This is a genomic window from Streptomyces sp. NPDC127119 (genome assembly GCF_042677425.1).
Lineage (GTDB): Bacteria > Actinomycetota > Actinomycetes > Streptomycetales > Streptomycetaceae > Streptomyces.
Genome location: NZ_JBHXTO010000021.1, coordinates 56,903 through 97,827, shown reverse-complemented (window position 1 = coordinate 97,827; position 40,925 = coordinate 56,903). Strand labels below are relative to the sequence as shown.

Here is a 40,925-nt window from a genome sequence, read left to right as displayed (position 1 = left end):
CCTCAAAAGCGGGTCTGCGCCCCGGCTTTTGCCCCTTGAGGGGCGCGGGGAACTGCGCGGGCGACCCCCACCGGCCCGCACCCGGTATACGACCGCCGGGGCCGCGGACAGGCTCACGCAGGGACGCGCGTGCCGGTCAGGCGGAAGGCCAGTGCCGTGCAGCGACGGCCCGCGGACACCGTGCGGACCGCCTGGCCCAACGCCTTCCGCGACCCCACCAGCACCACCAACCTCTTCGCCCGCGTGACCGCCGTATACAAGAGGTTCCGCTGGAGCATCATCCACGCCCCGGTCGTCACCGGAATGACCACCGCCGGATACTCACTCCCCTGAGACCGGTGGATCGTCACCGCGTACGCATGCGCCAGCTCGTCCAGTTCGTCGAACTCGTACGGCACCTCCTCGTCCTCGTCGGTCAGCACCGTCAGCCGCTGATCGTCGAGGTTGAGCGAGGTCACGACCCCCACCGTGCCGTTGAAGACGCCGTTCTCGCCCTTCTCGTAGTTGTTGCGGATCTGTGTGACCTTGTCGCCCACCCGGAAGACCCGCCCGCCGAACCGCTTCTCGGGGAGATCGGGCCGGGCCGGTGTGACGGCCTGCTGGAGCAGCCCGTTGAGCGCGGCGGCCCCCGCCGGCCCCCGGTGCATCGGCGCGAGCACCTGCACATCGCGCCGCGGATCGAGCCCGAACTTCGCCGGGATGCGCCGCGCCGCCACATCCACCGTGAGCCGCCCGGCCTCCTCCGTGTCGTCCTCCACGAAGAGGAAGAAGTCCTTGAGCTTGTCGGTGACGGGCTGCTGTCCGGCGTTGATCCGGTGGGCGTTCATGACCACACCCGACTGCTGGGCCTGCCGGAAGACCTGGGTCAGCCGGACCGCGGGTACCGGCCCGCCCTCCGCCAGCAGGTCGCGCAGCACCTCGCCCGCCCCGACGCTCGGCAACTGGTCCACGTCCCCCACGAACAGCAGATGCGCTCCCGGCGGCACGGCCTTGACCAGTTTGTTGGCCAGCAGCAGGTCCAGCATCGACGCCTCGTCCACGACGACGAGGTCGGCGTCCAGGGGACGGTCCCTGTCGTAGGCCGCGTCGCCCCCGGGCCGCAGCTCCAGCAGCCGGTGCACGGTGGAGGCCTCCGCGCCGGTCAGCTCGGCGAGCCGCTTGGCGGCCCGGCCGGTCGGCGCCGCGAGGACCACCTTCGCCTTCTTCGCGCGGGCCAGTTCCACGATCGACCGGACCGTGAAGGACTTGCCGCAGCCGGGTCCGCCCGTGAGCACCGCGACCTTCTCGGTGAGCGCGAGCCGCACGGCCTGTTCCTGCTCGGGTGCCAGCTCCGTCCCCGTACGCCCCTTGAGCCAGGCCAACGCCTTGTCCCAGGTCACGTCCCGGAACCCGGGCATCCGGTCCTCGTCGGTACGCAGGAGCCGCAGCAACTGGGCGGACAGCGACAGTTCGGCCCGGTGGAAGGGCACGAGGTAGATGGCCGTCACGGGCTCCCCGCCGTCCGGCCCCGGCACCCGCTCCCGTACGACACCGGGGTCCTCGCCCTCTTCGGCCGGAGCGGCCAGTTCCGCCAGGCACTCGATGACCAGGCCCGTGTCCACCTGGAGCAGTTTCACCGCGTCCGCGATCAGCCGTTCCTCCGGGAGGAAGCAGTGGCCCTGGTCGCTGGACTGCGACAGCGCGTACTGCAGTCCGGCCTTCACCCGCTCCGGGCTGTCGTGCGGGATGCCCACGGACTGGGCGATCTTGTCGGCGGTGAGGAAGCCGATGCCCCAGACGTCGGAGGCCAGGCGGTAGGGCTGGTTCTTGACGACCGAGATCGACGCGTCGCCGTACTTCTTGTAGATCCGCACCGCGATGGACGTGGACACCTCGACGGTCTGGAGGAAGAGCATGACCTCTTTGATCGCCTTCTGTTCCTCCCAGGCCTCGGCGATCTTCTTGGTGCGCTTGGGGCCGAGTCCCGGCACCTCGATGAGGCGCTTCGGCTCCTCCTCGATGATCTGGAGCGTGTCCAGCCCGAAGTGCGTGGTGATGCGGTCGGCGAAGACCGGTCCGATGCCTTTGACCAGGCCGGATCCGAGGTAACGGCGGATGCCCTGGACCGTGGCGGGCAGCACGGTCGTGTAGTTCTCGACGGTGAACTGTTTCCCGTACTGCTGATGGGAACCCCAACGGCCCTCCATCCGCAGGGACTCCCCCACCTGGGCGCCGAGCAGCGCGCCGACGACCGTGAGGAGATCACCGCCGCCGCGACCGGTGTCGACGCGCGCGACCGTGTACCCGTTCTCCTCGTTGGCGTACGTGATCCGCTCCAGTACGCCTTCCAGAACCGCCAGGTTCCGGGCCTCGCTCCCCGCCCCTTGATTGGACATGATCCGACGCTACCGCCCACGTCTGACACTGACGTACTGTCGACAGAGATGGGGAATTCCGAGCCGACCTTCTCGCGATGCCCTATCTTCGCAAGATAGTGTCGACACGTTAAGCGCCACTCCATACCGATCGAGACCGATCGAGGCCCGTATCGATGTCGTGGTGTCCTGCTTCACCGTCCTGCTTCACCGGGGACACGGTCTTCGAGGTCGCCCAGGGCCGGGCCGAACCGTTCGGCCGGCTCACCCGCGTCGTCGCCGAACAGGGCGACCCGCGGCGGCACTTGATCGGCAACGTGATCGTGGACGAACCGGCCCTCAGCGTGGTCACGGTCGCCGCGGACGGGCTGAGTCTGGGCGCCGGTGTCCTTTGCACGGCCCGCCTGCGCCGTGAGCAGGACGGCTGCCGGCGGTTCGGCTACTTCTTCGTCGGCATGGGCTCCTGCGCGGGCACCAAGCCGACGGCGGGCGAGAAGTAGCCGCCGCGGGTCAGCCGTTCTTGCGGGCCACGCCTCCGTAGAAGCCGATCACGTCCGATCCGGCCGGCGGCTCGGCGTCCGGGCGCCAGTACGGAACCTGGACCAGACCGGGCTCGATCAGTTCGAAGCCGTCGAAGAGCCGCTCGACCTCGGCGCGGGACCGCAGGTTCATGGTGGCGGTCGCGTTGCTGTAGACGGCCTGTGCCGCACTGCGGTCGGCGAAGTCGCCGGTGGCGTGCGAGAGCACCAGAAAGCTCCCGGCCGGCAGCGCGTCGCGCAGGGTGGCGACGACCTGAGCGGGCCGCTCGGCGTCGGTGAGGAAGTGGAAGATGGCGACCAGGAGCACGGCGACCGGTTCGCCGAAGTCGATGACCCGGCGGACATCGGGGTGGTCCACGATGGACCGCGGGTCGCGCAGGTCGGCGAGCACGACGCTGGTCTCGCCGGTACGGCCGAGCAGCGCGTCGGCGTGCGCCTTCACGATCGGATCGTTGTCGACGTACGCGACCCGCACGTCCGGCGCCACCGCGTGGGCGATCTCGTGCACGTTCGGCGAGGTGGGCAGCCCGGTGCCGATGTCGAGGATCTGACGGACTCCGCCACCGACGATGTGCTGGACGGCGCGTCGCAGGAAGTCGCGGTTGGCCCGCACGCCGATGAACACCTCGGGTGCGGCGGCGGCGAGCCGGTCCCCGGCCTGCTCGTCGACCTCGTAGTGGTCCTTGCCGCCGAGCAGGTAGTCGTAGATCCGCGCGGGATGCGGCCTGCTGGTGTCGATCTCCTCGGCACGGAAACCGTCCTGACTCACGCTGCGCACTCCTCTCGACCACAGCCACAGCCACAGCCACAGCCGGTTGTCTGTGTACGGCTGGCCACAGCTTCCCACATGACCGATCCCCAACTCGACTGACCAGGGCCGCGGTTGTGGCTCGGCCCGATCACCGTGCGGCGCTCAGCCGGACAGCAGCGAGGCGATCCTTCGGACGAGTTGGGCGTTCTTCGCCGCGTCGATCTCGATCAAGTTGCGCCCGGAGGCCACCACGGCGGGCCATCCCAGCCCGATCACCCGGGGGCCGCGACGAGATGGCCGCCCGTGCTCAGTCTCCGCACTCCGGTGTCCCAGGGGAGGTCGCTCGCGGAGAGTGCCCGGGCCGTGTCGGCGTCGGCGGACACCCACCGCAGGGTGACCACGAAGATGTCCTTGTCAGATCCCGACTCCGGGACGAACCGGCACCGCGTCGCGTGCGGCAGTCCGACGCCGAAGACGGTGCGGCTTCCGCCGACCGGAAGCCGGACATGGTCCCCGCCCAGCCCTTCGAGCTGTTCGTCCGAGAGCAGGGAGCAGGCGTCCGGCCAGTCCGACGGCGCGACCCCGCCCAGGGCGGGTTCATCCAGGCCCCGCCACGTCAGGCGCAGCGCCGTGCAACGGGCGCCGTTGTTCCTCTTGATCACGGCGCCGACGTCGGACTGTGTACTGAGTTCTGCCCGGTCCTCGGGAGAGGTGAGGGCGTCGGCGAAGGCCGTACAGCCGGGCTCGTCCATCAGCCGGGGCAGGACGTCGAAGTCGGGCCCCGCCGATCTGGAGGGCGACGGCCCGGGAGTCTCGACGGAGCTGCCGTCGGCGTCCGGCGACAGCCATTCCCCGACGAGCGGCCCGGCTTGGGACGGCGGCGGCTCCAAGCCGGGCCACCACCGGTACGTCACGCGCGTACGCCGGCCAGCTCGAACCACACCACCTTCCAGCCTGCCGCTCGGGACCGGGCGGCGAGGGGGTGGCGCCCCCAGGCGTCGGCCGGCGCGTCGACGAGGAACAGGCCCCGGCCGAAGTCCTGCCCGGTGGTGCAGGGCAAGGGGTCGGGGAGTTCGGGATGGTTGTCCATGACCCCGATCCGGACGACGCCGTCGCGGTTGTCGCGGGTACGGAGTCTGACGGCGCGCGTCGCGCATCGCATGGGGCGTCAACAGGTCCTCGAACGAAGCCCTCCGCACCCTCATCCTCCACATCAAAGCCGGCAAGGCCGACCACCTCCTCTGAGGCGTGCGTCGTCGGAAGGGGCCGCGCGCGGCGACCGCGCGGCCCCCTGGCAGCTCGCGGTCGTCAGTCCTGGACGATCACGTTCGTGCCCGCACCCCCGGAGATCGTGTCCGTGCCCGCCCCGCCGTACAGCTTGTCGTTGCCGCTGTTGCCCCAGATGCGGTCGTTGCCGGCGTCCCCGTGCACGGTGTCGTCGCCCTTGCCGCCGTACAGCTCGTCGTCGCCCGCGCCGCCGTACACCGTGTCGTTGCCGTCGTCGCCCTTGATGATCTGCTCGCCCGCGCCGCCGCGCAGCACGTCGTTGCCCGCGCCGCCCTGGAGGATCTCCCCGCCGCCGGTGGCGGTGAGGGTGTCGGCGCCGTCGCCGCCCAGGGACGATCCGTACTGGCCCACCGTGATGACGTCGTTCCCCGCGCCGCCCCTGACGGCGCTGCCGTCGACCCGTTCGCCGGCGCCGCTGGTCCACTTGTCGTTGCCGATGCCCAGCTCGACGGAGTTGTAGGAGAAAATCTGGTCGGTGCGATTCTCGACGGAGCCGGTGTCGTTCCCGTCGCCGAGGTCCGCCTCCAGAGCCGCGTACGGGGACTGGCTCTCGATATTCTCGACAGCGCAGGTGACTTTGGTCAGGTCCGCGTTGTCGGGATGGCTGCAACCCTTTCCGGCGGTTATCGGAACGACGTCGTCGATTACATAGACGTATTGCGCGCGGTCGTCGCTGTACGACTGCGTGACGGCCACATTGTTGACCTGACCTGCGGCTGCCGTGTACGTGAGCTGCCATCCGTACTCGTTGACCGCGGCCGTGGCCGTCGATTCCGCGGCACTCGCCGTTCCGGCGAGGGCAAGCGGAAGAGCCAGTCCGATGCCGACAATCGGCGCCAGAAGCGATAGGGCGCGCGCAGGACGAGGACCACCGCGGCGATAAGGCATTGCATAACCTCCATGGAGCAGTTGTGGTGCCTTTCGCTTGGTGTGACGGACGAGGTGCGCGCTTGGTTGTGCACCAACTCGCGGACAAATGCGCGGCGCGCAATAGTAAACACGCCGGCAATTCCCCATTCCGACGAAATTCACCCGGCCGTCACGCTGCGGGACCCCCGCGAGGCTCCCGGGCGAAGGAGGGGCCGGGGGCACCCCGCCCCACCCGTCCGCAACATCACGATCCGGTCTCAAGGACTTGTCTACTTCGATGTAATCGATTCCAATCGCTCTCAGCGCTACGCATGTAATCGATTCCAAGATGATCCACAAGGAGGTGGAGCGTCGATGGCGAGCATCAAGGACGTCGCCGCCGAGGCGGGTGTCTCCGTCGCCACGGTGTCGCGGGTCCTGAACGACCACCCGTCGGTGAGCGCGGACGCCCGTACCCGCGTACTGGCCGCCGTCGAGGCACTGGGCTACCGCCCGAACGCCGTCGCCCGCTCCCTGCGCACCGACCAGACCCACACCCTCGGCCTGGTCATCAGCGACGTACTGAACCCGTACTTCACCGAACTGGCCCGCTCCGTCGAGGAGGAGGCCCGCGCCCTCGGGTACAGCGTCATCATCGGCAACGCCGACGAGCGGCCCGACCTGCAGGACCATCACGTCCGTACGCTCCTCGACCGCCGTATCGACGGCCTCCTCGTGTCGCCCACGGACGGCGGCTCCCCGCTGATGCTGGACGCGGCGCGCTCGGGTACGCCGATGGTCTTCGTGGACCGGTGGATACCGGGCGTGGACGTGCCCGTCGTCCGGGCCGACGGCCGCGCCGCCGTACGCGATCTCGTCGCCCACCTGTACGGTCTCGGCCACCGCAGGCTCGCGATCATCGCGGGCCCGGCCGCCACCACCACCGGCAGCGAGCGCGTCGACGCCTTCCGGGACGCCCTGCGCGCGTACGGGCTGCCGCTCCCCGACGCCTACATCGGGCAGGGCGACTTCCAGGCGGCCAGCGGCCGGCGGGCCACCGAGGAGTTCCTCGACCTGGCCGAGCCGCCCGAGGTCGTCTTCGCCGCCGACAACCTGATGGCCCTGGGCGCCCTGGACGCCGTACGGGCGCGTGGTCTTCGCGTGCCCGACGACATCGCGCTCGCCGCGTTCGACGACATCCCGTGGTTCGTGCACACCGATCCGCCGGTCACGGCGATCGCCCAGCCGACCCCCGAACTGGGCCGCGCCGCCGTACGCGCCGTCGTCGACCGCATCGAGGGACGGCCCCCGCAGTCGGTCACCCTCCCCGCCACCCTCGTCGTCCGCCGCTCCTGCGGCGAACCGCCCCCCATGGACAGCGCACCCGTGAACGTCACTCAAAGGAGCAACCCGTGAGCAGCAGCCCGGACGAGTTGCTGCGTATCGAAGGGATACGCAAGACCTTCCCCGGTGTGGTCGCGCTCGACAGCGTCGACTTCGATCTGCGCCGCGGCGAGGTGCACGTACTGCTCGGTGAGAACGGTGCCGGCAAAAGCACCCTCATCAAGATGCTGTCCGGCGCCTACCGCCCCGACGCCGGGAAGATCGTCGTCGACGGCGAGAAGGTCCGCATCCACGGAGCGCAGGACGCCGCGCGCCTCGGGATCGCGACCATCTACCAGGAGTTCAACCTGGTCCCCGACCTCACCGTCGCCGAGAACATCTTCCTGGGCCGCCAGCCGCGCCGCCTCGGGATGATCGACCGGAAGAGGATGGAGGCCGACGCCGCCGTGCTGTTGGAGCGGGTGGGCGTCAGTGTCTCGCCGCGTGCGCGGGTGCGTGAACTGGGCATCGCCCGGCTCCAGATGGTCGAGATCGCGAAGGCGCTGAGCCTGGACGCCCGCGTCCTGATCATGGACGAGCCGACCGCGGTGCTCACCTCCGGGGAGGTGGACAAGCTCTTCCGGATCGTGCGCAAGCTGCGCGAGGACGGCGTGGGCATCGTCTTCATCACCCACCACCTGGAGGAGATCGCCGCCCTGGGCGACCGCGTCACGGTCATCCGGGACGGCCGGAGCGTCGGCCAGGTCCCCGCGTCGACGCCCGAGGACGATCTCGTACGCATGATGGTGGGCCGTTCCATCGAGCTGCAGTACCCGCGCGAGCGGCCCGACGGCGACGGGAGCGCCGACGGCGGGCCGGCCCTGCTCACCGTCGACGGGCTCACCCGCAACGGTGTCTTCCACGATGTGACCTTCGAGGTGCGCGCCGGTGAGGTCGTCGGTATCGCCGGCCTCGTGGGCGCCGGACGGACCGAGGTCGTGCGAGCCGTCTTCGGCGCCGATCCCTACGACAAGGGGTCGGTCGCGGTCGCCGGTGAACGGCTTCCCCGCCACGACGTCAACGCCGCCATGACCGCCGGGATCGGGCTCGTCCCCGAGGACCGCAAGGGCCAGGGCCTGCTCCTGGACGCCTCCGTGGAGGAGAACCTCGGGCTCGTCACCCTGCGGGCGGCGACCCGCGGCGGGCTCGTCGACCTCAAGGGGCAGCGGACGGCCGCCGCGCGGATCGCCGAGCAGCTGGGCGTACGGATGGCCGGGCTCGGCCAGCACGTGCGCACGCTCTCCGGCGGCAACCAGCAGAAGGTCGTCATCGGCAAGTGGCTGCTCGCCGACACCAAGGTGCTGATCCTCGACGAGCCGACCCGCGGTATCGACGTGGGCGCCAAGGTCGAGATCTACCAGCTGGTCAACGCGCTCACGGCCGCCGGCCACGCCGTCCTGATGATCTCCAGCGATCTGCCCGAGGTGCTCGGCATGAGCGACCGGGTGCTGGTGATGGCCCAGGGCCGGATCGCCGGGGAACTTTCCGCCGACGAGGCGACCCAGGACTCCGTGATGGCCCTCGCCGTCAGCACACCGACCACCGCATCACCCACCAACTCTGTCACCCCTGTTACCCCCGTTACCCCTGATACCGCTGTGGAGGACCCCCGTGGCCACTGACACGCTCAAGAGCACAACGGGCGCGAGTGGCGCTCCAGGCGGTGGCGCCCCGGGCGCCTCTGGTGGCCTGCGCCGGCTCCTGCTCGACAACGGCGCGCTCACCGCGCTCATCATTCTCGTCATCGCGATGTCGGCCCTGTCCGGCGACTTCCTGACGACCGACAACCTGCTCAACATCGGCGTGCAGGCGGCCGTGACCGCCATCCTCGCCTTCGGTGTGACCTTCGTGATCGTCTCGGCGGGCATCGACCTGTCGGTCGGCTCGGTCGCCGCGCTGTCGGCCACCGTCCTTGCCTGGACGGCGACTTCGGAGGGCGTACCGGTCTGGATCGCGGTGATCCTCGCGATCGCCACCGGCATGGCGTGCGGCCTGGTCAACGGCGTCCTGATCTCGTACGGGAAGCTGCCGCCGTTCATCGCGACGCTCGCCATGCTGTCCGTGGGCCGCGGTCTGTCGCTGGTGATCTCGCAGGGCTCCCCCATCGCCTTCCCCGACTCGGTCTCGCACCTCGGTGACACGCTCGGCGGCTGGCTGCCCGTCCCGGTCCTCGTGATGATCGTCCTGGGCCTGATCACGGCCGTGATCCTCGGGCGTACGTACATCGGGCGTTCCATGTACGCGATCGGCGGCAACGAGGAGGCGGCGCGCCTCTCCGGGCTGCGGGTGAAGCGGCAGAAGCTCGCCATCTACGCACTGTCGGGGCTCTTCGCCGCCGCCGCGGGCATCGTGCTCGCCTCCCGGCTGTCCTCCGCGCAGCCGCAGGCCGCGCAGGGGTACGAGCTGGACGCGATCGCCGCCGTCGTCATCGGCGGCGCCTCCCTCGCGGGCGGCACCGGCAAGGCGTCCGGGACGCTGATCGGCGCGCTGATCCTCGCGGTGCTGCGCAACGGCCTCAACCTCCTGTCCGTGTCGGCGTTCTGGCAGCAGGTCGTCATCGGTGTGGTCATCGCGCTGGCGGTGCTGCTCGACACCGTGCGCCGCAAGGCCGGGGCGACCCCGGTGACGTCCGGCGCCGGCGGCGCGGCGGGCAGGAAGGGCCCGCAGGCGGTCAAGTACGGGCTCGCGGTCGTCCTCGTGGCGGCGGTCGTGGGCGGCCTGAGCATCTTCAACAGCGGCTCGTCGTCGTCCGACAAGCCCAAGGTCGGCCTGTCCCTCTCCACCCTGAACAACCCCTTCTTCGTACAGATCAAGGCGGGTGCGCAGGCCGAGGCGAAGAAGCTCGGGGCCGATCTGACCGTCACCGACGCGCAGAACGACGCCTCGCAGCAGGCCAACCAGCTGCAGAACTTCACCAGCGAGGGCGTCGACTCGATCATCGTCAACCCGGTGGACTCGGACGCGGCGGGCCCCTCGGTGCGCTCCGCCAACAAGTCCGACATCCCCGTCGTCGGTGTCGACCGGGGCGTCAACAAGGCGAGGACGGCCGCGCTCGTGGCCTCCGACAACGTCGAGGGCGGGCAGCTCGGCGCCAAGGCGCTGGCCGAGAAGCTGGGCGGCAAGGGCAAGATCGTCATTCTTCAGGGTCTGGCCGGTACGTCCGCGAGCCGTGAGCGCGGCGCGGGCTTCGAGGAGGGTCTGAAGGCCTACCCGGACATCGAGGTGGTCGCCAGGCAGCCCGCCGACTTCGACCGTACGAAGGGGCTGGACGTCATGACGAACCTGCTCCAGGCCCACCCGGACGTCCAGGGCGTCTTCGCCGAGAACGACGAGATGGCGCTCGGCGCGATCAAGGCGCTCGGCTCCAAGGCCGGGAAGTCGGTCCAGGTCATCGGCTTCGACGGCACGCCGGACGGACTGAAGGCCGTCGCGGACGGCACGATGTACGCCTCCGTGGCACAGCAGCCGAAGGAACTCGGCAGGATCGCCGTGGAGAACGCGCTGCGGGCGGCCGACGGCAAGAAGACCGAGCAGACGGTGAAGGTCCCGGTGAAGGTGGTCACGTCGAAGAACGTGGCCGACTTCACGGGCTGACCCCGACCGCCCCGTATTCACCTTTCCAGGGAGACAGTTCATGTTCGAGTACGACCTGCTGGTCGTCGGGTCGGCCAACGCCGATCTGGTCATCGGTGTCGAGCGGCGGCCGGGCGCCGGGGAGACCGTGCTCGGCTCCGACCTGGCCCTGCACCCGGGCGGCAAGGGCGCCAACCAGGCGGTCGCCGCCGCCCGGCTGGGGGCGCGTACGGCGCTCCTCGCCCGGGTCGGCGACGACGCGCACGGCCGGCTGCTGCTCGACTCACAGCGGGCGGCCGGGGTCGACACGTCCGGGGTCCTCGTCGGCGGCGCGCCCACCGGGGTCGCGCTCATCACGGTGGACCCGTCCGGCGACAACAGCATCGTGGTGTCACCGGGCGCGAACGGCCGCCTCACCCCGGACGACATCCGCGAGGCATCGGCCCTGCTCACGGCCTCCCGGGTGGTCTCGGCACAACTGGAGATCCCGCTGGAGACGGTCGAGGAGGTCGTACGAACCTTGCGCCCCGGCACGCGTTTCGTCCTCAACCCCTCCCCGCCGCAGGAGTTGCCCGCGGCCGTCCTCGCCGCCTGCGACCCGCTGATCGTGAACGAGCACGAGGCGCGGGTGGTGCTCGGCGCGGACGCGGGCACGACGCCCGAGGAGTGGGCCGGGGCGCTGCTGGCCCTCGGCCCGCGCTCGGTGGTCGTCACCCTGGGCGAGGAGGGCGCGCTGGTCGCCGACGCCTCGGGCGCCACCCGGGTCCCGGCCGTCGAGGTGACCGCCGTGGACACGACCGGCGCGGGCGACTCGTTCACGGCGGCGCTGGCCTGGCGGCTGGGCGCGGGCGAGTCCCTCGCGGACTCGGCGGCGTACGCGGCCCGCGTGGGCGCCGTCGCCGTCACCCGTCAGGGCGCGCAGGCGTCCTTCCCCACCGCCGAAGAGGTCGCCGCCGTATGAAGAAGTCCGGAATCCTGAACCGCCACCTGGCGGGCGCGACAGCCGAACTGGGCCACGGCGACGGCGTCCTGATCTGCGACGCGGGCATGCCGATCCCGCCGGGCCCACGGGTGGTGGACCTGGCGTTCCGCGCCGGGGTCCCGTCGTTCCAGGAGGTCCTGGAGGGCCTGCTGGAAGAACTGGTGGTGGAGGGGGCGACGGCGGCGACGGAGGTGCGGGAGGCGAACCCGGAGGCTTCAGCCCTCCTGACAGCCCACTTCCCCGACACGCTGACCCACGTCTCCCACGAGGACCTGAAGACGCTCTCGGCCGGCGCCCGCCTGATCGTCCGGACCGGCGAGGCCCGGCCTTACGCGAATGTGCTGCTGCGGTGCGGGGTGTTCTTCTAGCACCGGGGAGCACGCGCCGGGGAGCACCGGGCCGTCGCCGGAACATTCCGCTCCGGACATCCGGACATATTTCGAGGGGCCCGGTCCGTCGACCGGGCCCCTCGGTTCCCCTCCCCCAGATCAGAACCCCCGCGATCCCCCCGGATCCCCCTCCAAAGGTTCTGATGCCACGTACGACCCGCGAGGTGGGGGGAGGGTTGCACGGTTGCTTGAGATTTTTTTGAGCTTTTTTCGAGCGGGGGCGGGCGCCCGCTCTGGGCGACACTGGGCGGGTGATTGTCGAACGCGCGTATGCCCATCTCTCCTCGTACGACGAGGACGTCTGGCCCTGGTCCGTGCCCTGTGTCCGGCAGCTGATCGAGGAGGGGCTGCGGTTCACCGCGCCGGTGACCTTTCTGGTCGGGGAGAACGGCTCGGGGAAGTCGACGCTGGTCGAGGCGCTGGCGGAGGGGTTCGGGCTGGACTCCTACGGCGGCTCACACGACTGGCGCTACGCCTCCCCGCGGGGCAAGTCGGCGCTCGGCGAGCGGATGAAGTTCGACGCTGCCCCGCGCGGGCGCCGTATGGCCACGAGCTGGGCGGCCCGCAAGGGCTTCTTCCTGCGGGCCGAGACCGCGCTCGACGCCCTGGGCAGGGAAGGGCTGTCGCCGGACTCGGTCAGCCACGGCGAGGGCTTCCTCGCGGCGTTCCGCGGGAAGTTCCTGCACACCGGCCTCTACGTGCTCGACGAGCCGGAGGCCGCCCTCTCCTTCTCCTCGTGCCTCGAACTGATCGGGCACATCGACCGGTTGACCAAGGAGGGCGGCCAGGTCGTCTGCGCCACTCACTCCCCCTTGCTGACCGCCCTGCCCGGCGCGGACATCGTCGAGGTCGGCGAGCACGGCATGCGGAAGGTCGCCTGGCGGGAGCTCGGCGTCGTCGACCACTGGCGCCGCTATCTCGCCGACCCGCACGCCTATCTGCGGCACGTCCTCGACACGTAGGGGCGGAGCCGGACCGTAGACCTGTACCGGGCCCGCGCCGTGTGGTGGCGGCGTGGGCCCGATGGCGGCGCGCGGTGTTCTCAGGTTCGTCAGGTCGTGTGCTGGGTGAAGCGTGTCGCCGTCTCCGTCAGGACCTCGCGGCCGTTCCTGGCCCACAGGGCGTCGTTGAAGAGTTCGACCTCGATGGGGCCCGTGTAGCCCGCCGCCTCGACGTACGCCTTCCACTCGCGCATGTCGATCGAGCCGTCGCCGATCTGGCCGCGGCCGTTGAGGACGCCCTCGGGGAGCGGGGTCGTCCAGTCGGCGAGCTGGAAGGTGTGGATACGGCCGCCGGCGCCCGCGCGGGCGATCTGCTCGGGCGCCCGGTCGTCCCACCAGATGTGGTACGTGTCGACCGTCACGCCGACCTGGTGCGCGGGGAAGCGTTCCGCGAGATCCAGGGCCTGGGTGAGCGTGGAGACCACGCAGCGGTCGGCGGCGTACATGGGGTGGAGGGGTTCGATGGCGAGGCGTACTCCCCGTTCCTCGGCGTACGGGCCCAGTTCGGCCAGGGCGTCCGCGATGCGTTCCCGGGCGCCGTGGAGGTCCTTGGAGCCCGCCGGGAGGCCGCCCGAGACCAGGACGAGCGTGTCCGTGCCGAGGGTGGCCGCCTCGTCGATCGCCAGACGGTTGTCGTCGAGCGCCTGCACCCGCTCGGCCGGGTCGATCGCCGTGAAGAAGCCGCCGCGGCAGAGGGTCGTGACGGTCAGGCCGGCCTCCCGGACCAGCTTGGCCGTCCGCTCCAGGCCGTACGACCGGACCGGGTCCCGCCACAGGCCCACTCCCGGGATGCCCAACTCTCCGCAGGCGTCGACCAGTTCCGGCATCGACAGCTGCTTGACCGTCATCTGGTTGATGCTGAAGCGGGAGAGGTCGGCTGCGGTCACTGGTTCACTCCGTACAGGGAGAGCAGGTTCTTCATGCGGGTCTCGGCCAGCGTGGGGTCGGGGAACAGGCCCAGGCCATAGGCGAGTTCGTACGCGCGGGCGAGGTGCGGCAGGGAGCGGGCCGACTGGAGGCCGCCGACCATCGTGAAGTGGGACTGGTGGCCCGCGAGCCAGGCCAGGAACACCACGCCCGTCTTGTAGAAGCGGGTGGGGGGCTGGAAGAGGTGGCGCGACAACTCGACGGTGGGGTCGAGGAGTGCGCGGAAGCCCCGTACGTCGCCTGTGTCCAGGGTCCGTACGGCCTCCGCGGCGAGCGGGCCCAGCGGGTCGAAGATGCCGAGCAGGGCGTGGCTGAAGCCCTGGTCGTCGCCCGCGATCAGCTCGGGGTAGTTGAAGTCGTCGCCGGTGTAGCAGCGCACCCCGTCGGGGAGCTTGCGGCGCAGGTCGATCTCGCGCCGGGCGTCCAGCAGCGAGACCTTGATGCCGTCGACCTTGTCGGGGTGGGCGGCGATGACATCGAGGAACGTGCTGGTGGCGGCGTCCAGGTCGGTGCTGCCCCAGTAGCCCTCCAGGGCCGGGTCGAACATCGGGCCCAGCCAGTGCAGGACCACCGGTTCGGCGGCCTGGCGCAGCAGGTGGCCGTAGACCTCCAGATAGTCCTCGGGGCCCTTGGCGACGGCGGCCAGCGCGCGGGAGGCCATCAGGATGGCCTGCGACCCGGACTCCTCGACGAGGGCCAGCTGCTCCTCGTACGCCGCCCGTACGTCGTCCAGGCCGTACGACCCGTACGGGTGCACGGCCCCGGTGGCCGGCAGCTGGTCGGTGCCCACGCCGCAGGCGATCAGGCCACCGACCGACTTCGCCTCGGCCGACGAACGGCGGATCAGCTCGGCCGCGCCCGCCCAGTCGAGGCCCATCCCCCGCTGGGCCGTGTCCATCGCCTCGGCGACACCGAGTCCGTGGGACCACAGGTGGCGGCGGAAGGCGAGGGTGGCGTCCCAGTCGACGGCGGCGGGCGAGTCGGGGGTGGTGTCGGCGTACGGGTCGGCGACCACGTGCGCCGCCGAGAAGACCGTACGGGCGGCGAAGGGGGCGCCGGTGGTGACGGGGAGGGGGTCGGGGCGCGGGGTGTAGGTGTGCAACCTGCCGTCGGCGCCCGGGAGTCGGATCTTTCCGTTCGTCACAGGGAGATCTCCGGTACGTCGAAGCGGCGGCCCTCGGCGGAGGACCTCAGGCCCAGTTCGGCGAGCTGGACGCCGCGGGCGCCGGCCAGCAGGTCCCAGTGGTAGGGCGCGTCGGCGTAGACGTGCCGGAGGAACAGCTCCCACTGGGCCTTGAAGCCGTTGTCGAACTCGGCGTTGTCGGGCACCTCCTGCCACTGGTCGCGGAAGACCTCGGTGGCGGGGATGTCCGGGTTCCAGACCGGCTTGGGGGTCGCCGACCGGTGCTGGACACGGCAGTTGCGCAGTCCGGCGACGGCCGAACCCTCGGTGCCGTCGACCTGGAACTCGACGAGTTCGTCGCGGTTGACGCGGACCGCCCAGGAGGAGTTGATCTGGGCGATCGCGCCGCCTTCGAGTTCGAAGACGCCGTACGCGGCGTCGTCGGCGGTCGCGTCGTAGGGCTTGTCGCCCTCGTCCCAGCGCTGCGGGATGTGCGTGGCGGTGAGCGCCTGGACCGACTTCACCCGGCCGAACAGCTCGTGCAGCACGTACTCCCAGTGCGGGAACATGTCGACGACGATGCCGCCGCCGTCCTCGGTCCGGTAGTTCCACGACGGGCGCTGGGCGGACTGCCAGTCGCCCTCGAAGACCCAGTAGCCGAACTCGCCGCGGATGGACAGGACGCGGCCGAAGAAGCCGCCGTCGATGAGCCGCTTGAGCTTGAGCAGTCCGGGGAGGAAGAGCTTGTCCTGGACGACGCCGTGCTTGATGCCGGCCCCGTCCGCGAGACGGGCGAGCGCGAGGGCTCCGTCGAGGCCGGTCGCGGTCGGCTTCTCCGTGTAGATGTGCTTGCCGGCCGCGATCGCCTTCTTGAGCGCCTCCTCGCGGGCCGAGGTGACCTGCGCGTCGAAGTAGATGTCGATGGCCGGGTCGGCGAGGACGGCGTCCAGGTCGGTGGACCAGTGCTCGATGCCGTGCTGGTCGGCGAGCGCCTTCAGGGCGTGCTCGCGGCGGCCGACGAGGACCGGTTCGGGCCACAGCACGGTGCCGTCGCCGAGGTCGAGACCGCCCTGCTCGCGCAGGGCGAGGATCGAGCGGACGAGGTGCTGGCGGTAGCCCATGCGTCCCGTCACGCCGTTCATGGCGATGCGCACCGTCTTGCGTGTCACGTCATTCCCTTCGTACGCGTCCCGCGCCGCGTACGAACTGGCGAGCGTCGCAGCAAGCGCTTTCTATGTAAGAAGAAGCTAGCCTCTGTGCAGCGGATCGGACAAGAGCGCGGGGGTGGCGAGTTGTTCGAGGGGGCGAACGGGAGGGGTGTACGGCCGTAAGGTCGTGCCGGGTCCCGGCCGGACGTAAGGTCTGCACCACTCATCCGCGCTGCTCGGGCGACTTCCGGCCAGGGGCGTCGGGGCTGGGCGTTGCGCCGGACGGTGGTGATGGCAGTGGTTTCGGCTGTTGCTGTGGTTCTGGCTGTTGCTGTGACTGCGGCTGTGGTTCTGGCTGCGGCGATGGTTGCGGCAACGGCTGTGGCTGTGGCTACGACGGGGCAGCGGGCCCGCACTGGACTGACGACGATGACGAGATGCGCGACCGGAGGACTTCGAGATGACGGTGACCCTGGCGGACGTGGCGGCTCGCGCGCAGGTCTCGCCCGCGACGGTGTCGCGCGTGCTGAACGGGAACTATCCCGTGGCGGCCTCCACCCGCGAACGGGTGCTGCGGGCCGTGGACGACCTGGACTACGTACTGAACGGTCCCGCGAGCGCACTCGCGGCAGCCACCTCCGACCTGGTCGGGATCCTGGTCAACGACATCGCCGACCCGTTCTTCGGAATCATGGCAGGGGCGATCCAGTCCGAGATCGGAGGGCCCGGGGGCCGGGCGGGCGGGGAACGGCTCGCCGTCGTGTGCAACACCGGCGGCTCTCCGGAACGCGAACTCACCTACCTCACGCTCCTTCAACGGCAGCGGGCCGCTGCCGTCGTACTGACCGGTGGGGCCGTGGAGAACACCGCGCACGCGACAGCCATGGCGACGAAGCTGCGCAAGCTCGGGGAGGCCGGGACGCGCGTGGTGCTGTGCGGACGGCCGCCCGCGCCGGCGGACACCGACGCGGTGGCGCTCACCTTCGACAACCGGGGTGGCGGGCGGGAACTGACCGAGCATCTGATCGGGCTCGGGCACCGGCGGATGGGGTACATCGCGGGGCCCGAGGAGCGGACGACCACGCGGCACCGGCTGGAAGGGCATCGGGACGCGCTCGCCGCGCACGGCATCGCCGACGATCCCGCGCGGACGGTTCATGGGCGGTACGACCGGCGGGCGGGGTACGAGGCCACGATCGAACTCCTTCGCCGGGAGCCCGACTTGACGGCTGTCGTGGCGGCGAACGACACGGTGGCGTTGGGCGCGTGCGCGGCCCTTCGGGACTCGGGCCTGCGCATTCCGGACGACGTGTCCGTCGTCGGCTTCGACGACCTGCCGTTCAGCATCGACGCGGTGCCGGCGCTCACGACCGTGCGGTTGCCGCTGGCTGACGCGGGGGGTCGGGCGGGGCGGATCGCGATGGGGCGGGAGGAGGTTCCGCCCGGGGGGATCGCGACGATTCGGGGGGAGTTGATGGTGCGGGGGTCTACGGGGGTTCCCAAGGGGGCGTAGGGGGTTGGGGGTTGGGGGTTGGGGGGGGGCGGGGGTCGTTTTTCGGGTGCGGGCCGGTGGGGGGTGTTGCGCAGTTCCCCGCGCCCCTGGGGGGCCTCCGGCCGGAGTTCAGCCTGCGGGTCCGTGGTGGCTGAGCGCGCCGTTCCCCGCGCCCCTAGGTGGGTGGGGGTGCGGTCGGGTCGTCGGCTGCGGGTCGTGTGGGGCTGGGTGCGCCGGTGAGGGCCGCGGCCCCGTCAGGGGCGCGGGGAACTGCGCGGCCAACCACCACCGACCCGCAGGCTGCAGTCCGGCCCAAGGCACCCACCCCCCAGGGGCGCGGGGAACTGCGCGGCCAGCCACCGCGGACCCGCAGGCTGGGACCCAACCCAAAGCCGGCCCCTCTCGGCCGTCCCGGTCAGTTCTTGTTCAGGGAGCGGGTTATGCCCGCCACCACCGCCGTCGTCAGTAGCCAGCCCGCGGCGATCAGCGCGTACGAGAGGCCCATGACCGTCGGATCGGCCCAGTGCCAGGAACCGCGCTGGCCGAAGCCGCCGATCGGGATCAGCAGGTCCAGCGTGTAGGCCACGGCGCTGAACGGCGGCCCCTCGCCTTCCTTGTTCGCCGTGGGGGTGTGGGCGCTGAAGACCAGCGTCCCGATCAGTGACAGCAGGATCAGCCAGCCGCCCGCGCGCCAGGGCCGGTAGCCGTAGCCGACCGTGGCGTCGAAGACGCGGCCCCAGATCCGGGCGACGGGGTGGAGGGTGCCGCGCCGGTGCCGCTGCTTCTCCAGCAGGACGAGGCGCGCGTCGTCGTCATGGCCGATGAGGCGGTACCAGCCGGCGAGTTGCTCGTACGGCTGCGGGCTGTAGCCGGGTGACCGGCGGATCCAGGCGACGCGGCGGGCCGCCCCGACGCGTTCGCCGAGTCCGGCGGCCGGCGCGTCGTCCGCGTGGAGAGAGGTGTAGACGAGCCCCTCCAGCCGTACGCGTGCGGTCCGGCCGGTCTCGTTGTCGCGCAGTACCTCGACGCGTGCGCTGCGCAGGTCGATGCCGCCGGACGGGGCGACCGCGGGCGTGAGGTCGAGTTCGGCGACCTGGATGCGGGCGAGGTCCAGGGCGGCGCCGGGCTCGCCGAGGGCGGCGCCCCGCAGCGACAGGCGGTTGGTGATGTGCGCGCCACGCAGTCGGACGGCGGCGGTGGCGCTGAAGCCGTCGGTCAGTTCCAGCGTCGACACGGTGGCGGTGTCGGCGAGCAGCGCCTCGCCCGCCGGGTTCGCCAGCCGTGCTCCGCCCAGGAACAGGCCGCCGGACAGCTGGGCCCCCAGCAGCCGCAGCCCTCCCCTGGCGGTGAAGCCCTTGCTGCAGAAGACCGCGCCCTCTGCGACGAGTCCGCCCGCGAACAGGGCCCATTTGCCGTCGGCCTCCAGTGTGGCCCCGTTCAGGTCCAGTTCTCCGGAGACGTGGGCGTTGGTGAGTGCGAGCCGGCCGCCCCGCAGAGTCGTTCCGCTGAGTTCGAAGCGGCCTTCGACGCGGACCATCTGCGCTTCGATGCCGAGCACCCGGCAGCGTGTCATCCGGATCGTGCGGGTGGCGCTGCCGCGCAGGTTCACGGTCTCCTCCAGCCTGCACGACGCGAGGTGGACCGTGTGGGCGATGTCGCCGCCCGCCAGGTCGAGGCGGCCGACGATCCGCGCGCCCGTGAGGTTCAGGGCGGCGACGGCTCCCGGCCGGGCGGAGTGCGCCCCGAGCAGCAGGGCGGCCAGGACCTCGGCCCTGACCGTGCGCGCGGCGCCCCACGCCCGCCCGCCGACGGCGTCGTCCTCCTCGGGGTCCCCGCTGCGCAGGTCCACGAGCCTGCCCTCGGGAAAGGCATCCCAGACGGCACGTTCCGGCGGTGTCAGATCGTCGTACTGCAGCACCCCGGAAGGCTATCCGGGCCGTCGGGCCGGAAACCGGCCGAAGCCGTGCCGGGAACTGGCCCCGTCAGGCATAATCTCTGACTGAGTCAGCAATATTCTCTTGACCGTCGCTGTGAGACAGGTGTCACGTGCCATGACCGTTCAGGAAATCCGCGCCTTCAACCGCTTCTACACCAACCTCATCGGCGCACTCGACTACGGCCGCCAACTCCACGCGCCGTACACGCTCACGGAGTCCCGCGTGCTGTACGAGCTCGCCCACTCCCCCCGTACCGACACCGCCGACCTCCGTACCGAACTCTCCCTGGACTCCGGCTACTTGAGCAGGCTGCTGGCGAAGTTCGAGAAGGACGGACTGATCGAGCGGACACCTTCGGAGAAGGACACCCGGCGCCGCCGCGTCACACTCACGGCCCGCGGGCGGGAGACCGCCGACCTGCTGGACGAGCGCTCACGGGACTCGGTCGGCTCGCTGCTGTCGAGCGTGCCGCCCGGGGACCGGACCCGGCTCGCCGAGGCCATGCGGGACATCCGCGCGATCCTCTCCGACGCCGGACGCCGGCCCCCGCGCCGCGAGGACGTCCTGCTGCGTGAGCCCCGCCCGGGCGACCTCGGCTGGATCGTGCAGCGCAACGCGGCGCTCTACACCGCCGAGTACGGCTGGAACGCGGACTACGAAGGGCTGGTCGCCCGGATCGTCGCCGACTTCGCCGAGGACCACGACCCCCACCTGGAACGGGTGTGGATCGCGGAACTGGACGGCCGCCAGGTGGGCAGCGTGATGTGCGTACGGGACGAGGCACCCGGCGCCGCCCGGCTGCGCCTGCTGCTCGTCGAGCCGGACGCGCGCGGCCTCGGCATCGGCGACCGGCTGGTGAGCGCCTGCGTCGACTTCGCCCGCGGGGCCGGCTACCGGGAGACGGTCCTGTGGACGAACGACGTCCTGTCCTCCGCCCGCCGCATCTACCAGCGGCACGGGTTCGTCCTCGTCGACGAGAAACCGCACCGCTCCTTCGGCGCCGATCTCGTCGGGCAGGACTGGCGGCTGGACCTGCTCGGAACACAGGAGTGACGCGGAAGTGAGAGAACGCGAGCGGCGGGTAGGGTCCGTTTCGTGGTGCGCCGGCCCGGGGGCACTCGGGATTCCCGGCCCCTTGGCCGCAACGGCCCGCGGTCCGGCCCGCGGACCGGTCCGCGCCCGCAGTCCTGACTCGCCCGACTCGATCGACAGCGAAGGTGCGATTTCGTGAAACTGGCCTTCTCCACCCTCGGCGTACCCGGACTCCCGATCAGCGACGTGGTGCGGCTCGCCGCCACCCACGGCTATCACGGCGTCGAATTGCGTACACATCCCGAGGAGCCCGTGCACACCGGCCTCGACCTCACCGCACGCGCCGACGTGGTCGCCGAGTTCAAGACGGCGGGCGTCGAGGTCCTGGGCCTGGCCGGGTACGTACGGGTGGCCGCGCCGGGCGACGACGAGCCCGTACTCGCCGAGATCCGCGAACTCCTGGGCCTGGCACGGGACTTGGGCGCACCCTTCATCCGGGTCTTCCCCGGCGGCGGCTCCGGGCAGACACCCGACCAGACGCCCGAGGAGGCCGACGCGACGGCCGCCCGGCGGCTGGGCACGGCGGCCGAGTACGCGGCCGACCTCGGTGTACGGATCCTGCTGGAGACCCACGACTCGCACCGCACCGGCGCCGACGCGATCCGCGTCCTCGGGCCCGTCGGGCACCGGCAGGCGGGGGCGCTCTGGGACGTCATGCACACGTGGCTCGGCGGGGAGCAGCCCTCGGCGACTTTCGCGGCGCTGTCGCCGTTCCTCGGGTATGTCCAGGTCAAGGACATCGCGTCCGCGGACGACACGACTCCGCTGGCGCTGGGGGCGGGGGTGTTGCCGCTCACCGAGTGTGTGGACCTGCTGTCCCGGGAGGGGTGGGACGGGTGGTTGTGCTGGGAGTACGAGAAGCGGTGGTACGAGGCGGCGGAGCCGTTGGAGGGGTTGTTGGGGGCGGGGCATGACTATCTGTCGCGCCTCCTGAACGACGCGGCGTAGCGCGCGCAGCGCGCCGTTGCCCCGAGCCGCCACCCGAGCGCGGACCCACGCCCCAAAAGACTGCGCAGTTCCCCGCGCCCCTTGAAGGGCCCGTCGCCGGGTGCGGGCCCGCTGTGGCTGATCGCGCCGTTCCCCGCGCCCCTTAAAAGGCCCGTCGCCAGGTGCGGGTCCGTCGTGGCTGATCGCGCCGTTCCCCGCGCCCCTTGAAAGGTTCGTTGTCGGGTGTGGGTTCGTCGTGGCTGATCGCGCCGTTCCCCGCGCCCCCTAAAAGGCCCGTCGCCGAGTGCGGGTTCGTCTCGGTTGCTCGCGCCGTTCCCCGCGCCCCTCAAGACGATCGCGGTGGCCCGCCACCTCCAGGGGCGCGGGGAACTGCGCAGTCTTTTAGGGGTGCGGGGAACTGCGCGGCCGGCCACCGCCGGGGCGCGGCCGGTTCGAACGTGTGCCCCTTCCGTCCCGGGAGCGCACTCGCGTCCGCCCTCGTACCTACTTGCCGGAATTCGGGGATTCCGGGGAACCCATCCCCACCGGCCCTCGTCCAATTCGCATGCTGTCGGATGAGTCTCCGCAGTGCGGTGTCGGCCTCGCTGCTGGCTGCGATCGCTGACCACCCTCTCCGCCGCCTGCGGCCGGCAGCACGCCGTCACCGGCGCGCCCCCCTCCAACAGCGCCGGTGGCGGCCCCTCCCCCGGCGCCACCCAGGCACCGCCCCCGCGCCACCCCCACCGCGTCCGTCCGCGCTATTGACTGGCAGAAATTTCCCGGATATCCGTGACTCCTTGGCAGTTTTCTTCAAGGATCGCCCGAGGGAATCCTGCAAGGGAAACCCGCAAGGGTTCGTTCAGCTCGCCCCTCCACGGGTCCCCCGGGCCCTCTCCGGAAGGAGCGCACGTGCACACCTCCAGACGTACGCTGCTCGCGGCCACCGCCGGTGCGGCCGCAGCCGTCGCCGGCGCCACCCCCGCACTCGCCGGCACCGGCACCGGCGCCCACGCGCACCGCGACGACAAGCGGCTGCGGGCCCTCGTCTCCCGTATGACGCTCGAAGAGAAGGTCGGGCAGCTCTTCGTCATGCGGGTGTACGGGCACTCCGCGACCGAGCCCGACCAGGCCGACATCGACGCCAACCTCGCGGAGATCGGCGTACGGACGGCCGCCGAGCTGATCGCGAAGTACCGGGTCGGCGGGATCATCTACTTCGGGTGGGCGCACAACACCCGCGCACCGCACCAGATCGCGGACCTGAGCAACGGCATCCAGAAGGCCTCGCTGGAGCAGCCCCGCGGGCTGCCCGTGCTCATCTCCACCGACCAGGAGCACGGCATAGTGGCACGGGTGGGCACGCCCGCGACGCTCTTCCCCGGCGCGATGGCCCTGGGCGCGGGCGGCTCGCGCACGGACGCCCGCACGGCCGGGCGCATCGGCGGCGCCGAGCTGCGTGCGATGGGCATCCTCCAGGACTACGCCCCGGTCGCCGACGTGAACGTGAACCCGGCCAACCCGGTCATCGGCGTTCGCTCCTTCGGCGCCGATCCCGAGGCCGTGGCGGGCCTGGTCGCCGCGCAGGTGAAGGGCTATCAGGGCGCCGGGGTCGCGGCCACCTCCAAGCACTTCCCGGGGCACGGCGACACCGAGACCGACAGCCATTACGGCTTCCCGGTGATCGCGCACACCGAGGCACAGTGGGCCGAGCTGGACGCGCCCCCGTTCAAGGCCGCGATCGCCGCCGGTATCGACTCGATCATGACTGCGCACATCATGGTTCCGGCGCTCGACCCGGCCGGCGATCCGGCCACTCTCTCGCGTCCGATCCTCACCGGCATCCTGCGCGAACGTCTCGGCTACGACGGGGTCGTGGTGACGGACTCGCTCGGCATGGAGGGTGTCCGCACGAAGTACGGCGACGACCGTGTGCCGGTACTCGCCCTGAAGGCCGGTGTCGACCAGCTCCTCAACCCGCCGAAGCTGGACGTCGCCTGGAACGCCGTCCTTCAGGCCGTCCGCGGCGGCGAGCTGACGGAGGCCCGCCTCGACGAATCGATCCTGCGCGTGCTGCGGCTGAAGGCGAAGCTGGGGCTGCTGAAGGACCCGTACGTCACGGGGCGGGGGGTCGACCGCACGGTCGGGATCCCCTCGCACCTGAAATCCGCCGACCGTGTCGCCGAGCGGACGACGACTCTGCTCGTCAACTCCGGCGGGCTGCTGCCCCTGTCACGGCGTACGCACACGAAGGTGCTCGTCGTCGGCGCCGATCCGGCCTCGCCGTCCGGCACCACGGGTCCGCCCACGACCGTCCTGGCGAACGCCCTCACCGAGCTGGGGTTCACCCCGACCGTGCTGTCGACGGGCACGGCCCCCTCGGCCGCGACGATCGCGAAGGCCGTCGCGGCGGCAGGGGGCGTGGACGCGGTCCTGGTGGGCACGTACAACGTCACCGCCGCCTCCGCGCAGCGCGCCCTCGTGAACCAACTGCTCGCCACCGGCCGCCCGGTGGTCGCGCTCGCCATCCGCAACCCGTACGACGTGGCGCAACTGCCAGACGTCAAGGCCTACTTGGCGTCGTACTCGTGGACGGACGTCGAGCTGCGCGCCGCGGTACGGGTGCTCGCCGGGCGGGTGGGTCCGCGCGGCAGGCTGCCCGTGCCGGTGCAGCGCGCGGACGATCCGGCGGTGGTGCTGTATCCCGTGGGGCACGGCCTGACGTACTGAGGTCCTACACAGGGGCGCGCGCCCGGCCTGGCGTACCGGGTCTACGACGTGCGCCCCTTCCCGCATCCCCAAGTGACGCAAAGCGTCCGGTACGCCTGGCGGGGCCCGCCCCGGCGGGTCACGCTGGGCTGGGGATGATCGGGGGGAGGTGCCATGCGCGAGGCACGCGGCGCGGGCGCACACCGCGCGAGGTCCGCCGACGCGACGGCGGCGATGCTGTGCGCGCCGCTGGTGTGCGCGCTGCTCATGCTGGTGCCGGCGGCTCTCGCGGGGTGCGGGCAGCCGTCCGGGTCCGACGGCGACGCGCGGCGCACGACTCCCGCTCCGGTCCCGACCCAGGCGTCGGGGTACGGGGTGGTGTTCCTCGGGATCGACGAGTGCAGTTCGTTCGGGCGCGAGTCGTTCACCGAGGTGCCGTGCACCAGCGAGCGGGCGGCGGCGCGGGTGATCGCGCGGCACGACGGCAGGGCGGGCGAGGGCCGGCCCTGTCCCGCCACCACGGACTTCGTGCTGCACATCAGCGAGCAGCGGCCCTCCGCCGACGAGGACGGCGACGGCTCGGTCCCGCAGGGGTACGCCTGTATGCGCAACCTGGAGCCCCCGCACCCGGGCGACCCGGGCGGCGGCGGAGGCCCCCGCACGATCGTCGGCGACTGTGTCTACGGCGCGGGTGCGGGCGAGGTCCGCGAGACCGCGTGCGCCGGCCCGAGTGATGGCCCGAGTGGTGGCCCGAGTGGTGGCAGGGCCCCCGAGTACAAGGTGACCGGGGCCGTGCAGCGGCGCTCCGACTGCCCCGCGTCCACCGAGCTGTACGTGCAGCTCGGTGGACCGGAGCCGGTGGGCTGCGCCCGCCCGTTGTAGCCCGGGGGCTCGTGGCCCGGGGGCCGGACGGACGGGCGCGGCACCGGACGCGTGACCGGAACGGCTACGGACGGAGCTGACGCTCGACCGTGCGCTTGTCCAGCTTCGAGTCCCACTTGGCCAGGGGCTTCGCCTTCTCCGGGTCCGCCTGGACCGCGGCCGTGGCGACGCCCGCCCACTCCAGGATGCGGGCCGTGGCGAGGGCCTTCTCGTCGGCGACGAGACCCGCGACGTTGGCGCCGTGGTTCAGGCCCGGGGCCGTGAACACGTACGAGTCACGGGCACCCTTGCCGAGGCGGAACGGCTCGGCGCCCCACGGGTCGTTCTGCCCGTACACGAACAGCATCTGGTTCGCGTTGTGCTTGACCCAGGAGTCGACGCTGCGCATGACGCCGGGCTGGAACTTCATCTTGATGTCGCGCGGCACGAAGTTCCGCGGCGGCTGGTAGCCGTAGCGGATGTACTTCTTCTCGATGTGCGGGAAGACGATGGTCGGCGCACCGAGCTGTGTGCCCGCCTGGTAGTAGTACGGCGTGTAGGGCGACAGGCCCTGGTCGGTGTAGAACGAGAAGCCGGAGATCGTGTCGATCGACGTCCAGATCTCGTCGTCCGTGGCGTTCTTCGCGTCCGCCGGGATCGTGTCGCAGTCGGCGAGCAGGCTGTACTGCCAGAAGCCCCACACGTAGTCGAGGACGACCGCCTCGTACGCCCGGTCCAGGCTGCCGATGGTGGTGAAGGTGTAGCCCTCGGCGGCGGCCAGTTCCTTGTACTTCTTCTCCAGCGCGGTACGGCGTACCAGCGCCTCGCGCTGCACCGCGTTCAGCCGGGTGCGGCACTCCTTGGTGCCGACCTTGGCGAAGAACCGGTCGTACGCCGAGTCCTCCTTGTTCACCACGTCGTTGGGGGCGACGTACGCGACGACGCCGTCCATGTCACGCGGGTAGAAGCGCTCGAAGTAGGTGGCGGTCATGCCGCCCTTCGAACCGCCCGTGGAGACCCACTTCTTGTCGTAGACCGGCTTGAGTGCCTTGAAGATGCGGTGCTGGTCGCTGGCCGCCTGCCAGATGTCGAGCTTCGACCAGTCCGCCGGCGCGGGCCGGGACGGAGTGAAGTAGCGGTACTCCATCGAGACCTGGTTGCCGTCCACGATCTGGGTCGGCTCGCGGCGGCTCGGGGTCGTGGAGACGTTGTAGCCGCCGGTGTAGAAGACCGTCGGGCGGGCGGTGTCCTTGTGCAGCACGGTGATGCGCTGCTGGAAGGTGCCCTTGGACGGGTGCCGGTGGTCGACCGGCTGGGTGTAGTTGAGGACAAAGAAGCGGTAGCCCGTGTAGGGCTTCTCCTCGATCAGGCTCATGCCCGGTATCGCGAGGAGGCGGTCCTTGATGTCCGCCGACTCGTCCGTGACGAGGTTGGTTGCGGTGGCGGCGTCCGGCTGGGCGGCGGTGGCCGCCCCGGCCGTGCTCACGGTGCCTATGAGCACCACGAGGGACAACAGCCATCTGAGCGTCTTGCGCATGCGTTCTCCCCTGAATACGCAGATGTCCGCCGGAACTTAGCCCAGCAACAGCTGTCACACCAGGGGATGTTGTGGACATTACCGTCAGGTCGATGCGAAGACCGCGCGACTTGGGGGTTCAGCAGAGGATCCAGCCCGTGCTGACCGTACCCGGGCCGACGGCCCCCGTGACCCGTACGCAGCGGTGGCCCGCGTGCACCCGTACCGGACCCGCGTACCGCACGAACCGGCCCGCGTTCGGCACGCGCTCGCTGCCCCGGGCCTGGACGCTCACCATCATGTAGCGGCGGGCGCCCACCTTCTTGGGGTAGGTCACCGCGCACACGTAGCCGCGCTTCTTGTGGACGTCCACATGGCCGGTGGAGAAGGGCAGGGTGCGCACCTTGCGCCCGGCACACGGTGACGCCGCCGAGGCGTCGCCCACCGGGCCCGCGAGTGCCAGCAGTCCGGACGCCGTCAGCACGGCGGTACCGAGCGTGAGGCGTCGGCGTATCGCGCCCATGTCCACTGGTGTCCCTCCACGGCCCCCGGCGTCTGATGCCCTGCTTCGACGTACTGCTGTACGGACGCATGGCGTACGGCGAACGGTTGCCCTACCCGCCGGTTGCGGCTTTTCTGCGTGTTCATGGCGCATTCGCGGCGTGTCCGGGCCGTCTTCGAGAGGTGTCCGAGCGTCTCCGCGGAGTGGCCCGAGCCGTCAGGTCGCGGTGCGGACCGGGTCCGGCTCCCCCACGAACGTCCGCCACAGGCGCGCGTACCGGCCGTCGAGCGCGAGCAGTTCGTCGTGCGTGCCGTCCTCCGCGACCCGGCCGTCGGCCATCACCACGACCCGGTCCGCGCGGGCGGCCGTGGTCAGCCGGTGGGCGACGACCAGGGTGGTGCGGCGGCCCGCGATGCGGTCGGTGGCCTGGTTGACCTGGGCCTCGGTGGCCAGGTCGAGCGCGGCGGTGGCCTCGTCGAGGAGCAGGATGTCCGGGTCGACGAGTTCGGCGCGGGCCAGCGCGATCAGCTGGCGCTGGCCGGCGGAGAGGTTGCGCCCGCGCTCGGCGACCTCGTGGAGGTAGCCGCCGTCCAGCGTGGCGATCATGTCGTGCGCGCCGACCGCGCGGGCCGCCGCCTCCACCTGCGCGTCCGTGGCGTCGGGACGGCCGTACGCGATGGCGTCCCGGACGGTGCCCTGGAAGAGGTACGCCTCCTGGGGGACCACTCCGAGACGGTGCCGGTACGAGGTCAGGTCGAGCGAGCGCAGATCCGTGCCGTCGACCGTGACCCGGCCGCCGGTCGGGTCGTAGAACCGGGCCACCAGCTTCACCAGGGTCGACTTGCCCGCGCCGGTCTCGCCGACGAACGCGACGGTCTGCCCGGCGGGGATGCTCAGCCGCACCCCGCTGAGCGCCTCCTCCGCTTCACCTTCGCCAGTGGGCCCGTAAGCGAAGTCGACGTCCTCGAAGGCGATCTCGCCCCTCAGGGACAGCACCTCCAGCGGCTCGGCGGCGGCCTTCGTGGAGGTCGGCTCCTGGAGCAGCTCCTGGATCCGGCCGAGGGAGACGGTCGCCTGCTGGTAGCCGTCGAAGACCTGCGAGAGCTGCTGCACGGGGGCGAAGAACAGATCGATGTAGAGGAGGTACGCGACCAGCGCACCGGTGGTGAGGGTGCCCGCGTCGACGCGCCCGGCGCCCACGACGAGCACGGAGGCGGCGGCGACCGCGGACAGCAGCTGCACGAACGGGAAGTAGATCGAGATCAGCCACTGCCCGCGGATACGCGCCTGGCGGTAGCTGTCGCTGCCCTCCGCGAAGCGCCGCCCGCCCGAGCCCTCGCGCCGGAACGCCTGGAGGATGCGCAGCCCCGACACCGACTCCTGGAGGTCCGCGTTCACCACGGACACCCGCTCACGGGCCAGTTCGTACGCCTTCACGCTGGACCTGCGGAAGAAGAACGTGCCGACGATCAGCGGCGGCAGCGTCAGGAAGACGATCAGCGCGAGCTGTACGTCGATGACGAGCAGCGCGCCCATGATGCCGAAGAAGGTGACGACCGACACGAAGGCGGTGACCAGACCGGTCTGCAGGAACGTGGACAGCGCGTCCACGTCCGTCGTCATGCGGGTCATGATCCGGCCGGTCAGCTCCCGCTCGTAGTAGTCGAGCCCGAGCCGCTGGAGCTGCGCGAAGATCTTCAGCCGCAGCGAGTACAGGACCCGCTCGCCGGTGCGGCCGGTCATCCGGGTCTCGCCGATCTGCGCCGCCCACTGGACGAGCACGCTGATCAGGGCGATCACCGAGGCCGCCCACACACCGCCGATCGCCATCTCGGAGACGCCCTCGTCGATGCCGTGCCGGATCAGGACCGGCAGCAGCAGGCCCATGCCCGCGTCGACGGCGACCAGGCCGAGGCTGACGAGCAGGGGCAGCCCGAAGCCCCGCAGCAGGCGCCGCAGCCCGTACGACTCCTCCGGGGTGACCGCGCGCGCCTCGTCGACGCCGGGGGTGTCGGTGGCGGGCGGCAGGGCGTCGACCTGCGCGAGGAGGCCGGGGGTCGCGGGCATACCGGCCAGCGCGGTGTCCTTGGGTTCGCGGTCGCCGGTCCACAGGTGCGGGGTGACCCCGCGCTCGGCGTCGAACTCGGCGTCCAGCTCGTCCCGTACGGAGGTGTCCTCCTGCGGACAGGACGGCGTGGTGTGACCGGGCGAGACCCCGCCCAGTTCGTCCGGGTCGGTGAGCAGACGGCGGTAGAGCGGCGAGCGCTCGGTCAGCTCCTCGTGGGTGCCGAGGTCGGCGAGGCGGCCGTCTTCGAGGACGGCGATGCGGTCGGCGAGGTTCAGCGTGGAGCGGCGGTGGGCGATGAGGAGGGTGGTGCGGCCCGCCATGACTCCGCGCAGGGCCTCGTGGATCTCGTGCTCGACGCGCGCGTCGACCGCGGAGGTCGCGTCGTCGAGGACCAGCAGGCGCGGGTCGGTGAGGATCGCACGGGCCAGGGCCACGCGCTGGCGCTGACCGCCGGAGAGGGTGAGTCCGTGCTCGCCGACCTTGGTGTCGTAGCCGTCGGGCAGCGCGGAGACGAAGCCGTGCGCCTGGGCGGCGCGGGCGGCGGTCTCGATCTCCTCACGGGTGGCCTCGGGGCGGCCGTACGCGATGTTGGACCCGACGGTGTCCGAGAAGAGGAAGGAGTCCTCGGGGACGAGTCCGATCGCGGCCCGCAGCGAGTCGAGGGTCAGCTCGCGCACGTCGAGGCCGCCGATGAGGACCGCGCCGCCGGTCACGTCGTAGAAGCGGGGCAGCAGCAGGGAGACCGTGGACTTGCCGGAGCCGGAGGAGCCGACGACCGCGAGGGTCTCGCCGGCGCGGATCTCGAAGCTGAGGCCGTCGAGGACCGGGCGGTCGTCGTCGTAGGCGAAGGACACGCCGTCGAACTCGACGGTCGCGGGCGCGTCGGCCGGGAGGTCCTTCGTGCCGTCCTCCATCGACGGACGGGTGTCGATCAGCTCCAGGACGCGTTCGGCGCCCGCCCTGGCCTGCTGGCCGACGGTGAGGACCATGGCGAGCATGCGCACGGGCCCCACGAGCTGGGCGAGATAGGAGGAGAAGGCGACGAACGTACCGAGGGTGACCTCGCCCTTCACCGCCAGCCAGCCGCCGAGGGCCAGCATGGCGACCTGCCCGAGCGCCGGAACGGCCTGGAGGGCCGGGGTGTACTTGGAATTGAGCCGGATCGTACGCAGCCGCCCCGCGAAGAGCCGCCGCCCGATCTCCCGGAGCTTCCCGGTCTCCTGGTCCTCCTGCCCGAAGCCCTTCACCACCCGTACGCCGCTGACCGCGCCGTCGACGACCCCGGCCACCGCGGCGGCCTGCGCCTGCGCGTACCAGGTCGCCGGGTGCAGCTTGGAGCGGCTGCGCCGGGCGATGAACCAGAGGGCGGGGGCGACGGCCAGCGCGACCAGGGTGAGCGGGAGGGACAGCCAGGCCATGATCCCCAGGGAGATCAGGAAGAGCAGGATGTTCCCGACGGTCATCGGGAGCATGAAGAGCAGGCCCTGGATGAGCTGGAGGTCGCTGGTCGCGCGGCCCACCACCTGGCCGGTCGACAGCTCGTCCTGGCGCCTGCCGTCGAGGCGCACGATCGTCTCGTACATGTCGGTGCGCAGGTCGTGCTGGACGTCGAGCGCGAGCCGGCCGCCGTAGTAGCGGCGGATGTAGGTGAGGACGTAGACGAGGACGCCCGCGCCGATGAGCGCGCCCGCCCAGGGGGCCATGTCGCGGGTGTGGTCGCCCACGACGTCGTCGATGATCACCTTGGTGATGAGGGGCACGACGGCCATGACGGCCATGCCGGCGAGCGAGGCGCCCAGCGAGAGCACGACGTCCTTCGGGTACCGCCACGCGTACCCGGCCAGCCGCCGTGCCCATCCCCGCTGCGTTGTCACTCCTGATGCCTTCCCTCGTCCGGCCTGATCGTCCGGAAGGCACCAACACGGATCGAAGCGGATTTCATCCCTCCGCAACAATCGGGGGCGTGCGCGGAGGGATCAGGGGCGCACGCGGAGGGAGTAGAAGCGGGTGGTCTGGGTGGCGCCCTGGTTGTCGTCACTGACGAGGAGGACACGCAGGGCGCCCCGGCTGCCGCCGGTGACGGCCATGCCCTCGATGTTGTCGAGCAGCGGATTGGGCTGCGGCTGCTTGGCGGTCGCGCCGAGGGAGGGGCAGTCCGCGATGTCCGCGAGAAGGGTCTTACGGACGAGGCGTACGCCGTCCTGGCCGGTCAGGGCGTCGATACGGGAGGTGTCCGTGGCATGCCGCAGGTCCGCCAGATAGAGGCGGACGGTGTTGCCGACCCCGGCGGTGAAGCCGCGTTCCAGGACGAGGAGGCGGCCGTCCGGGGTCGCGGCGGCCTCGACGACCCCGAGACCGGTGTCCGCGCGGTACCCGTACTGGGCGGCGAGCCGGAAGTCGCTCTTGCCGTGCCGCTGCCAGGTCTGGAGGCGCACGATGCCCGCCATGTCGCCGGACAGGGAGCCCTCCATGCCGGCCAGCAGGGTACGGCCGCCGGGCAGCAGGGTCAGCGCCTCGAAGGTCTGGTTGGCGGTGGCGCGGCCGGCCGGGGCGACGCGCAGGGCGTCCGGCACGGGGAGGCGGCCGAGGATCGTGCCGTCGCGGCCGTAGCGGCGTACCGACGGCTCGGTCTCGGACGACACGAGCCGGGTGCCGTCGCGGTCGACGACGAGCCCCTCGGAGTCCAGCGCGGCGCCGCCCTCGTCGGCCAGCGGGACGACGGAACGCGGACGCAGGGTCTTCGGGTCCAGGGTGAAGAGCGAGGACCGGTCGGACAGCGCGGCGATCGCCCCGTCCCGGTCCACGGCCAGCGCGGAGAAGTTGCCGACGAACGTGCCCTCGTACGCCGTCTTGTCGAGGGCGTCGGAGAAACGCTCGATGGAGACGGCGGGCGAACAGGCGTGGCCGCGCGGCTGGGCGGGGGCAGCGGCGGCGGGGCCGGCGGCGGTGAGGCAGGTGGCTGCCGCCAGGCCGGCGGTGAGGGTGGCGAGTACGGATCTCAGGCGCGTGGGCGTGGGCATGGCGTCACGGTAGGAGGAACGGGTGGAGGGGGAGGGTCCTGCCCATGAATTCCGGACAGCGGGCACGCGGTGCGCGTGTGTGCCCGCCGCCGTCGGAGCACCGGTGCGGGTGGAACTCAGTCCTGGTAGACCTTGTTCACGCCCGCGCCGCCGGAGAGGGTGTCGCTGCCCGCGCCGCCGTACAGCGTGTCGTTGCCGCTGTTGCCGTAGATGGTGTCGTCGCCCGCGAGGCCGTACAGGGTGTCGTTGCCCTTGCCGCCGTAAAGGTAGTCGTTCCCCGTCGTCCCGCGCACGATGTCGTCGCCGTCGTCGCCGTACAGGGTGGTGTAGCCCCCTTCGTCGTCGCTGACCGCGGTGAGCGTGTCGTCGCCCGCGCCGCCGTTGCAGCTGTAGTCGCAGCTCGCGAGGATGGTGTCGTTGCCGGCGCCGCCGTCGGCGCCGCGGATCCAGGAGCCGTCGATGCCCTCGATGCGGTCGTCGCCGGCTCCGCCGCTCAGCTGGTTCGCGTACCGGCCCTTGAGGACGTCGGCGCCGTCTCCGCCGCGGATCGTGCCCTGCGCGCTGCCGGTGCCGATCGTCGCGGTGTCGTTCCCGTCGCCGAGGTCGACGTCGTACTGGTTCAGGTCGTCGGAGCCGAGGGGGGTGGGTTCCGTGCACTGGACGACGGTGTGGTCGGCCGGGGAGGGGTAGGTGCACGCGTCGTGGCCCAGGGCGATGTCGACCTGGTCGCGGAAGGTGATGAGGTACTCGTCCTCGTCGCCCTCGGGGTCGACGTCGACGTACTCGATGGAGACCTGCAGGTCGTTCACCTGGCCGGGGGCGGCCGTGTACCAGACCGAGCCGTCCCGGTAGGTGACGGTCGCCGAGGCCGCGGTGTCCGCCTGGGCCGCGACGGGGGCCAGGAGGGCGGCTCCGGCGAGGGTGAGACCGAGGGCTGCGGCGGAGAGGACCCGTGAAGTGCGCATGCGGAAGGAACCCTTCGTATGGATGGGTACGGAAGTGGGTGTGGAGGTGGAGCGGTTGATCAGGCCGCCCGCCGGGGTCTGTGAGACCAGTGGGACAGGTGTTGTCCCCACTCCCCCGGTGAGACCCCGGATCCCAAAGGGTGGTTGTACGGAAACCGGCTTCCTCTTCCAAAAACCTTGCAGGTCAGAGCCGCTTTTAGCCCTCTTCGGTGAGCGCCGCCCGACATCGGCATGAACGCTTCCCGTCATCGTGCGGACGTTCGCGTGACGCCGGACCCCGACTCACGGCGATCCGGTGCACGTCCGTCAGAGCCTCCGTCAGGCGGCCTGCCAGAAAACGGAGTTGCTCCGCGGTGACCCGCTCGTCGGAGCGGCTGGGCCTCGTTCGTCGGTGCCGTCAAAGCCGGAGGCTTCGGCGCTCACAGGTGAGGCCCAGGTTCAGCACAGGTGCTGCCAAAACCGGCCGCGCACGATGAGCTCGTGACATCTGCCACCGATCCGTACCCCCACGCCCCCGAGGCCGTCGCCTCGACGCCTCCCGACGAGCCGGTCGCGCGGCCGGACGAGGCGCCCCGCTGGTCGCTGCCCGTGCTGGCCGCGATCCTCGTCCTGGCCGGCGTGCTGTACTCCTGGAACCTCTCCTCCTCCAGCCTGAACAGCTTCTACAGCGCCGCCGTGTTCAGCGGCACGCAGAGCTGGAAGGCGTGGTTCTTCGGCTCGCTGGACGCCGGGAACTTCATGACCGTGGACAAGCCGCCCTTCGTCCTGATGGTGATGGGCCTGTCCTGCCGCGTCTTCGGGTACGGCACCTGGCAGATGATGCTGCCGCTGGTCGCCGCCGCCCTCGGCACGATCTGGATCCTGCACGCGTCGGTCAAGCGGGTCTGGGGCCACGCCCCGGCCGCCGTCGCCGCGCTCGTCCTCGCGCTCACCCCGATCACCGTCGCCATCAACCGCGACAACAACCCCGACACCCTGCTCGTGCTGCTGATGGTCGGGGGCGCGGCCCTGGCCCTGCGCGCCGTCCACAACGGCAAACTGCTTCCGCTGGTCGGCGCGGCCGTGTGCTTCGGGTTCGCCTTCAACACCAAGATGCTCCAGGGCTACATCGCCCTGCCCGCCGTCTTCGCCGTCTACCTGTACGCGGCCCGGGGCGGCCTGCTCCGCCGCGTACGCAACCTCGCCGTCGCCGCGGTCGCACTGGCGGTCTCCAGCTTCTGGTGGGCCGCCGCCGTGTCGTTCGTGCCCGCCTCCGAGCGCCCGTACATCGGCGGCTCCACGGACGGCACCGCCTGGGACCTGATCATGGGCTACAACGGGCTCGGCCGCGTCCTCGGCGGCGAGGGCAACGGCGGCGGGGGCGGAGGTGGTGGCGGGGGCGGCTTCTCCGGCACCGCCGGGATCGGCCGCATGTTCAACGACGTGCTGGGCGGCCAGATCTCCTGGCTCCTCCCCTTCTCCGCGATCGCCCTCGTCGGCGGCCTCGTCCTGCGTGGCCGCGCCCCCCGTACGGACCTCACGCGCGCCGCGCTGATCCTGTGGGGCGGCTGGACCGTGCTGCACTACTTCACGTTCAGCCTCGCCGAAGGCACCATGCACCCGTACTACACGACCGCCCTCGCGCCCGGCATCGCGGCGCTGTGCGGAGGCGGCGGGGCGATGCTCCTGCGCGCCTTCCGCACGGGTGACGCCAAACGCTGGTCCTGGGTGCTGCCCGTGGCGTTCGCCGCCACCGGCGTCTGGGCCGTCGTCCTGCTGCGGCGCGCCACCGACTGGAACACCTGGCTGTGGCCGGCCGTCGCGGTGGTGATGGTCCTGGCGATCGTGGGCCTGTTCCTCTTCCGGACGGGTCGGCGGACACGGCTGCTCACCGCCGCGGTGGCCGCCGCCGTCGTCGCCTCCCTCGCCGGGCCCACGGCGTACGCGGCCTCCGTGACCGCGAGTTCGGGCGGCGGCATGAACGGTACGAACCCGACGGCGGGCCCGACCACGGGCGGCGGCATGGGCGGCGGACCCGGCGGCGGGGGCGGTGGCCGTGGCGGCCAGGGCGGCTTCCCCGGCGGCGGTGGCGGTCAGGCCCCCGGCGGCCAGCAGAACGGCCAGCAGCAAGGTGGTCAGCAAGCCGGTGGTGAAGCCCCCGGCGGCGGCCAAATGGGTACGCCTCCCAGCGGAGCCCCCAGTGGCACCCCGAGCGGTCAGCAGGGTGACGACCAGCAGCAGGGCGGCACCGCCCAGCCCGGTGGCGCGGGCGGCGGCGGTGGCGGCATGGGCGGCGGCGGCATGGGCGGTGCCGACAGCGCCATGACCTCCTATCTGGAGAAGCACCGCGACGGCGCCAAGTGGCTGGTCGCGGTGTCCAGTTCGCAGAGCGCGGCCCAGCTGATCGTCAGCACGAAGCAGCCCGTCATCTCCATGTGGGGCTGGTCCGGCAGCGACAAGGCCATGACCCTCGCCAAGCTGAAGGAACTCGTGAAGAAGGGCGAACTGCACTACATCGTGCTCGGCGGCGGAGGCATGGGCGGAGGCGGCGGTCTGGGTGGCGGCGACTCCGACAGCGTCAGCGCCGAGGTGACCGCCTGGGTGCAGAAGCACGCGACGGCGGTGAAGGCGAGCGAGTACAGCGGCGATTCGTCGGCGTCCTCCGGCAGTTCGGACAGTTCCGACAGCTCCTCGGTCGACTCTCAGAACACCCAGTCCCTCTACCGCCTCGACGCCGAGGACGTCAACTAGGGCCTCCCCTAAGTCAGTTGGGGAAAACCCTGGCTCTTCGCAACCCCTGGACCGGAAACGTCCAGGAGTTGCGTCGTATGCGAGAACGTCACCCAACCGACCCCTTCCCGTTACGCAAGCGACCTCATGTCCATGCCACTCTCCCGATTGACCGAACTGTCAACACGCGTAGAACGCGGGCCCGTTGCCCCTCCTCACTGCGGGCCCCGCGTACCGGCGCGTGCCGTTCTCGGGAAAGGGCACCCCATATGTCCGTTGTGCAGATTGGCAAGTGGAAGGCGCTGGCAGCAGGCGTCTCCGCCGTCCTCGTCGGCCTCACCCTCCCGACGGTCGCCGCGACCCCCGCCGCGGCCACCACCACCGCGTACGACGACACGTACTACGCGAACGCGATCGGCAAGACCGGCACGGCCCTGAAGGGTTCGCTGCACACGATCATCAGCAGCCAGACGAAGATCTCGTACTCCGCGGTCTGGGAGGCGCTCAAGGTCACCGACCAGGACCCGAACAACAGCAGCAACGTGGTCCTGCTCTACTCCGGCATCTCCCGCAGCAAGTCCCTCAACGGCGGTGACGTCGGCGACTGGAACCGCGAGCACACCTGGGCGCAGTCCCACGGCGACTTCGGCACCTCCGCGGGCCCCGGCACGGACCTGCACCACCTGCGGCCCGAGGACGTCCAGGTCAACAGCATCCGCGGCAACAAGGACTTCGACAACGGCGGCAGCAGCTTCACCAACAGCGGCGGCAGCCTCACCGACTCGAACTCCTTCGAGCCGCGCGACGCCGTCAAGGGCGATGTCGCCCGGATGATCCTCTACATGGCCGTCCGGTACGAGGGCGACGACTCCTGGCCCGACCTGGAGCCCAACGACGCCGTCACCAACGGCAGCGTCCCGTACCACGGCCGCCTCTCGGTGCTGAAGCAGTGGAACGACGAGGACCCGCCCAGCACCTCCGAAGAGCGCCGCAACGAGCTGATCTACAGCAACTACCAGCACAACCGGAACCCGTTCATCGACCACCCGGAGTGGGTCGAGGCGATCTGGTAGCCCGGCCCGGGCCGCACGGAACCGACAGTGAGTGGCGCTGAACCCCCGGTCACCAATGGGGAGTTCAGCGCCACATCTGTCTCTGCGGTTACGAATCCATGACATTGAAGCGCACAACCGGTGGCGCCCCGATCGAGTCGAACCCAGTGAACGCGGCATTCCGCACACAAAGCGGAATCCGACGACCGACGAACGTCGACAGATGGACGTCGACCGACTCGAAAGGCTCACGTATGTCCCGAGCACACCGCCGAACTCGTACCGCGCTCAGCGCACCCCTGGCAGCGGCCGTGCTGCTCGCCGGAGGATTCGGCGCGATGGCCCTCACCGGGGCCTCGGCCCAGGCGGCCCCCGCGGCGGCGGACGCGCAGGACGACTTCAACGGCGACGGCTACGCCGACCTGGTCGTGGGCGCCCCGGACGGCACCATCTCCAGCAAGGCCAAGGCCGGTTACGTGGCCGTCACGTACGGTTCCGCCAGTGGCGTCTCCGCCTCCAACAAGAAGCTCATCAGCCGCTCCACCAGTGGCGTTCCCGGCTCCGCCACCGCGAGCCAGCGCTTCGGGTCGACCTTCAGCAAGGGCGACCTCGACGGCGACGGCTACAGCGACCTCGTGATCGCGGGCGGCAAGGCCGGCTCCGTCATCCTGTGGGGCTCCGCCTCCGGACTCACCGGCGGCACGGCGATAGCCGGGTACGGGACCCCCACCACAGGTGACTTCGACGGCGACGGCAAGACGGACCTCGCCCTGTTCACCTACCAGAACGTCGAGGGCGACGACCCGGTGAACGCCACCGGCACCGTGTGGAAGGGCCCCGTCTCGCGTGCCGGAACGCCCGCCTCCACCCTGCCCCTCCTGAAGTCCGGCGAGTCGATCAGCGGCCCCGTCCGCACCACCGAGACCGGCGACGTCAACGGTGACGGCAAGGACGACATCGTTGCCTACCACTACGAGGGCGACGGCGTCTGGGGCAACCGCCTGCTCCTCGGCGGCGGCAACGCGGGCTTCAAGGGCGCCTGGGTCCCCGGTGAGGCCGCGGGCAACAAGATGGGCACCGGCGTCGGGGACGTCGACAAGGACGGCTTCGACGACGTCGTGGTCGGCAACGACTGGGGCAGCGGCAAGGTCAAGGTCGCCCTCGGTTCGGCCACCGGCCTGTCCGAGGACCGCGTCCAGACCTTCAACCAGGACTCGCCCGGGTTCCCCGGCGCCGAGGAGGAAGAGGACGAGATCGGCGCGTCGGTCTCGGTCGCGGACGTCAACGGTGACGGCTACGCCGACATCGCGCTCGGCATCCCGGGCGAGGACGTCGGCGACATCTACGACACCGGCTCGGTCGCCCTGGTCCCCGGCAGCGCCGCCGGTGCCACGGGCGCCGGGACGCAGGTCTTCCACCAGAACACCGCCGGAATCCCCGGAGTCGCCGAGAACAGCGACGAGTTCGGTGTGAGCACCGCCCTGCTGGACCTCAACGGCGACGGCCACCGAGACCTCGCGGCCGGCTCCACCGCCGAGAACGAGCAGAACGGCGCGGTCTGGATCCTGAACGGCACGGCGAGCGGCCTCACCGCCACCTCGTCGTTCGCGTTCGGCGCGGGCACCCTCGGCGCCCCCGCCACGGCCGCCCACTTCGGCGCGTACCTGCGCTGACCGATCGGCCTGCGGACATGACGGTGGGGCGGCCCCGTGCCGCCCCACCGTCATGTCCGCCCCCGCAAAAGGGGATTGCTCAGCCCAGGTGCGTCGGCGCGAACATCCGCAGCAGGGCCGGCAGCACGACCACCGAGGGGCCGGGCGTGGCGAGGGCCTTGGCGAGGTCGGCGGCGAGGGTGTCCGGGGTGGTCCGTACGCCGGGGACGCCGAAGGACTCCGCGAGCGCCACATAGTCCGGGCGGGTCAGTTCCGTGGCCGTGGACTGCCCGAAGGCGTCCGTCATGTACTCGCGCAGGATGCCGTACCCGCCGTCGTCGACGATCAGCCAGGTCACGTCGAGGTCGTGCTGCCGGGCGGTGGCGAGTTCGGCGATGGAGTAGAGCGCGCCGCCGTCGCCGGAGACCGCGAGGACGGGGTGGGTGGGGTCGGCGACCGCGCCGCCGACCGCCGCCGGGAAGGCGTAGCCGAGGCCGCCCGCGCCCTGGGCGGAGTGCATGGTGTTGGGGCGCCGGGCGTCGAAGGCGGACCAGGCCCAGTAGGCGAGGATCGTCATGTCCCAGAAGCTCGCCGACCGGTCGGGCAGGGCTTCCCGGACGGCCGCCAGCACCTGCTGTTCCAGGGTGAGTTCCTGCGCGTCGATCCGTTCGCGGACGAGGTCGAGCACGGTCCGTACGCGGTCCGCGGCCGTCTCGTCCTGCCGCTGCTCCGTGATGGTTTCGAGCAGCGCCGACAGGCCGAGGCGGGCGTCCGCGTGGATGCCGAGGGCGGGGTGGTTGGACTCCAGTTTCCCGAGGTCGGCCTCGATCTGGACGACCCGGCCGCGGGGCTTGAACGTGTAGTAGTTCGAGGAGAGTTCGCCGAGCCCCGAGCCGACCACGAGGAGTACGTCGGCGTCCTCCAGGAAGTCCGTGGTGTGCCGGTCCTCCAGCCAGGACTGCAGCGAGAGCGGATGGTTCCAGGGGAAGGCGCCCTTGCCGCCGAAGGTGGTGACGACGGGCGCGTTCAGCCGCTCGGCGAGCTGCCGCAGCTTGCCCGACGCGTCGGCGCGTACGACTCCGCCGCCCGCGATGATCACCGGTCGGGCCGCGTTCGCGAGCAGGTCGGCGGCCACGGCGGTCAGTTCGGGGCGCGGCGGCAGGTCGTGGGGCGCCGCGTCCACGGCGGTCACGACGGGCAGGGCCGTCTCGGCGAGCAGCACGTCCTGCGGGATCTCCACCCATACGGGCCCGTGCGGGGCGGTGAGCGCCGACTCCCAGGCCTCGGCGATCGCGGAGGGGATCTGCGACTGCGTACGGACCGTGTGGACGGACTTCACCACGCCCCGGAACGAGGCCTGCTGGTCCGGGAGTTCGTGGAGGTAGCCGTGCCGGCCGCCGCCGAGGCCCGCGCCCGGGATCTGGCTGCTGATGGCGAGGACGGGGGCGCTGGCCGCCGCCGCCTCCTGGAGCGCGGCCAGCGAGGTCAGCGCGCCGGGACCGGTCGACAGGAGCAGCGGGGCCGCCTCGCCGGTGATCCGGCCGTACGCGTCCGCCGCGAATCCGGCGTTGTTCTCGACCCGCAGCCCGATGTACGCGAGGTCGGAGCGGCGCAGCGCGTCGAACATGCCGAGCGCGTGCTGGCCGGGGAGCCCGAAGACGGTGGTGGCGCCGAGACCGGTGAGGGTCTCCACGACCAGGTCTCCGCCGTTGCGGCCGGGCGGCGGGTCGAGCGCGGCCTCCGTCTGCTCCGGGGTCGGGCGGAGCACCAGGTCGTGGTCGTGGGTCACTGCGCTCGGGCCTCTGCAATCTGGCGGGACATGATGGTGGTGAGCTCGTACGCCGTGTGGGACGCGGCGACCGAGGTGATCTCGGCGTGATCGTACGCGGGGGCGACCTCGACGACGTCCGCGGAGACCAGCCGGCAGGAGGCGAGGCCGCGCAGGATCTCCAGGAGTTCGCGGGAGGTCATGCCGCCCGCCTCCGGCGTGCCGGTGCCGGGCGCGTGCGCCGGGTCGAGGCAGTCGATGTCGATGGAGATGTAGAGCGGGCGGTCGCCGATGCGCTGGCGCAGCTGGTCGGCGACCTCGTCGGCGCCGCGCCGGTAGATGTCGGCGGAGG

31 protein-coding genes (1 of these 31 cut by a window edge) are annotated in these 40,925 nt (G+C 71.3%); 15 read left to right on the top strand and 16 right to left on the bottom strand.

From position 1 onward, the window contains the following. Window positions 1–113 precede the first annotated feature (113 nt). Window positions 114–2,375 (bottom strand): ATP-dependent RecD-like DNA helicase, encoded by a 2,262-nt coding sequence (locus ACFVH5_RS12990; RefSeq protein WP_385833605.1) that lies wholly within the window; start codon window positions 2,373–2,375, stop codon window positions 114–116. Between the two features lie 155 nt (window positions 2,376–2,530). On the opposite strand from ACFVH5_RS12990, the gene ACFVH5_RS12985 reads away from it, so the two are divergent. Continuing rightward, the gene (locus ACFVH5_RS12985) at window positions 2,531–2,854 is read left to right on the top strand and encodes a hypothetical protein (protein ID WP_385833604.1); all 324 of its coding nucleotides are present in this window, start codon (window positions 2,531–2,533) and stop codon (window positions 2,852–2,854) included. Between the two features lie 10 nt (window positions 2,855–2,864). Here ACFVH5_RS12985 and ACFVH5_RS12980 read toward each other — a convergent pair whose 3' ends face one another. The 4 genes from ACFVH5_RS12980 to ACFVH5_RS12965 all read right to left on the bottom strand — a co-directional run bounded on the left by ACFVH5_RS12980 (window position 2,865) and on the right by ACFVH5_RS12965 (window position 5,627). Further along, window positions 2,865–3,662: an SAM-dependent methyltransferase gene (locus tag ACFVH5_RS12980; RefSeq protein WP_385833603.1), complete on the bottom strand. Its 798-nt coding sequence runs from the start codon at window positions 3,660–3,662 to the stop codon at window positions 2,865–2,867. Window positions 3,663–3,916: 254 nt separating this feature from the next. Continuing rightward, complete coding sequence (locus ACFVH5_RS12975) at window positions 3,917–4,534, bottom strand: hypothetical protein (RefSeq protein ID WP_385833601.1); 618 nt, start codon at window positions 4,532–4,534, stop codon at window positions 3,917–3,919. Between the two features lie 20 nt (window positions 4,535–4,554). Beyond that, window positions 4,555–4,806: a hypothetical protein gene (locus ACFVH5_RS12970; protein ID WP_385833600.1), complete on the bottom strand. Its 252-nt coding sequence runs from the start codon at window positions 4,804–4,806 to the stop codon at window positions 4,555–4,557. 146 nt (window positions 4,807–4,952) lie between these two features. Beyond that, window positions 4,953–5,627 (bottom strand): calcium-binding protein, encoded by a 675-nt coding sequence (locus ACFVH5_RS12965; RefSeq protein ID WP_385833598.1) that lies wholly within the window; start codon window positions 5,625–5,627, stop codon window positions 4,953–4,955. Between the two features lie 528 nt (window positions 5,628–6,155). On the opposite strand from ACFVH5_RS12965, the gene ACFVH5_RS12960 reads away from it, so the two are divergent. The 6 genes from ACFVH5_RS12960 (at window position 6,156) to ACFVH5_RS12935 (ending at window position 13,069) form a co-directional block, all read left to right on the top strand. Next, on the top strand, window positions 6,156–7,196 hold the full coding sequence (locus ACFVH5_RS12960) for a LacI family DNA-binding transcriptional regulator (protein WP_383939590.1): 1,041 nt from the start codon (window positions 6,156–6,158) through the stop codon (window positions 7,194–7,196). After that, window positions 7,193–8,785, top strand: coding sequence for a sugar ABC transporter ATP-binding protein (locus ACFVH5_RS12955; RefSeq protein ID WP_385833597.1), 1,593 nt, complete (start codon window positions 7,193–7,195; stop codon window positions 8,783–8,785). Before ACFVH5_RS12960 ends, ACFVH5_RS12955 begins: the two co-directional genes overlap by 4 nt. Continuing rightward, window positions 8,775–10,757: a substrate-binding domain-containing protein gene (locus ACFVH5_RS12950; RefSeq protein WP_385833595.1), complete on the top strand. Its 1,983-nt coding sequence runs from the start codon at window positions 8,775–8,777 to the stop codon at window positions 10,755–10,757. Before ACFVH5_RS12955 ends, ACFVH5_RS12950 begins: the two co-directional genes overlap by 11 nt. A 40-nt stretch (window positions 10,758–10,797) precedes the next feature. Next, window positions 10,798–11,697: a ribokinase gene (locus ACFVH5_RS12945; RefSeq protein ID WP_385833594.1), complete on the top strand. Its 900-nt coding sequence runs from the start codon at window positions 10,798–10,800 to the stop codon at window positions 11,695–11,697. Then, the gene (gene rbsD, locus ACFVH5_RS12940; protein WP_385833593.1) at window positions 11,694–12,086 is read left to right on the top strand and encodes a D-ribose pyranase; all 393 of its coding nucleotides are present in this window, start codon (window positions 11,694–11,696) and stop codon (window positions 12,084–12,086) included. The genes ACFVH5_RS12945 and rbsD overlap by 4 nt, the downstream gene beginning before the upstream one ends. Before the next feature lie 272 nt (window positions 12,087–12,358). After that, window positions 12,359–13,069, top strand: a complete 711-nt coding sequence (locus ACFVH5_RS12935; protein ID WP_385833592.1) for an AAA family ATPase — start codon at window positions 12,359–12,361, stop codon at window positions 13,067–13,069. 89 nt (window positions 13,070–13,158) lie between these two features. Here ACFVH5_RS12935 and ACFVH5_RS12930 read toward each other — a convergent pair whose 3' ends face one another. From ACFVH5_RS12930 to ACFVH5_RS12920, 3 genes are read right to left on the bottom strand one after another with little or no spacing between them, the layout of a single operon-like run. Next, window positions 13,159–13,956 (bottom strand): sugar phosphate isomerase/epimerase family protein, encoded by a 798-nt coding sequence (locus tag ACFVH5_RS12930; RefSeq protein WP_385833612.1) that lies wholly within the window; start codon window positions 13,954–13,956, stop codon window positions 13,159–13,161. 35 nt (window positions 13,957–13,991) lie between these two features. Then, window positions 13,992–15,179, bottom strand: coding sequence for a dihydrodipicolinate synthase family protein (locus tag ACFVH5_RS12925; protein WP_385833591.1), 1,188 nt, complete (start codon window positions 15,177–15,179; stop codon window positions 13,992–13,994). Next, on the bottom strand, window positions 15,176–16,327 hold the full coding sequence (locus tag ACFVH5_RS12920; protein WP_385833590.1) for a Gfo/Idh/MocA family protein: 1,152 nt from the start codon (window positions 16,325–16,327) through the stop codon (window positions 15,176–15,178). The genes ACFVH5_RS12925 and ACFVH5_RS12920 overlap by 4 nt, the downstream gene beginning before the upstream one ends. A 439-nt stretch (window positions 16,328–16,766) precedes the next feature. Here ACFVH5_RS12920 and ACFVH5_RS12915 point away from each other — a divergent pair, with 439 nt between their 5' ends. After that, window positions 16,767–17,819: a LacI family DNA-binding transcriptional regulator gene (locus tag ACFVH5_RS12915; RefSeq protein WP_385833589.1), complete on the top strand. Its 1,053-nt coding sequence runs from the start codon at window positions 16,767–16,769 to the stop codon at window positions 17,817–17,819. Window positions 17,820–18,213: 394 nt separating this feature from the next. Here the strand turns inward: ACFVH5_RS12915 and ACFVH5_RS12910 are convergent, their stop codons facing one another. After that, complete coding sequence (locus ACFVH5_RS12910) at window positions 18,214–19,716, bottom strand: oxidoreductase (RefSeq protein WP_385833588.1); 1,503 nt, start codon at window positions 19,714–19,716, stop codon at window positions 18,214–18,216. A gap of 133 nt (window positions 19,717–19,849) precedes the next feature. Here ACFVH5_RS12910 and ACFVH5_RS12905 point away from each other — a divergent pair, with 133 nt between their 5' ends. From ACFVH5_RS12905 to ACFVH5_RS12890, 4 genes are all read left to right on the top strand, one after another. Continuing rightward, window positions 19,850–20,788 carry a GNAT family N-acetyltransferase gene (locus ACFVH5_RS12905; RefSeq protein WP_385833587.1) on the top strand — a complete coding sequence of 313 codons (939 nt, stop codon included), beginning with the start codon at window positions 19,850–19,852 and terminating at the stop codon, window positions 20,786–20,788. Window positions 20,789–20,962: 174 nt separating this feature from the next. Continuing rightward, a complete protein-coding gene (locus ACFVH5_RS12900; RefSeq protein ID WP_385833585.1) occupies window positions 20,963–21,775 on the top strand; it encodes a sugar phosphate isomerase/epimerase family protein in 813 nt (270 codons plus the stop codon). Window positions 21,776–22,663: 888 nt separating this feature from the next. Then, window positions 22,664–24,481: a glycoside hydrolase family 3 protein gene (locus ACFVH5_RS12895; RefSeq protein WP_385833583.1), complete on the top strand. Its 1,818-nt coding sequence runs from the start codon at window positions 22,664–22,666 to the stop codon at window positions 24,479–24,481. 213 nt (window positions 24,482–24,694) lie between these two features. Then, window positions 24,695–25,342, top strand: a complete 648-nt coding sequence (locus ACFVH5_RS12890; RefSeq protein ID WP_385833610.1) for a hypothetical protein — start codon at window positions 24,695–24,697, stop codon at window positions 25,340–25,342. Between the two features lie 64 nt (window positions 25,343–25,406). Here the strand turns inward: ACFVH5_RS12890 and ACFVH5_RS12885 are convergent, their stop codons facing one another. The 5 genes from ACFVH5_RS12885 to ACFVH5_RS12865 form a co-directional block, all read right to left on the bottom strand. Further along, entirely contained in the window at window positions 25,407–26,858 is a 1,452-nt protein-coding gene (locus ACFVH5_RS12885) for a S28 family serine protease (protein WP_384807952.1), read from the bottom strand. A gap of 118 nt (window positions 26,859–26,976) precedes the next feature. After that, window positions 26,977–27,360 (bottom strand): hypothetical protein, encoded by a 384-nt coding sequence (locus tag ACFVH5_RS12880; protein WP_384807950.1) that lies wholly within the window; start codon window positions 27,358–27,360, stop codon window positions 26,977–26,979. 195 nt (window positions 27,361–27,555) lie between these two features. Then, window positions 27,556–31,281, bottom strand: a complete 3,726-nt coding sequence (locus tag ACFVH5_RS12875; protein WP_385833582.1) for an ABC transporter ATP-binding protein — start codon at window positions 31,279–31,281, stop codon at window positions 27,556–27,558. Between the two features lie 102 nt (window positions 31,282–31,383). After that, window positions 31,384–32,427 (bottom strand): esterase-like activity of phytase family protein, encoded by a 1,044-nt coding sequence (locus ACFVH5_RS12870; protein WP_385833580.1) that lies wholly within the window; start codon window positions 32,425–32,427, stop codon window positions 31,384–31,386. A gap of 116 nt (window positions 32,428–32,543) precedes the next feature. After that, on the bottom strand, window positions 32,544–33,392 hold the full coding sequence (locus ACFVH5_RS12865) for a calcium-binding protein (protein WP_385833579.1): 849 nt from the start codon (window positions 33,390–33,392) through the stop codon (window positions 32,544–32,546). Between the two features lie 480 nt (window positions 33,393–33,872). Between ACFVH5_RS12865 and ACFVH5_RS12860 the strand changes: the two genes are divergently transcribed. The 3 genes from ACFVH5_RS12860 (at window position 33,873) to ACFVH5_RS12850 (ending at window position 38,826) form a co-directional block, all read left to right on the top strand. Beyond that, the gene (locus ACFVH5_RS12860) at window positions 33,873–36,122 is read left to right on the top strand and encodes an ArnT family glycosyltransferase (protein ID WP_385833577.1); all 2,250 of its coding nucleotides are present in this window, start codon (window positions 33,873–33,875) and stop codon (window positions 36,120–36,122) included. A gap of 248 nt (window positions 36,123–36,370) precedes the next feature. Further along, window positions 36,371–37,174 carry an endonuclease I family protein gene (locus tag ACFVH5_RS12855; protein WP_385833575.1) on the top strand — a complete coding sequence of 268 codons (804 nt, stop codon included), beginning with the start codon at window positions 36,371–36,373 and terminating at the stop codon, window positions 37,172–37,174. Between the two features lie 233 nt (window positions 37,175–37,407). Then, window positions 37,408–38,826 carry an FG-GAP and VCBS repeat-containing protein gene (locus ACFVH5_RS12850; RefSeq protein ID WP_385833574.1) on the top strand — a complete coding sequence of 473 codons (1,419 nt, stop codon included), beginning with the start codon at window positions 37,408–37,410 and terminating at the stop codon, window positions 38,824–38,826. Between the two features lie 79 nt (window positions 38,827–38,905). On the opposite strand, the gene ACFVH5_RS12845 is transcribed toward ACFVH5_RS12850, so the two are convergent. Together ACFVH5_RS12845 and speB are read right to left on the bottom strand one after the other, a co-directional pair. Next, the gene (locus ACFVH5_RS12845) at window positions 38,906–40,594 is read right to left on the bottom strand and encodes a thiamine pyrophosphate-binding protein (RefSeq protein WP_385833573.1); all 1,689 of its coding nucleotides are present in this window, start codon (window positions 40,592–40,594) and stop codon (window positions 38,906–38,908) included. Beyond that, window positions 40,591–40,925, bottom strand: the final stretch of a protein-coding gene (speB, locus tag ACFVH5_RS12840; protein ID WP_385833572.1) for an agmatinase. 634 nt of this gene lie beyond the right edge of the window; the window shows 335 of its 969 coding nt (coding positions 635–969); its start codon lies beyond the right edge, outside the window; the stop codon is at window positions 40,591–40,593. The genes ACFVH5_RS12845 and speB overlap by 4 nt, the downstream gene beginning before the upstream one ends.

Coding starts and splice junctions, on each gene's coding strand:
- ACFVH5_RS12870 (WP_385833580.1), bottom strand. CDS start 32,427: ATGCCCACGCCCACGCGCCTGAGATCCGTACTCGCCACCCTCACCGCC.
- ACFVH5_RS12850 (WP_385833574.1), top strand. CDS start 37,408: ATGTCCCGAGCACACCGCCGAACTCGTACCGCGCTCAGCGCACCCCTG.
- ACFVH5_RS12915 (WP_385833589.1), top strand. CDS start 16,767: ATGACGGTGACCCTGGCGGACGTGGCGGCTCGCGCGCAGGTCTCGCCC.
- ACFVH5_RS12985 (WP_385833604.1), top strand. CDS start 2,531: ATGTCGTGGTGTCCTGCTTCACCGTCCTGCTTCACCGGGGACACGGTC.
- ACFVH5_RS12960 (WP_383939590.1), top strand. CDS start 6,156: ATGGCGAGCATCAAGGACGTCGCCGCCGAGGCGGGTGTCTCCGTCGCC.
- ACFVH5_RS12880 (WP_384807950.1), bottom strand. CDS start 27,360: ATGGGCGCGATACGCCGACGCCTCACGCTCGGTACCGCCGTGCTGACG.
- rbsD (WP_385833593.1), top strand. CDS start 11,694: ATGAAGAAGTCCGGAATCCTGAACCGCCACCTGGCGGGCGCGACAGCC.
- ACFVH5_RS12905 (WP_385833587.1), top strand. CDS start 19,850: ATGACCGTTCAGGAAATCCGCGCCTTCAACCGCTTCTACACCAACCTC.
- ACFVH5_RS12970 (WP_385833600.1), bottom strand. CDS start 4,806: ATGCGATGCGCGACGCGCGCCGTCAGACTCCGTACCCGCGACAACCGC.
- ACFVH5_RS12930 (WP_385833612.1), bottom strand. CDS start 13,956: ATGACGGTCAAGCAGCTGTCGATGCCGGAACTGGTCGACGCCTGCGGA.
- ACFVH5_RS12865 (WP_385833579.1), bottom strand. CDS start 33,392: ATGCGCACTTCACGGGTCCTCTCCGCCGCAGCCCTCGGTCTCACCCTC.
- ACFVH5_RS12855 (WP_385833575.1), top strand. CDS start 36,371: ATGTCCGTTGTGCAGATTGGCAAGTGGAAGGCGCTGGCAGCAGGCGTC.
- ACFVH5_RS12990 (WP_385833605.1), bottom strand. CDS start 2,375: ATGTCCAATCAAGGGGCGGGGAGCGAGGCCCGGAACCTGGCGGTTCTG.
- ACFVH5_RS12945 (WP_385833594.1), top strand. CDS start 10,798: ATGTTCGAGTACGACCTGCTGGTCGTCGGGTCGGCCAACGCCGATCTG.
- ACFVH5_RS12890 (WP_385833610.1), top strand. CDS start 24,695: ATGCTGTGCGCGCCGCTGGTGTGCGCGCTGCTCATGCTGGTGCCGGCG.
- ACFVH5_RS12885 (WP_384807952.1), bottom strand. CDS start 26,858: ATGCGCAAGACGCTCAGATGGCTGTTGTCCCTCGTGGTGCTCATAGGC.